This is a genomic window from Mesobacillus sp. LC4 (genome assembly GCF_053543455.1).
This window is the reverse complement of sequence record NZ_JBGCUB010000001.1, coordinates 1207973-1264125: the sequence shown is the minus strand read 5'-3', so window position 1 is coordinate 1264125 and position 56153 is coordinate 1207973. Positions and strand designations below refer to the sequence as shown.

General features: G+C 40.8%; 65 protein-coding genes, 1 pseudogene, 1 riboswitch and 1 other annotated feature (2 of these 68 running past the window's edge). Of the genes and pseudogenes, 51 read left to right on the top strand and 15 right to left on the bottom strand.

The features are described 5' to 3' along the window. A protein-coding gene (locus AB5I83_RS06485) for a DUF4145 domain-containing protein (protein ID WP_448973760.1) crosses the window boundary here: on the top strand, positions 1–1095 show its 3' portion. The gene continues 441 nt to the left of window position 1, outside the view; 1095 of the gene's 1536 nt are visible here — the last part of the coding sequence; its start codon lies off the left edge, out of view; it ends in the stop codon at positions 1093–1095. A 55-nt stretch (positions 1096–1150) separates the two neighbouring features. On the opposite strand, the gene AB5I83_RS06480 is transcribed toward AB5I83_RS06485, so the two are convergent. Continuing rightward, on the bottom strand, positions 1151–1276 hold the full coding sequence (locus tag AB5I83_RS06480; RefSeq protein WP_023614463.1) for a hypothetical protein: 126 nt from the start codon (positions 1274–1276) through the stop codon (positions 1151–1153). Between the two features lie 205 nt (positions 1277–1481). On the opposite strand from AB5I83_RS06480, the gene AB5I83_RS06475 reads away from it, so the two are divergent. From AB5I83_RS06475 to AB5I83_RS06455, 5 genes are all read left to right on the top strand, one after another. Next, entirely contained in the window at positions 1482–1628 is a 147-nt protein-coding gene (locus AB5I83_RS06475) for a hypothetical protein (RefSeq protein ID WP_167830623.1), read from the top strand. 163 nt (positions 1629–1791) lie between these two features. Continuing rightward, on the top strand, positions 1792–1953 hold the full coding sequence (locus AB5I83_RS06470; RefSeq protein WP_167830624.1) for a DUF3934 family protein: 162 nt from the start codon (positions 1792–1794) through the stop codon (positions 1951–1953). Positions 1954–2122: 169 nt separating this feature from the next. Next, on the top strand, positions 2123–2614 hold the full coding sequence (locus AB5I83_RS06465; protein ID WP_167830625.1) for a DUF2975 domain-containing protein: 492 nt from the start codon (positions 2123–2125) through the stop codon (positions 2612–2614). Positions 2615–2624: 10 nt separating this feature from the next. Beyond that, positions 2625–2840: a helix-turn-helix domain-containing protein gene (locus AB5I83_RS06460; RefSeq protein ID WP_448973757.1), complete on the top strand. Its 216-nt coding sequence runs from the start codon at positions 2625–2627 to the stop codon at positions 2838–2840. Between the two features lie 721 nt (positions 2841–3561). Beyond that, positions 3562–3811 (top strand) — a binding site (T-box leader). A gap of 66 nt (positions 3812–3877) precedes the next feature. After that, on the top strand, positions 3878–4444 hold the full coding sequence (locus AB5I83_RS06455; RefSeq protein ID WP_448973755.1) for a GNAT family N-acetyltransferase: 567 nt from the start codon (positions 3878–3880) through the stop codon (positions 4442–4444). An 826-nt stretch (positions 4445–5270) separates the two neighbouring features. On the opposite strand, the gene AB5I83_RS06450 is transcribed toward AB5I83_RS06455, so the two are convergent. Beyond that, positions 5271–5468 carry a hypothetical protein gene (locus AB5I83_RS06450; protein WP_448973753.1) on the bottom strand — a complete coding sequence of 66 codons (198 nt, stop codon included), beginning with the start codon at positions 5466–5468 and terminating at the stop codon, positions 5271–5273. A 326-nt stretch (positions 5469–5794) separates the two neighbouring features. On the opposite strand from AB5I83_RS06450, the gene AB5I83_RS06445 reads away from it, so the two are divergent. From AB5I83_RS06445 to AB5I83_RS06400, 10 genes are all read left to right on the top strand, one after another. Beyond that, positions 5795–6451, top strand: coding sequence for an ArsR/SmtB family transcription factor (locus AB5I83_RS06445; RefSeq protein WP_448973751.1), 657 nt, complete (start codon positions 5795–5797; stop codon positions 6449–6451). A gap of 109 nt (positions 6452–6560) precedes the next feature. Next, entirely contained in the window at positions 6561–7787 is a 1227-nt protein-coding gene (locus tag AB5I83_RS06440) for an MFS transporter (protein ID WP_448973749.1), read from the top strand. Positions 7788–8459: 672 nt separating this feature from the next. Further along, positions 8460–9299: a nucleotidyltransferase domain-containing protein gene (locus tag AB5I83_RS06435; protein ID WP_448973747.1), complete on the top strand. Its 840-nt coding sequence runs from the start codon at positions 8460–8462 to the stop codon at positions 9297–9299. A 49-nt stretch (positions 9300–9348) separates the two neighbouring features. Beyond that, a complete protein-coding gene (locus tag AB5I83_RS06430; protein WP_448973745.1) occupies positions 9349–9876 on the top strand; it encodes a histidine phosphatase family protein in 528 nt (175 codons plus the stop codon). 114 nt (positions 9877–9990) lie between these two features. Next, positions 9991–10263, top strand: a complete 273-nt coding sequence (locus AB5I83_RS06425; RefSeq protein WP_448973743.1) for a hypothetical protein — start codon at positions 9991–9993, stop codon at positions 10261–10263. Between the two features lie 425 nt (positions 10264–10688). Further along, entirely contained in the window at positions 10689–11138 is a 450-nt protein-coding gene (locus AB5I83_RS06420; RefSeq protein ID WP_448973741.1) for a hypothetical protein, read from the top strand. A gap of 155 nt (positions 11139–11293) precedes the next feature. Continuing rightward, a complete protein-coding gene (locus AB5I83_RS06415) occupies positions 11294–11857 on the top strand; it encodes a chloramphenicol phosphotransferase CPT family protein (RefSeq protein WP_448973740.1) in 564 nt (187 codons plus the stop codon). An 896-nt stretch (positions 11858–12753) separates the two neighbouring features. Continuing rightward, entirely contained in the window at positions 12754–13188 is a 435-nt protein-coding gene (locus AB5I83_RS06410) for a hypothetical protein (protein ID WP_448973738.1), read from the top strand. Between the two features lie 96 nt (positions 13189–13284). Beyond that, a riboswitch (TPP riboswitch) is annotated at positions 13285–13388 on the top strand. 99 nt (positions 13389–13487) lie between these two features. Next, positions 13488–14177: a thiaminase II gene (tenA, locus tag AB5I83_RS06405; protein WP_448973736.1), complete on the top strand. Its 690-nt coding sequence runs from the start codon at positions 13488–13490 to the stop codon at positions 14175–14177. Positions 14178–14368: 191 nt separating this feature from the next. Beyond that, positions 14369–15169 carry an aminoglycoside adenylyltransferase domain-containing protein gene (locus AB5I83_RS06400; RefSeq protein WP_448973735.1) on the top strand — a complete coding sequence of 267 codons (801 nt, stop codon included), beginning with the start codon at positions 14369–14371 and terminating at the stop codon, positions 15167–15169. Between the two features lie 107 nt (positions 15170–15276). On the opposite strand, the gene AB5I83_RS06395 is transcribed toward AB5I83_RS06400, so the two are convergent. After that, positions 15277–15681 (bottom strand): GNAT family N-acetyltransferase, encoded by a 405-nt coding sequence (locus tag AB5I83_RS06395; protein WP_448973733.1) that lies wholly within the window; start codon positions 15679–15681, stop codon positions 15277–15279. 1270 nt (positions 15682–16951) lie between these two features. On the opposite strand from AB5I83_RS06395, the gene AB5I83_RS06390 reads away from it, so the two are divergent. Continuing rightward, positions 16952–18757: a S9 family peptidase gene (locus tag AB5I83_RS06390; RefSeq protein WP_448973731.1), complete on the top strand. Its 1806-nt coding sequence runs from the start codon at positions 16952–16954 to the stop codon at positions 18755–18757. Between the two features lie 55 nt (positions 18758–18812). On the opposite strand, the gene AB5I83_RS06385 is transcribed toward AB5I83_RS06390, so the two are convergent. Further along, the gene (locus tag AB5I83_RS06385) at positions 18813–19268 is read right to left on the bottom strand and encodes a hypothetical protein (RefSeq protein ID WP_448973729.1); all 456 of its coding nucleotides are present in this window, start codon (positions 19266–19268) and stop codon (positions 18813–18815) included. Between the two features lie 74 nt (positions 19269–19342). Here AB5I83_RS06385 and AB5I83_RS06380 point away from each other — a divergent pair, with 74 nt between their 5' ends. Together AB5I83_RS06380 and AB5I83_RS06375 are read left to right on the top strand one after the other, a co-directional pair. After that, positions 19343–20134: a hypothetical protein gene (locus AB5I83_RS06380; protein ID WP_448973727.1), complete on the top strand. Its 792-nt coding sequence runs from the start codon at positions 19343–19345 to the stop codon at positions 20132–20134. Positions 20135–20241: 107 nt separating this feature from the next. Beyond that, the gene (locus AB5I83_RS06375) at positions 20242–20925 is read left to right on the top strand and encodes a type 1 glutamine amidotransferase domain-containing protein (protein WP_448973725.1); all 684 of its coding nucleotides are present in this window, start codon (positions 20242–20244) and stop codon (positions 20923–20925) included. Between the two features lie 195 nt (positions 20926–21120). On the opposite strand, the gene AB5I83_RS06370 is transcribed toward AB5I83_RS06375, so the two are convergent. Further along, complete coding sequence (locus AB5I83_RS06370; RefSeq protein WP_167830640.1) at positions 21121–21561, bottom strand: cell wall hydrolase; 441 nt, start codon at positions 21559–21561, stop codon at positions 21121–21123. A 281-nt stretch (positions 21562–21842) separates the two neighbouring features. Beyond that, on the bottom strand, positions 21843–22568 hold the full coding sequence (locus AB5I83_RS06365; RefSeq protein ID WP_448973723.1) for a hypothetical protein: 726 nt from the start codon (positions 22566–22568) through the stop codon (positions 21843–21845). Between the two features lie 140 nt (positions 22569–22708). On the opposite strand from AB5I83_RS06365, the gene AB5I83_RS06360 reads away from it, so the two are divergent. The 3 genes from AB5I83_RS06360 (at position 22709) to AB5I83_RS06350 (ending at position 24298) form a co-directional block, all read left to right on the top strand. Further along, positions 22709–23386, top strand: coding sequence for a CPBP family intramembrane glutamic endopeptidase (locus AB5I83_RS06360; RefSeq protein WP_448973721.1), 678 nt, complete (start codon positions 22709–22711; stop codon positions 23384–23386). 8 nt (positions 23387–23394) lie between these two features. Then, positions 23395–23847 carry a DUF4362 domain-containing protein gene (locus tag AB5I83_RS06355; RefSeq protein WP_448973719.1) on the top strand — a complete coding sequence of 151 codons (453 nt, stop codon included), beginning with the start codon at positions 23395–23397 and terminating at the stop codon, positions 23845–23847. A gap of 73 nt (positions 23848–23920) precedes the next feature. Beyond that, positions 23921–24298: a VOC family protein gene (locus tag AB5I83_RS06350; RefSeq protein WP_448973717.1), complete on the top strand. Its 378-nt coding sequence runs from the start codon at positions 23921–23923 to the stop codon at positions 24296–24298. Positions 24299–24480: 182 nt separating this feature from the next. Here AB5I83_RS06350 and AB5I83_RS06345 read toward each other — a convergent pair whose 3' ends face one another. After that, positions 24481–24729, bottom strand: coding sequence for a hypothetical protein (locus AB5I83_RS06345; RefSeq protein ID WP_448973715.1), 249 nt, complete (start codon positions 24727–24729; stop codon positions 24481–24483). Positions 24730–25275: 546 nt separating this feature from the next. Here AB5I83_RS06345 and AB5I83_RS06340 point away from each other — a divergent pair. Continuing rightward, entirely contained in the window at positions 25276–25743 is a 468-nt protein-coding gene (locus AB5I83_RS06340) for a hypothetical protein (protein WP_448973713.1), read from the top strand. A gap of 246 nt (positions 25744–25989) precedes the next feature. Here AB5I83_RS06340 and AB5I83_RS06335 read toward each other — a convergent pair whose 3' ends face one another. After that, positions 25990–26838 carry a DUF1206 domain-containing protein gene (locus AB5I83_RS06335; RefSeq protein WP_448973711.1) on the bottom strand — a complete coding sequence of 283 codons (849 nt, stop codon included), beginning with the start codon at positions 26836–26838 and terminating at the stop codon, positions 25990–25992. A 181-nt stretch (positions 26839–27019) separates the two neighbouring features. Here AB5I83_RS06335 and AB5I83_RS06330 point away from each other — a divergent pair, with 181 nt between their 5' ends. Both AB5I83_RS06330 and AB5I83_RS06325 read left to right on the top strand, forming a co-directional pair. Continuing rightward, positions 27020–27226: a ChaB family protein gene (locus AB5I83_RS06330; protein ID WP_448973710.1), complete on the top strand. Its 207-nt coding sequence runs from the start codon at positions 27020–27022 to the stop codon at positions 27224–27226. 225 nt (positions 27227–27451) lie between these two features. Beyond that, positions 27452–28456, top strand: coding sequence for a DUF3231 family protein (locus AB5I83_RS06325; protein WP_448973708.1), 1005 nt, complete (start codon positions 27452–27454; stop codon positions 28454–28456). A 138-nt stretch (positions 28457–28594) separates the two neighbouring features. Here the strand turns inward: AB5I83_RS06325 and AB5I83_RS06320 are convergent, their stop codons facing one another. After that, positions 28595–30010: a PQQ-dependent sugar dehydrogenase gene (locus tag AB5I83_RS06320; RefSeq protein WP_448973706.1), complete on the bottom strand. Its 1416-nt coding sequence runs from the start codon at positions 30008–30010 to the stop codon at positions 28595–28597. 278 nt (positions 30011–30288) lie between these two features. On the opposite strand from AB5I83_RS06320, the gene AB5I83_RS06315 reads away from it, so the two are divergent. From AB5I83_RS06315 to AB5I83_RS06290, 6 genes are all read left to right on the top strand, one after another. Beyond that, positions 30289–30990, top strand: coding sequence for a response regulator transcription factor (locus tag AB5I83_RS06315; protein WP_448973704.1), 702 nt, complete (start codon positions 30289–30291; stop codon positions 30988–30990). Then, positions 30983–31978 (top strand): sensor histidine kinase, encoded by a 996-nt coding sequence (locus AB5I83_RS06310; protein WP_448973702.1) that lies wholly within the window; start codon positions 30983–30985, stop codon positions 31976–31978. The genes AB5I83_RS06315 and AB5I83_RS06310 overlap by 8 nt, the downstream gene beginning before the upstream one ends. A gap of 262 nt (positions 31979–32240) precedes the next feature. After that, positions 32241–33005 (top strand): ABC transporter ATP-binding protein, encoded by a 765-nt coding sequence (locus tag AB5I83_RS06305; protein ID WP_448973700.1) that lies wholly within the window; start codon positions 32241–32243, stop codon positions 33003–33005. Continuing rightward, positions 32995–34929 carry an FtsX-like permease family protein gene (locus AB5I83_RS06300; protein WP_448973698.1) on the top strand — a complete coding sequence of 645 codons (1935 nt, stop codon included), beginning with the start codon at positions 32995–32997 and terminating at the stop codon, positions 34927–34929. Before AB5I83_RS06305 ends, AB5I83_RS06300 begins: the two co-directional genes overlap by 11 nt. A 93-nt stretch (positions 34930–35022) precedes the next feature. Then, on the top strand, positions 35023–35397 hold the full coding sequence (locus tag AB5I83_RS06295; protein ID WP_448973696.1) for a hypothetical protein: 375 nt from the start codon (positions 35023–35025) through the stop codon (positions 35395–35397). Between the two features lie 260 nt (positions 35398–35657). After that, entirely contained in the window at positions 35658–36281 is a 624-nt protein-coding gene (locus tag AB5I83_RS06290; protein ID WP_448973694.1) for a Crp/Fnr family transcriptional regulator, read from the top strand. Here AB5I83_RS06290 and AB5I83_RS06285 read toward each other — a convergent pair. Continuing rightward, a complete protein-coding gene (locus tag AB5I83_RS06285) occupies positions 36278–36901 on the bottom strand; it encodes a Crp/Fnr family transcriptional regulator (RefSeq protein ID WP_448973692.1) in 624 nt (207 codons plus the stop codon). The genes AB5I83_RS06290 and AB5I83_RS06285 overlap by 4 nt on opposite strands. 197 nt (positions 36902–37098) lie before the next feature. Here AB5I83_RS06285 and AB5I83_RS06280 point away from each other — a divergent pair, with 197 nt between their 5' ends. The 16 genes from AB5I83_RS06280 (at position 37099) to AB5I83_RS06205 (ending at position 50954) form a co-directional block, all read left to right on the top strand. Further along, positions 37099–38580 carry a 4-hydroxyphenylacetate 3-hydroxylase family protein gene (locus tag AB5I83_RS06280; RefSeq protein ID WP_448973690.1) on the top strand — a complete coding sequence of 494 codons (1482 nt, stop codon included), beginning with the start codon at positions 37099–37101 and terminating at the stop codon, positions 38578–38580. 21 nt (positions 38581–38601) lie between these two features. After that, positions 38602–39138, top strand: a complete 537-nt coding sequence (locus AB5I83_RS06275) for an FAD synthetase (protein ID WP_448973688.1) — start codon at positions 38602–38604, stop codon at positions 39136–39138. A 32-nt stretch (positions 39139–39170) separates the two neighbouring features. Next, on the top strand, positions 39171–39728 hold the full coding sequence (locus AB5I83_RS06270) for an NADPH-dependent FMN reductase (protein WP_448973686.1): 558 nt from the start codon (positions 39171–39173) through the stop codon (positions 39726–39728). Between the two features lie 39 nt (positions 39729–39767). After that, positions 39768–40307 (top strand): 3-hydroxyanthranilate 3,4-dioxygenase, encoded by a 540-nt coding sequence (locus AB5I83_RS06265; RefSeq protein ID WP_167830663.1) that lies wholly within the window; start codon positions 39768–39770, stop codon positions 40305–40307. Beyond that, positions 40292–41302 (top strand): amidohydrolase family protein, encoded by a 1011-nt coding sequence (locus AB5I83_RS06260; RefSeq protein WP_448973684.1) that lies wholly within the window; start codon positions 40292–40294, stop codon positions 41300–41302. Before AB5I83_RS06265 ends, AB5I83_RS06260 begins: the two co-directional genes overlap by 16 nt. 4 nt (positions 41303–41306) lie before the next feature. Further along, on the top strand, positions 41307–41786 hold the full coding sequence (locus tag AB5I83_RS06255) for a RidA family protein (RefSeq protein WP_448973682.1): 480 nt from the start codon (positions 41307–41309) through the stop codon (positions 41784–41786). Continuing rightward, positions 41783–43243 (top strand): aldehyde dehydrogenase, encoded by a 1461-nt coding sequence (locus AB5I83_RS06250; RefSeq protein WP_448973680.1) that lies wholly within the window; start codon positions 41783–41785, stop codon positions 43241–43243. The genes AB5I83_RS06255 and AB5I83_RS06250 overlap by 4 nt, the downstream gene beginning before the upstream one ends. Before the next feature lie 384 nt (positions 43244–43627). Next, a complete protein-coding gene (locus tag AB5I83_RS06245; protein WP_448973679.1) occupies positions 43628–44407 on the top strand; it encodes a 2-keto-4-pentenoate hydratase in 780 nt (259 codons plus the stop codon). A 12-nt stretch (positions 44408–44419) separates the two neighbouring features. Further along, complete coding sequence (locus AB5I83_RS06240) at positions 44420–45310, top strand: acetaldehyde dehydrogenase (acetylating) (protein ID WP_448973678.1); 891 nt, start codon at positions 44420–44422, stop codon at positions 45308–45310. A 9-nt stretch (positions 45311–45319) separates the two neighbouring features. Beyond that, positions 45320–46348 carry a 4-hydroxy-2-oxovalerate aldolase gene (dmpG, locus tag AB5I83_RS06235; protein ID WP_448973677.1) on the top strand — a complete coding sequence of 343 codons (1029 nt, stop codon included), beginning with the start codon at positions 45320–45322 and terminating at the stop codon, positions 46346–46348. Between the two features lie 3 nt (positions 46349–46351). After that, entirely contained in the window at positions 46352–47149 is a 798-nt protein-coding gene (locus AB5I83_RS06230) for a 2-keto-4-pentenoate hydratase (protein WP_448973676.1), read from the top strand. Positions 47150–47328: 179 nt separating this feature from the next. Next, positions 47329–48342: a TRAP transporter substrate-binding protein gene (locus tag AB5I83_RS06225; RefSeq protein WP_448973675.1), complete on the top strand. Its 1014-nt coding sequence runs from the start codon at positions 47329–47331 to the stop codon at positions 48340–48342. Positions 48343–48360: 18 nt separating this feature from the next. Further along, entirely contained in the window at positions 48361–48891 is a 531-nt protein-coding gene (locus AB5I83_RS06220) for a TRAP transporter small permease (RefSeq protein ID WP_448973673.1), read from the top strand. Continuing rightward, positions 48888–50168 (top strand): TRAP transporter large permease, encoded by a 1281-nt coding sequence (locus AB5I83_RS06215; RefSeq protein ID WP_448973671.1) that lies wholly within the window; start codon positions 48888–48890, stop codon positions 50166–50168. The genes AB5I83_RS06220 and AB5I83_RS06215 overlap by 4 nt, the downstream gene beginning before the upstream one ends. A gap of 51 nt (positions 50169–50219) precedes the next feature. Then, positions 50220–50417 (top strand): 4-oxalocrotonate tautomerase, encoded by a 198-nt coding sequence (locus AB5I83_RS06210; protein ID WP_448973670.1) that lies wholly within the window; start codon positions 50220–50222, stop codon positions 50415–50417. 174 nt (positions 50418–50591) lie between these two features. Further along, complete coding sequence (locus AB5I83_RS06205; protein ID WP_448973669.1) at positions 50592–50954, top strand: VOC family protein; 363 nt, start codon at positions 50592–50594, stop codon at positions 50952–50954. A 93-nt stretch (positions 50955–51047) separates the two neighbouring features. Here the strand turns inward: AB5I83_RS06205 and AB5I83_RS06200 are convergent. Both AB5I83_RS06200 and AB5I83_RS06195 read right to left on the bottom strand, forming a co-directional pair. Beyond that, positions 51048–51377 (bottom strand): annotated as a pseudogene (locus tag AB5I83_RS06200) (redoxin domain-containing protein); the annotation flags it as partial. Positions 51378–51392: 15 nt separating this feature from the next. Beyond that, the gene (locus tag AB5I83_RS06195) at positions 51393–51569 is read right to left on the bottom strand and encodes a hypothetical protein (RefSeq protein WP_448973668.1); all 177 of its coding nucleotides are present in this window, start codon (positions 51567–51569) and stop codon (positions 51393–51395) included. Positions 51570–51762: 193 nt separating this feature from the next. On the opposite strand from AB5I83_RS06195, the gene AB5I83_RS06190 reads away from it, so the two are divergent. Together AB5I83_RS06190 and AB5I83_RS06185 are read left to right on the top strand one after the other, a co-directional pair. Beyond that, entirely contained in the window at positions 51763–52545 is a 783-nt protein-coding gene (locus tag AB5I83_RS06190; RefSeq protein ID WP_448973667.1) for a manganese catalase family protein, read from the top strand. 153 nt (positions 52546–52698) lie between these two features. Next, on the top strand, positions 52699–52854 hold the full coding sequence (locus tag AB5I83_RS06185) for a hypothetical protein (protein WP_448973666.1): 156 nt from the start codon (positions 52699–52701) through the stop codon (positions 52852–52854). 16 nt (positions 52855–52870) lie between these two features. Here AB5I83_RS06185 and AB5I83_RS06180 read toward each other — a convergent pair whose 3' ends face one another. Continuing rightward, complete coding sequence (locus AB5I83_RS06180) at positions 52871–53329, bottom strand: J domain-containing protein (protein WP_448973665.1); 459 nt, start codon at positions 53327–53329, stop codon at positions 52871–52873. Positions 53330–53460: 131 nt separating this feature from the next. Here AB5I83_RS06180 and AB5I83_RS06175 point away from each other — a divergent pair, with 131 nt between their 5' ends. Together AB5I83_RS06175 and AB5I83_RS06170 are read left to right on the top strand one after the other, a co-directional pair. After that, positions 53461–53985 carry a DinB family protein gene (locus AB5I83_RS06175; protein WP_448973664.1) on the top strand — a complete coding sequence of 175 codons (525 nt, stop codon included), beginning with the start codon at positions 53461–53463 and terminating at the stop codon, positions 53983–53985. 240 nt (positions 53986–54225) lie between these two features. Then, positions 54226–55101: a GNAT family N-acetyltransferase gene (locus tag AB5I83_RS06170; RefSeq protein ID WP_448973663.1), complete on the top strand. Its 876-nt coding sequence runs from the start codon at positions 54226–54228 to the stop codon at positions 55099–55101. A 48-nt stretch (positions 55102–55149) separates the two neighbouring features. Here AB5I83_RS06170 and AB5I83_RS06165 read toward each other — a convergent pair whose 3' ends face one another. Both AB5I83_RS06165 and AB5I83_RS06160 read right to left on the bottom strand, forming a co-directional pair. Then, the gene (locus AB5I83_RS06165) at positions 55150–56085 is read right to left on the bottom strand and encodes an acetamidase/formamidase family protein (protein WP_448973661.1); all 936 of its coding nucleotides are present in this window, start codon (positions 56083–56085) and stop codon (positions 55150–55152) included. A gap of 12 nt (positions 56086–56097) precedes the next feature. Continuing rightward, a protein-coding gene (locus AB5I83_RS06160) for a DMT family transporter (RefSeq protein WP_448973659.1) crosses the window boundary here: on the bottom strand, positions 56098–56153 show its end. The gene runs 880 nt beyond the window's last position; 56 of the gene's 936 nt are visible here — the last part of the coding sequence; its start codon lies beyond the right edge, outside the window; its stop codon occupies positions 56098–56100.

Genomic DNA, 56153 nt, shown 5'->3' with positions numbered 1-56153 from the left:
GATATGTCTGAGCTTGAGGTCAGGCTGAAAGGGTTGGAGGAGCTGTTGAAAAATCCTTCTCCTCAACAAGCTGAAACTCCAGCTAGGGAAGAGGTAGCAGTGGCTGTTGCTGCTCCAGCTGTAGAGGTCCAGGAAACGCCTGGATTCACGCCAATCCGGACGATCACTTATAAAGGAAGGTCCATTGAGATTCCATATTTCCTAAGGGATGCGTTTCTTTTGCCGCAGCGATTTGATAAATCGGAAACTTTCCTGATCCGACTTGGTGCTGAACAGGAAGCACGTATCATGAGCGAACTGCCAAGCAATCTTGAGGGGCTGCACAAAAATGTAAAAAGATATAACGAAAAGAATGATGAGCAATTTTTCGAGGAGCTTGGAACTTTCATTGAAGAAGAAAAAGTCCGCAGACAGCTGACACTGAAGCGTCAGGGAGAGCTGTTCTTCTTTTACAAAGCAAGCCATATCGTAGTGACGGAAGGACTGAAGAATGTTCCGCTAACGGCAGATGAATTCATAGGGATTCCGAGTTTGTTAAGGCAGTTGAATGAAGACCAAATCTACACTGTCGGACAGCTTCCTATGGAGCTTGTGATCTTAGCGAAGTATGACAATGTTGGAGTTGGGACTGTCGAGAAATTGTTCGACCAGCTGAAGTCAAAGGTGGGGAATAAGACGGATCAGGTGGATGGTGACTTTGCAACAGAGCGAAAGAGCTTCAAAAAGTGGGAATCATTATATGTAAAAGTGAAGTACAAAGGAGTACTTTCTGTTATAGAGGGTTCAAGTGTTCCGGCGATTTGGAAGGAAGCGCTGAAATGGATTGAGGATCAAGATCTTCCTTTACACGATATGGTAAGAGCAGGAATTATCCTTGGTTCTACTGATAATGGAAAGCGTTATGCCATTGCACTCCAGCCGATTCATCCAGATCAAAGGCCTTTCACACAGCTTCATACGTATCACTCTCAGCTATCGGGTGCAGTCTACTATTTAGAGACGAAGATCAATCCGAAATCAGGGCTTGAGACACTAGGCAAGGTTCTGACACGTTTGGGTGTTGAAGTGGATATTCCTTTATTGAAGGGTGAATAGGCAAAACAAAATGCCGTGGGATGCCACGGCATTTTTTGTATCTTACCGCACAGTGTTATTTCCTCTTTTGTGCTTTCAGCTTGTTCATTTCCAATTCAGCCGCATATTCTTCTTGCGACTTCCCTTGCTTGAAGCTTTCTGACTGGATTTTCCTGAACTTGTTGTCGTTTTGATTAGGCATGTGCACACCTCCTTTTGAACATAAGTATTTTGTTCAAAGTACGGATGATTATTCTGAGTCTGTGCACGAACATCCCTGGATAAATTTCTCATAATTCAATATTATTTTGCTATTCCGGATATAATGAAAGCGCTTTACATGTGAAACTATTCACAAGTATAATGAGAGTGTAAATAAAACATATTCATTTCCGGGAGGAATCGCAATGTTAGCTGACCTTATTTATGAATTCAAGAGCTGGTGGTTGGGAGATTTACCAAAGGTCGGAAATGAGGAATTTGAAAGAATCGAATCGAAGCATACAAGAGTACATCACGATGAAGATATCTATGAAATCATCCGGGTTCACTAAAATAAAACAATCGGCAGTCTGATTCCATTTGAATTGGACTGCTTTTATTTTGTAGTAATTTCATGATGGGTGGTATATGATTATACTTCATGCTATGTGGTTTTTATACAGGGGAAATGGATAAAACTAATCCAAAAAGCCTTAAGAATTTGGAGTTGATTTTTTGAGTAAAGCTAAAGGAAAGAGCGGAACGGGAAGAGGCACGGGCAAAAAAGGCTGGAATCGCTGGCAGGCTAGTGCGAAAAAAGCCAAGAGTGCCAAGCCATACAAGAGTAAAGGTGTTAAACACGGAAATGCTTCCAAAGAAGGTACATCTGAAAAATAATGCCTTATAATGCGTTAATCCAATTGTGGATTGACGCTTTTTTGTATTTAGAAGGATGAAATGACATAAATCTCAATAAAATAATTATATAATTTAATAAATATTTATTGTAAATCGATAAATTTCATGGTAAATTCAAAGTGACATTAAATGAATGAGGTGCTTGTTTATGAAAAAAGGGTCAACACTTTTTTTAAAGGCTGCAGTTATTTTAATTGGCCTTCCTGTTTTGGCTTTATGCATGTTTTTGCTTCCACAGATCGCGTCTGAAGCGAATGATGCAGCCGCAAGAGGTTCAGATTTGGCATTTGCGGTTTATGCTATCCTAATGGTTTTGTACGTTTCGGCTGTCCCATTCTATTTTGCATTGTATCAATCATTCAATCTGTTAACTTACATTGACAAGAACCAGGCTTTCTCTGATTTATCGGTTATAGCTTTAAAGAAAATCAAAAATAGTGCGATCATCATCAGTGGCTTGTTTGTGGTTGCCCTCCCATTTGTCTATGTTTTAGCCGAGGTAGACGATGCACCAGGACTGATTTTAATTGGAATGGGAATGATATTTGCTCCATCAGTGGTCGCAGTTTTTGCAGCCGTCCTGCAGCGACTGTTGCAAGAAGCCATCGAGATCAAAGAAGAGAACGACTTAATAGTCTGAGGTGAATGGAATGGCAATTATAATCAATATTGATGTGATGTTGGCTAAAAGGAAAATGAGTGTAACGGAACTTTCTGAACGGGTTGGAATCACGATGGCTAACCTTTCTATTTTAAAAAATGGAAAAGCAAAAGCAATCAGGCTGTCGACATTAGATGCAATTTGCAAAGCACTGGAATGCCAGCCCGGGGATATTCTTGAATATAAAGAGGATGAAGAATATTAGTTAGTTAAGTTTTATTAAATAGCGTTGATCCAGGTGGATTAACGCTATTTTTTATCTAGAACAGTTGCGAGGTGTATGGGAAGAAGTTAATAGACATTTCGGCAGGTGACGAGGCAAGAAATGTCTAAGAAAAGTTGTTTAATGGACATTTTAGCAGGTGACGAAGCATGAAATGTCTAAGAAAAGGTGTTTAATGGACATTTCGGCAGGTGACGAAGCATGAAATGTCTAAGAAAAGGTGTTTAATGGACATTTCGGCAGGTGATGATGCATGAAATGTCTAAGAAAAGGTGTTTAATGGACATTTCGGCAGGTAATGATGCACGAAATGTCTAAGAAAAGGTGTTTAATGGACATTTCGGCAGGTGACGAAGCATGAAATGTCTAAGAAAAGGTGTTTAATGGAAACTTCAACAGGTGATGATGCAAGAAAAGTTTATTAAGAGTTTGTTGATGCTAATTAGACTTCTGCAGGTGCAAGGAAAAGGATAATTGTTCCTAAGGGTTTCACAAAGTGTCTAGGAACTTCTTTGTGCGTATAGCAGAATGGTCATCCTCATCTCTAAAAACTATACTTTTATCAAAATCCCCTTTTATTGTGTAGGATTGGAGAAGATAAGGGATTGGAGTGAATCAGTTGATTTCTAACTCTGAATTGCAAAATGTAGGAATATATTGACAACAATATATATAAACGCTAAACTATTTTAAAATTCCAAATAAAAAAGCATTGAAGAGAAGAGTAGTTAAGTTTATGGATATTTCCAGAGAGCTCCTGGTTGCTGAAAGGGAGTAATATCATGCTTAATGAAAAAAGTCTCGGAGCTTCTTGCCAAGCTAATGATGAATTAGGGATCGCAAGACGGGTTCTTCCGATATAAAGATAGGGTATGAACGTACCCGAAGAGGTTGGTTTGGCGACAGATCAACAAACTGAGGTGGTACCGCGAAGTCAAACTCTCGTCCTCAAGATTCATTTCTTGGGGGTGGGAGTTTTTTTTATTGTTTAAAATCCATTGTGAGTGAGGAGTTTTTAAATGAAAAATCCTATCCTATTAGATTTTCCATTCCAGTTAGAAACAGAAAGATTATTGCTTCGCGCTCCCCATCTAAGGGGTGACGGAAGTATCGTTAACCAGGCGATAAGGGATTCTTTTGATGAGTTAAAAGCATGGCTGCCATTTGCGCAAAAGCTTCCTGAAGTGGAGGAAACCGAGATTAACCTAAGAAAAGCCTATATCAACTTTTTAAAAAGAGAAAGCTTTCGTTTTCTGATTTTTCATAGAGAGACGGATGATTTCATTGGGACAGTCAGCCTTCAGGGGATTGACTGGAATATTCCTAAATGTGAAATTGGATATTGGATCAATACGAAGTTTGGTGGAAACGGTTATATGACAGAAGCGGTAAATGTGGTAACTGATTTTGTGCTAAACCAACTTGAATTTAAGCGAATAGAAATTAGGTGTGAATCTACTAATCTGAAAAGCCGTGCGATTCCTGAAAAACTTGGATATGAATTAGAAGGGATCTTAAGGAATGAGGATTTATCAGCAGACGGCAGCAAGCACACCGATACTTGCTATTATTCTATTATTTCATAGTCAGAGGCAGATTGGTCAGAGAGGGATTTTGCACCTGTTTTTGAATTACTTTATTAAAATGTTTAATCGACTGAAAATTGAAACCTTTCTCCATCACTATCGTAAATGTTTATATATTATACGGTAAGGAGTGTTGGGAACATGGGATGGGGATTGGCCAGGAACACAGATTTTAGTGGTCATCAGATCGAAATAGCTGTCATCTTCACCTTTTTAATCGTAATCGCAATTTGGGTGTATTATGATTCAGACAAATATTTTATCGGATTCAAGAGACATATATTCTGGATATTAACAATATTCACAGGTCCAATTGGTCTTATCATATATCTAATGCAGCGGAAAAAAGAAGGATTAGTTTGATAAAGTTAGTTAATTAAAAATACAATTCTTCCCTATGTTACAGTACAGGCTCTATCGGTCAAACAGAAGGCGTGACGGAGGAAAAGTGTCCGATAGTAAGGCTCTATCGGCCAAATAGAAGGCGTGCAGGAGGAAAAGTGCCCGATAGGAAGGCTCTATCGGACAAACAGAAGGTGTGCCGGAGGGAAAGTGTCCGATATCAAGGCTCTATCGGACAAACAGAAGGCGTGGCGGAGGAAAAGTGTCCGATAGGAAGGCTCTATCGGACAAACAGAAGGCAGTGCGGGAGGGAAAGTGTCCGATAGGAAGGCTCTATCGGACACACAGAAGGCGTGAACGTGAGAAATTGTCCGAAAGAAGAGAAATATCGGACAAAATTCAAAAGTGCTGGACCGAATCCTTTGTTTAAAAAAAATTTTAGCCATCCCCTATGTTCCTCAAGAAAAGCAATCCAATAAAATGACTACAACTCACTTTTTTTAGTAGCCTTTTCCATTCTCTCAATAATGAAAGAGCCTGCCAGTCCGACCCAAAGGGATGCCAAAAACCACAAAAAATAAGAGTGAAAGAACTCTTTCCCTATTTCAAAAAAAGACAATGTTATGGCTAATACTCCAATCCCTTTTAATAGACTAAATAGCCCACTTAATTTATCCATCATTTGAAACTACCCCCAAAATCATTTTTGTTTTACATAATTATATAATGTTTTCTGTTTTTGGAAATATCTATCAATAGGCGAGACGTTAATTATCGATGGATCAGTTTGTCTACGCAATTTTTATTGCTTTAAATAACCATTGTAAATGGTCCGCTATATGGAACTGAGCGCTTGGATCTCTAATACCAATGGTCATTTCTATATAACTAAAAAATAAACCATGCCAACAGGTAACCACTTTGGCATGGTTTTGTTTTTTTATTATTTACAAAGAGATTGTTAGAATGTTACTATTCAACTAATCAGTTGAATAGTTGTTTTTGGAGGTGTACATTATCGAAGCTCGTGAATTTAAGGATTTTATATATGGTGAGTTTTCTCGGATTGGAAAGGCAATGTCCAGTCCAAAGAGGATTGAACTTCTTGACCTGTTGACTCAAGGTCCCAAAACGGTTGAAGCTTTGGCTGCTGATACGAAAATGAGCATAGCCAATACTTCAAAACATTTACAGACCTTACTTGACTCTAAGCTCGTGACTTACTCTAAGGATAAAAACTATGTGATTTATCGGTTGGCCAGTGAACGAGTATTGATGCTTGTATTGGCATTAAGAGGAACCGCTGAGGAACGGATTTCAGATGTGAAGCATGTAAGGGAAGGACACATCCTCAGAGAAAATTCACTTAATCCTATCTCCTTTGATGAGTTAGGTGAAAAGTTGAATAGCGGTGCTATCACATTATTGGATGTGAGACCATTTGAAGAATATAAGCATGGTCACTTGCCTCATGCTTTATCGGTGCCTATTTCGGAATTAGAAGACCGTCTGGATTCATTGCCAAAAGACAAAGAGATTGTGGCATACTGCCGGGGACCGTATTGTGTGTATGCTACCGAAGCCGTAGAGTTTCTTATATCAAAGGGATATCGAGCTACATTGCTGGATGCAGGAATTAATGAATGGAAACGACTACAGCATTAAAACTTTCACACACGTAGCTGTTTAACAACCGTTTACATCAAAACCACCCATAGATCAGTAACTTTAAAGATTGAAGACTTTATCGAACTTTATTTTTGGAGGTGATTAAGTGCAGCTTAAAATCGGAATCAAGGAAAATATCGTGCAATTTTCCCTTTTGGTCCTGACGAATCTGTTCGTCGGTTCAATGGTCGGGATTGAGCGAACCGTTCTCCCGCTGCTTGGAGAGGAGCAGTTCGGACTGGCATCTGCAAGTGCAGCACTATCATTCATTATCAGCTTTGGGTTTTCTAAAGCAATTGTAAACTATTTCGCTGGTCAAATTGCAGATCGGCTTGGACGCAAGAAAGTGTTATTGCTCGGCTGGTTCATAGGCCTTTTCGTACCAATCTTCATTATCTTCGCACATGCATGGTGGGTTATCATAGTTGCGAATATCCTGTTGGGAATTAACCAGGGACTGGCATGGTCGATGACGGTTAATATGAAAATCGACCTTTCAAAACCAACCCAGCGCGGAACTGCAGTTGGTTTGAATGAATTTGCCGGCTATTCAGGGGTTGCGATCATGGCAGCAATTTCCGGATATATTGCCTCTTCTTATTCATTAAGACCTGAGCCATTTTACATTGGGATAATTATTGTTGTGATCGGCATGATCCTATCGTTGATTGTTAAGGATACAGCTGAGCATTTAAATCTGCAGATTAAGAATAGTGGCACCGTCGGTTCTGGAAAAAGTCGATCGGCAAAAGAAGTATTTGCTTTGACAACCTGGAAAAACAGGAATTTATCGACGATTAGTTTTGCCGGCTTATCAACAAATCTAAAGGATGGCATGGCCTGGGGTCTCTTCCCCATCTACTTCACTGCTGCAGGATTATCCGTAGGGCAAATCGGTACAATTGTTGCGGTGTATCCAGCTGCCTGGGGCATTTTCCAATTGTTCACGGGTACCTTAAGCGATAAAATCGGCAGAAAAGCTTTAATCACTTATGGCATGTGGACACAAGCTGCTGCACTATGGTTCATACTCGCTGCCAATCAATATTCACTATGGATTTTAGGTGCTCTATTGTTGGGCCTGGGTACTGCGATGGTTTACCCAACCTTGCAAGCAGCGATCAGTGATGTAGCCGACCCGGATTGGAGAGCTTCCTCAATGGGAGTATACCGCTTCTGGCGTGACAGCGGTTATGCATTCGGTGCATTGATGGCAGGAATCATCGCCGATCTTCTAGGTGTGAACTGGGCGATTGGTTTAGTCGCATTCCTTCCATTTTTAGCGGGATTTCTTTCGAAAGTTCGGATAAAGGAAACAAATAAAAATCGATAGAAGCGATGCATCACCCTAAATGCGGTGGTGCATTTTTTATGGGCATATACAGGGATTTCAACCGGCTTTTAAGAATTATAAGGAAACAGGTAGAGAGTACCAAGCAAAATAAGTTTAACAATCAATGAAATATTATTTAGCCAATATAATGGTTATGAATCTTTTCACAAATAGAAAAATGATGGTGGTAGAATAATTGCTATCAACTCCTTTAGGTACTTTTAAATTATTTGTTAATGGAGAAGAAATGGAGTTTATTGCAACAAAATTTAATCATTCAGATCCAAAATTTTAGGATAGGAATGGAAGGTTTATGATTCCATATCACTTCAAAAAGAAGCAAAGAATCTGAAGGTCGCATGTTGCATTCCTGCTCTAGATGTAGAAGGGGAAATTGAAAGCGGGGAAAACAGAATCCACGGTTGATAAAAGATTTAGTTGGATTCAACCTTTTACAGAAGAAAATGAGGTGCAAACCTGGTTTGGGGCATGCCTGTTTTTAATGCCCTAATTGCTTCAATGCGGATCTTCAGTTTGTGAAAATAGCTATCCATGCGTTGGTCCACTAAGGATGAGCGCTTTTTTATATATGGGAGAAAAAGGAATTCCTTTTCCGGATGTAGAATAGTTCAGGGTGTTAGGTTTTTAACGATAAGGAGATGGATAGTATGTGTGGGATTTGTAAGTAAACATTTAGAAAGGGATTTAGCACTGCCAAAACATCGTGGCATTCTTTTGGAGAGTGCGTTAAAAGATTTAACATCAGATTCAAATGTGTTGGCTATTTATCAGGCAGGGTCATTAGCCAGAGGTAACTTTGATCGTTACTCGGATATTGATTTACATATTATCGTGGATCCAGTTCAGAAAGGAAGCTTCATAAAGAATAAACGCAACAGGGCGGCTAAGTGGGGAAAGGTTTCATTCTACGAGGACTTCAATCCATCATCTCCTGTTGTGGTTACTCATTATGATTCCTTTGTAAAAATAGATAGTTGGTATCATTCCCCTAAGGAAGTAGTACCATCAATTTGGCTAAAAGGTTATAAGGTTTTATACGACCCGAACAATATTATTATAGATGTTATTCAGGAATCCTCAAATATAGTTTATAAACCTACAGCAGACGAAGTGGAGTTTTGGCGTGGAAAACTTTTGGCATTCATACACGAAACTTATCGTGCCGCTATGAGGGGAGAATTCTATTACGCTCTATCAAATTTAGATCGGATCCGCTGGCTAATCGCTTCTGGATGGTATATGGAAATGGAAGAACATCTAGATAGTCCGTACGGTGTTTGGTCAAAGATTGAGGGGCAAAGAAGCAAATTGGATCAAGGGCAGTTGTCTCTTTTAAAGAGGTGGGAGTGTAACCGAGATCCCGATCAAATCATAAAAACAATGGTCAGTATCGTCCCTGAAATTTACAGATTGAATAAACACCTGAGTAAACAAGTGGATATTGCGGATGATGAAGCGCATATCAGGAAAGTGATAGGTATGGTGATTTGAAAAATTCTATTCCTAGCAGGAGATTTTTTTACAAAAGGAGGAACCATACTTGATTTATGTAATCAGACATGGGGAAACAGATTTGAATAAAGAACGTAAAATGCAAGGGAGAATGGGTTTCCCATTAAACGAAAATGGAATTCAACAGGCAAAAGCATTGCGAGAAAGGCTCCAAAATATAAAATTCGACTTTGTCTTTTCTTCCCCACAGGAACGAGCAGTTCAAACAGCAGAAATTGTCACCGGCATAAATGCAGTTAAAGATGATAGACTGGATGTTTTTGACTTAGGAGAAGCTGACAGGTTACATGTTAATGAGGTTAAAATGGCTGGTCATTTACCTGATTCCTCGGTTTATAAAGGAATTGAAGACCCTGATGATTTTGTGAAGAGGGTGTTTAATTATATGAATGAACTTGAGAATCAGCATGGAATAAAAGAGTTGAATATTCTTATTGCAGGCCACAGATGCACAACAGGTTGTATGGGGGCTTATTTTGAAGGAGTACCTAGTGATAGGAATATATTAAAATTCTCATCAAATACTGGTGATTATAAGACTTATGAATTTAAATAAACTAAGTTGTCAAAGTTTCTGGTGAGCTGGTGCTTCCAGGCTCGACTCCCTTATTGTAGACTCTGTTTTATACCAACCTATTAGTAATCCTAATGTTGGAAAGAGGTGACACAAATGAATACTACAGGCCGTTGGGTAGCTGCAGTTATTATATTTTTACTTGGAGTTTTACTATTTAACAAAGGGCTGGACCTTAATGCACTCGGAACAAATGTATATGGTGACGGGATTGGAGTGTACTTTTTAACACTTGAGATCAATGATAGAGTACAAGAGGCAAGTATTCCAGATTATGCAAAGGGATTTTTCATGTCGAGTTTTGTTGCCGTTCTTATTTCATTTTTAATAATCGGAAGGAATCTGAAATATAGAAAGAACGCTAGTTAGACATTTTCTGAGATGCTGAACTATACGATTCTATCCCTATTTTATTGATAGAACTTTACCGTAATTTTCATTTTTCGTTTGAAGGTAAACAGTAACTTTGCGCTACCATTAATGATGGGGTGAAAATATGCTATCAAATATGGGCGCACCAGCTTTTGTTTTAATTTTTAATATTGTTTTTTTGATTGTAAGTGTATTTATTATGTATTTAGTCATTACAAAAGCAGTGAAGAACGGGATTAACCAATCAGTTGTGGGCCAATTTATCGAAAAGAATTCTAGACTCAATGGCAATAGAAGTGATTTAGATAATGACAAGTAATTTATTTTTTGCTATAGGCGGTGATCCAGAAGGATAATCGCCTTTTTTGTAGAAAAACACAGAATGAGTATTAGAAATTGAAATTAGTATAGGGAGAAAGAAAGTGAAAAAGTCTGTCTTTATTTTATTTAGCACTATTATAGTCATATTAACTGGCTGTATTAACGATTCAGCTAGTGAGTCAGTGAAAGAAGAAAAGAAAACAGATTATTTTAATTTAGTTATTGAGAGTGATAAAAATATATATCGGCAGGACAAAGACATTCAGATTAGTTCTTACTTAGAATATTTCAGTAAAAATGACTTAAAGTTAGATCCTAAGCCTACAATCACAATTGTTGTTAGAAATTATAAAGATGGAGAGATAGTCGAAAAAATTGACTTTGATCCAATTGAAGAAACAATAAAAGAAGGAGAAAAGTTTTCGAAGACAATCGATAATATTACCCTTGAAATGGGGAAATACGATGCATTTGTCCAAGTTACGCCATTCTCGGTTGGTTCAGATCAGTTTAATTTAAGTACAGCACCTATTATTTTAGAAGTGAGATAAAGGCTAAGGAGTTGTAAACCTAAAAGCATTACTTATTTAGGTTTGCGGATTTTTTTTAAACAAAAGGAGCAATTAAGTTTAAAAGTGGGTTTTTATTTATCTATTTAAATTTTATAGAGTATGGTTTTATTACTAAGGTCATTGGAGTGTGTTTTGTGGAAAAAGGTAAGATTATTGTTTTGAACGGTGTATCAAGTTCAGGGAAATCAACTTTAGCGAAGGAAATAACCAAGTTACTTCCTGACTTTTTTAAATTCAGCGTGGATGATTATGATTTAGTCATTGAAAAGATGGAAGATAGGGAAAACGAGCGGCTAATCCCTATTGAAACCGAATATTTTTATTATAGAAATGCGGTAATGTTCTCAGATCGAGGGGTTAATTTGATACTAGACCAAATCCTCCATGACCCCACTACGTTACAAAATTTTTATGAAACGCTAAAGTCTTACCCAATCCTCCTTGTGGGAGTTCATTGTTCTGCCGAGGAGCTTAATCGAAGAGAGGAGTTAAGAGGAAACCGTCGAATGGGCCAAGCAATTTCTCAACTCAGTTTTGTGCATAAACAAGAAATTTATGATATTGAGGTAAATACGTACACCCACTCAATGATGGAATGTGCAAAAGAAATTGTAGATTGTTTGGAAAGTGATACACCATTATTAGGATTTGAAAAATCGCTTGAGCAATTCGAGTCGTCAAGGAGTAGTATTAAATAACTATTCAAAACATAATTTCCTCGCTTTAGAAGGAAAGAAGCAAAGGATGCGACAGTCACGTATCCTTTGCTTCTTTTTAATGGGAAAAAATTATTAATGTAAGGTAGAATAACTTTATCTTATTTTGGGTTTACGAGAAAAGCTATAGGAAGCTTGTCATAAAGCCTTAAATTCCTTTTTTTGTACCCTTAATGAACCATAGGACTTATACTAAAATAAATATTTAGAAGATATGTTTTTTTATACAACAAAAGAGCGATTTTTTTAACAATAAAACCTATGAACAAATTCGGTATATTCCGCCAATGTCCATATCTTTTAATTTCTGGTTCATTAAAATTTTGTTTCTGTTCGGGGATTATTATGTTTAATCGAGGTGCATACGGGATTCTTAATCCATTTTATTAGCCTGAATCTATCAATTGCTGCATGTCGAAGAATGGGCAAACGAGGAGCTTCGATAGGGGGTATATACTATGACAGCTCATGCAAAAGGTGAAATTTCCGAGGTGAAAAATGCTTCAATTTAAAGACGAGTTTGAAAGAAAAGAAAGAAATTATAAGAAATACCTTTTTTTGTTTGTTATTACTGTTTTAATCCATACATTTATTGATTTTTTCGACTTGGGTATTGAAAATGTTTCTAAATTGCGTGTAGTTATCAGCTTATTATTTTATGGTGTGATCCTTTACTATGCACTGCGCAGGAAGATATGAGCAGAGGTAATGATCAAATTTTTCGTCTGGGTAAATATCATATTACTTATTATCATAATCACTGTTACTGTACTTGGATTTTAGTTCATAAAAGAGATGAACATAAAAAGGTTTCATGAGGTTTCGAAGCTGGTTAGTAAAATTCATAATTCCATTCATCCATTTTAGGAAGTGAAAAGGTGTTTGTTTATTATTTAATGCTCTTTATAGGAACTTTGTTAGTAATCATCGCATTATTTGGTTTTATTGGAATGTTTCGCGAGAAAGCCTACCCTGTATTAAAAATAGGGAAAATCATTTTAAGTCTTATAATGGGTGTTTTAATTCTGACGATTACTATTCCAAGTCTAAAATATGTTGTGATGAAGGAATATGATATCGTCAGTGGAGAATGTGTAATTGAAATAGATTCAGCAGGTCGTTCTTCATTAGCGGACTTTAAAATGCTGAATTCAGAAGAAATCTTTATATTCAGTGATATACCTGACCTTGATGCCTATGGAAGGTCAGTCCCTTATTATTGTGAGGTTACAGTCACAAAAGATCATATGGTTGAAATTGGGTATAAAATTTATGATGTCAAAACAAGAAAGTTAATTTTAACAAGTGAATAGGATTTCACAAATGCCTGAGTGATCTCTGGAATTACTGATCAATGAATTGTTTGACTTTTATGTAAATCAAAGGTAGAGTAATAGTGAATTTAATAGGAAGACCACTAGGGGAGCCATTTTATGGCTGAGACAGGAAGGATCCTGGACCCTTTGAACCTGATCTAGTTCATACTAGCGTAGGAAAGTGGAGTCTGTGCTGGGTAAATATCTATTATTCTGCCGCTCCATTTTTGGAGCGGTTTTTTTGTTGGATCGCTCCATTTAATGTCTTCCTAAAATAACTGATAGGAGGAATATTTATGAGTTTTTCAGCAGAATTGAGAAGAGAAGCAGCACCTATTTTTAATGCCATTTTTGAGCACCCTTTTGTAAAAGGGATTGCCAATGGAGATCTTATGCCCGAACAGTTGGTCCATTATGTTAAGCAGGATTTTGAATATTTGAGTTCTTTTATCCAGATCTACGGAATGGCCATTTCAAAATGTGAGACACGTGAAGATATGGAGATGTTCAATAAACAGATTTCCTTTATTTTGCACAGCGAAGTACACCCTCATAATAACTTTTGCCAGAATGCGGGAGTTTCTTATGATGAGTTACAGGGATATTCTTTAGCACCAGCTGCACATCAGTATATCCGGCATATGAAGAGCGTTGCCCATGAAGGAACATTGGGAGAGATTTTAGCTGTGCTATTGCCTTGCCCATGGACCTATTGGGAAATAGGAAAAAAGTTATTAAATGAAAAAAAGCCAGACAGTATGCATCCTTTCTATGAATGGATTCATTTTTACGGTGACCGCACCGATACGATTACTGAAAAATTCTGCGCTCGTCTGGATGAACTAGCAGAAGAAGCCTCTGAAAAAGAAAAAGAAAAAATGAGGGACCATTTTCTGCTTAGCTGCCAGCTTGAATATATGTTCTGGGACATGGCTTATAAACTGGAAGAATGGCCTGTCCCAATGGAATTAGTGACGGAAGGATAAAATTGAACAAGATGATACGGTGATCGTGTTAAAGGTGAAGATTGAAGACAAGGATTTAGGAAAGTAAGGGTTGTCCAATCAAGAGGTGCTTTTATCGAAGGAGGATAAAGGCACTTTTTGTTGAATTTTAAACAAGGAAAATAAATTTAATTCAACTTTACTAAAGTTTTTTTAAAAAAGGGGTTCTGTAAGTGGTAATTCCTGAAGTTGTCGATAAAGTCATAAAAGATTATATTAACCTATTAAATGAACATCTACCTGGCACCCTCGAAGGATTATATATACATGGTTCCATTGCTTTAGATGCCTACGTTGAAGGTTCTAGTGACATTGACTTTATCACGTTAACAAATCGCCGGTTAACAGTGCAAGATACAGAAGCTTTGTCTCATATTCATAGAACAATTGAGAACAAATATAATAAGCTAGAAATGGATGGAGTATATGCTCTTCGTGAGGATATGGGGAAACTAACCAATAACAATATTGAATTTCCGTACTATAACAATGGCGAACTGGCATTCGGCGATTATTTTAATTTCAATCCGATAACCTGGTGGGTTTTAAGGGAGAAAGGAATAAAGATTTTAGGACCAGAAATAGAGGGATTTCAGCTAGATATTCAGCCTCAAGTACTCACATCTTATGTACTTGAAAACATGAATTCCTACTGGAGAAATAGAGTTCAAATGGCAGAAGCATCTTTTGAACAGTTGATCCAGCTGCCGACACAACAAATTGATTTTGAAATAGAATGGACCGTTCTCGGCTTACTCCGTCAATTTTACACGATTAAGGAAAACGATATCGTTTCCAAGCTGGCCGCTGGTGAATATGGACTTACTCAGCTTCCAGTGGAATGGCATAATATTATCAAAGAAGCTATGAATATACGTAAAGGTGAAAAAGATAAGATTTTCAACTCAGAAAGGGATCGATTGGATCATGCTATAAGGTTCTCAAAATATCTCATTAATCAATGTAATGAATAGTGGAAAACAATCTCCATAAATGTGATACAAATAAAATTCACTCAAAAAAATCAGTCCAATTATTAGGACTGATTTTTTTGAAAGTTTAAACGCACCGAAATAATATCTTAAATTCCAGACTGCTTCTCATAATTCCTTAAAAGCATTCCATTTGCTTTTATCATGCCGAGCTTTTCGTAATAGGGGACTAAGTCATCGTCACAACACAAGTCAATCATATATATTTCAGCAAGTTCTGCCATCATTCGATGGACAAGTTCCTTGCCGATTCCTCTGTTTTTGTACTCAGGCAGCACTTCAAGGAAGGGGATATAGGCAGATAAAACTCCATCACTGACTGCTGTGATGAACCCAACAACTCGATCAGTATCTTTATCGATGGCTAAAACCACTGTGCTACTGTTCTTCAACAATTTTAGATGAGTCTCTGGACTTGGCGGTGTAGGCCACCCATCAAAAAAGCCTACCAGCATTTCAGGTGAAATATCTTCAAGCGAATATTTATATAACATGATTGATCAACTCCCGATTATTTTTTTGGCAGTCGATATGAATTAAAAGTAAAGTAACAAATCAGTGACCCTCCAGACATGATTCAATATTAGTATGATTCAATTTTTATTAGGGAAATCCTCCTGAAAACTTGAGAATTATTTCTCGGGAAAGCGCAGGATTTGACTTTATTTTCAGACTTTGTCGCTTTTTTGGTTATTGTGGCAAAGGGCATTTCTTGGTTCAGAAAGCTTTATTATTATTACCTACAAAGCTGTCCGAAGTAGCCTTAAGTTCAGACAGCTTTTCCCTGATTTCTTTGAAAGCTGTCTGATGTAGCCTTAAGTTCAGAAAGCTTTTCCCTGATTATCTTGAAAGCTGTCTGAAGTAGCTCTAAGTTCGGACAACTTTTCAGTGATTTCCTTGAAAGCTGTCTGAAGTAGCTCTATGTTCGGACAGCTTTCCCCTGATTACCTTGAAAGCTGTCCGAGGTAGACTCGAGTTCGGACAACTTTTCCCTGATTTCCAAGAAAGCTGTCTGAAGTAGACTCAAGTTCGGACAACTTTTCAGTGATTTCCTCAAAAACTGTCTGAAGTGGGCCCGGTTTCGGACAACTTCTCCCTGATTACCTTGAAAGCTGTCTGAAGTAGCCCTAAGTTCGGACAGCTTATCCCTGATATCCTTGAAAGCTGTCTGAAGTAGCTCCAAGTTCGGACAGCTTTACACAGTTTCTCCTCAAAGCTGTCTGAAGTAGGCCCAAGTACGGACAACTTTTCTTTGATTCTCTCGAAAGCTGTCTGAAGTAGCTCTAAGTACGGACAACTTTTCCCTGAATCCCTTGAAAGCTGTCTGAAGTAGCTCCAAGTTCGGACAGCTTTACACAGTTTCTCCTCAAAGCTGTCTGAAGTAGGCCCAAGTACGGACAACTTTTCTTTGATTCTCTCGAAAGCTGTCTGAAGTAGGCCCAAGTACGGACAACTTTCCCCTGATTACCTTGAAAGCTGTCTGAAGTAGCTCTAAGTTCGGACAACTTTTCCACGATTTCCTCGAAAACTGTCCGAAGTAGCTTCAAGTTCGGACAACTTTCCCTTGTTTACCTTGAAAGCTGTCCGAAGTAGCCACTAGTTCGCACAATTATACATGGAATACCATTAAAGTGACCTAACACACTCCCTGAAACGCAACTTTTGTCGTAAGTGTCTCCATCTTTTGGCTGGACATTTTGCCCTATATCTGTTTAAGTTTTCAGTATAGATAGAAATTTCAAAAAAGAATAGGGGTTGGGGAATGTGATCAGTTTTAAAAAGCCGGATGTAAAGAATTTTTATCGAACGTTTAATATTCAATCTTTTACGCTAAGTCCGGACGAGAAACAATTGGTTTTCAGCACCAATTTAACTGGGAAATACAATTTATGGGCGATGGATTTGCCGAACCAATATCCATATCCGCTGACTTTCATTGACCAAACATGCCAGGACTTGCTCTATTCGCACGATGGCAGTTTTATGGTAGTTGGTTTCGATAATGATGGTGATGAAAATGGCCAGTTATATGCACTTCCACCCGCAGGAGGGGACATGGTGCCGCTTCGTACGGCAGAAGGACACCGCCATATGCTTCCGTTTTTATCCCAGGACGATCAGCGTCTTTACTATACATCTACCAAAGGTAATGAGACATACCTGAATATTTATCAGTATGATATGAAATCAGGTGAAGAGAGCGTCATCGTTCAAGGAGAGGGTGCGGCTTGCTTTTTAGTGGCTGTGGACGAAGAAGAAAATAATTTTGCCTATTTAAAACAATATGCAAATACATACGCTCCTGGATTCATTTTTCAGGACGGGAAATCTTACTCGCTGACTCCGGAAACAGATGAGCAATTCACAGTCGGTGAGGGAGTGTTTGTAGATGATGAATACTACTTTGTCACCACATTTGGTGAGGATTTTGATTATCTGGCAAAGTTCAATCTTAATACACATGAGTTCACGAAAGTTCTTTCGATTGAAAAAGAAGAGTTTGGGCCTCTTCGATATGACAAGAGCACGAACAGCCTTTATTTTGTTACATCTAAAGGCGTAAATGATTATTTGTATCAATATGATTTGACTGCAGGAACATATAAAAATAGTAATCTGCCAGCATCGATCATCCAGGGTGGCACAGTCGCTAAAAGTGGGAATGCGTATATTCTCGCCGGATCAGCGACAAAACCTAATAATATTTACATGAAGGAAGCGGGCAGTGAGGAGTGGAAGCAGCTGACGAATTTGGCTGTTCCTGGAGTCAAGGAAGAGGAGCTAGTTGATCCTGAAGTTCTGACATACTCATCCTATGATGGCATGATGATGGAAGCTTTATTTTTCAAGGCGAAGGAAGAAGTGAGCAATGGCCACGTCATCCTTTGGCCTCATGGTGGTCCGCAGGCAGCAGAACGTAAATTCTTCCGTGCGATGTTCCAGTTCCTAGTGAACAGAGGGTATAGCATTTTCGCACCGAACTTCCGAGGTTCAACTGGTTACGGTCTGGCGTTCACCAAGATGGTTGAGGGGAACTGGGGTGAAGGACCGCGCCTTGATAATATTGCTGGCCTTGAGTACCTTTTCGAAAACGGATTGGCTGATAGGGATAAAACATTATTGATGGGCGGAAGCTTTGGCGGATATATGGCATTACTTCTGCACGGCCGTCATCCGGAATACTTCAAGGCTGTCGTTGATGTTTTCGGACCATCGAATCTTTTCTCATTCATTGAATCCGTCCCTGAGCACTGGAAACCAATCATGAATCAGTGGGTTGGCGACCCGGTCAAGGACTTCGATAAACTGACAGAGTTTTCACCGATCACTTACCTGGACACAATGAACAAACCAATGCTGATCATCCAGGGAGCTAACGACCCGCGCGTCGTCAAGCAGGAATCTGATCAGATCGTCAAAGCCCTTCAGGAAAAAGGGCGCGATGTGAAATACCTTGTACTTGAAGACGAGGGGCACGGTTTCTCTAAAAAAGAAAACGAGATTCTTGTTAACACCACCATTCTTGAGTTTTTTGATCAATTTGTTGAAGCGAAGGTAGTAGTTGAATAAGAAAGTGAGAAGCGCAGGGCCCTGCGCTTCTTTTTTTCCTGAAGTAAGGGAATAATTAATCTTTTTTCCCAATATAAGAAACGAAGTATTTTCGACAGATTTCAATCACATCTTTTTGCTGTTCCTTTGTATGGCATTTAACGATCAGCAGGATTTTCAAGTTTATTTCCTTCATCCGCTTGGCCATTACCTTTTTTTCGTTACTTCTATCCAAAAAGTATCCAAGCAATCCTCCTCCCACCAGTCCAAGCAATCCAGTGGCGACAGGTCCTGCATATACCACTGAACCATAAATGACTCCGAGAAGCATACCTATTGTACCCAAGGAAGCAACCGAATCAGAGAAGCTTCTGCCATCCGAGTAATTTATACTATCAAGGAGGACCCTCTGTTTTTCTTGATTCTCCATCTCCACAAACACAATGTTTTCTTCATATACTCCGTATTTTAATATATCATTTATTGCCATCTCCACATATTGGTTACTTTCAAACCCGGCAAATACGTGCATGGTTTACCCCCTACCAGAAAACAATATCCATAACTTAACATTTGAATTTAAAGCGAATTTTACTCAGAGGTGTTGTGATGGATCGGCTGACCAAGGTTAGAATTGAAAAGCCACGACGATTAAAAGGTGTCGTGGGCATCTTGGATATCAACTATGTCAAACCCAGGCCTCCCTGGATTGTTGCGTGGTGGTCGGCTGCACTGCCAGGGTTGGGCCACATCCATTCAGGTCATTATTTAAAAGGTCTTATTTTAATGAGCGGGGAAATATTATTGAATAACTTCTCCAATCTTAACTTATCAATTTTCTACACAATGATTCTTAATTTCGAAAAAGCGAGAGATGTAATCAATTACAATTGGCTCATCCTCTATTGCGGTATATTTGTATTTGCCATTTGGGATTCCTATAGAATTTGTATAGAAACCAACAAATACTCTTATATTGAAGAGAATCTGCATGAAAGGGAATTGGACTTTAGTACTATGAATACTCTAGGCGTGAATTTTCTGGACAAGCGAAATCCTCATATGGCATTGATGTGGAGTTTTGTCTTTTCTGGACTTTATCATATTTGTAATAATAAGTTGCTAAGCGGTCTTACTTTACTGAGTTGGAATATGGTCGTAGCCTATCATACAAAAATTCCTGAAATGTTACGTTTTACTTTGACAGGTCAATTTGAACGTATCTCTTCAATAATAGATATACAATGGATTCTCTTTTTTCCGTCTATTTTTGTGTTTAGTATTTATGATGCTTATACACATGCAATTTATTACAATCAGCTTTTTGAAGAAGAACAGATCTTGCATTTTAATAAAAGGTTTGGATATAACAAATTAGATATTAAAGAACTAAATTAAATTCTACTAACCAAATTTTCAATATTATTGGAGGAAAATATTCTCTGCATAAAGTGAGGATGTATAGGGAATATACATTCTGTTATCAGTAAAAGGAGGTATTTTCAATGGCAAAAATTTTAGCTGTTTTATCAAGTGGATATAAGGATGAGGAAAATAATTATGAAACAGGATGGTGGGGAGAAGAATTATTTGCTCCGATGCAGCTTCTTGAAGAAGCGGGCCATCAGGTGGATTTGGCATCACCGCTTGGAGGCAAGCCGGTAATTGATAAAATGAGCATCAGTGAAGAATACGATCCGAAAGGTAAATATAAGAAGCTTTATGAGTCCGGGAAAGCGGATGATACGATGAAGCTTTCAGATGTGAATGATGGCGACTACGATGTTGTTCTCGTAGTAGGCGGACATGGTGCAATGTATGACTTGGCGAAGAATGAGGACTTGCATCATATCATGAACAGTATCTACGACGGAGGAGGCATTGTCGCTGCTGAATGCCATGGACCTGCACCGCTAGTATTTGCAAAGCGTCCGAATGGCGAAAGCTTTATCGCAGGTAAAAAAGTAACCGGTTATCCAGATGAAATGGAGCCAGAAGGCCTTTTGGATATCTTACCGTTCAGTCTCGAGCAGGAAATGCGGAAAATCAGCGATTATGACCAGGGTGACCTTGAAAAAACTGGACATGCTGTCTGGGCGGACGAGCAGCTCGTGACGAGCCGGGACCCATTCTCATCAGAGTTAATGGGAGAAGAGCTGGTCAAGGCGCTGGAAAAGAAGAGGAAATAAATATCGAACTTCAGGAAAAAATGAAATACGAATAAGATGTTTTAAGCCGGGGTAAAAAAAATTGCCCCGGCTATTCATCACTATTTACTTCAAATGGTCACTGGTATGGTAGATGAAAACATCGATTTGATGATTTATGTTCTGCTAGGGCAAAAGTTTGCAAGAAAACTTGCGGTACATATTATGGGGACACAGCTATCCCATATAAACGCCTTCGCAAGTGTTCGCCTTTGGTTCATAATAACAATGTTGTTTATATTGTCCTGCAAAGGGCTGGTCATACCATGTAGGCGGACATGGTGCGTAGGGGTTGAAATACCAGAGAGCAAACTTGGAAGGGTGCTGCCGCCAATAATCCAAGGTTTGCTTCGCTAATCTTTTTTCAACACTTCTTGCTCTGTTATAAAATACATTTCCCTTTTGGACGGCTTCAAATGAATAATTGCCTCCTTGTATCTGGAAAATTACATCCCTTATTTTCCTTAAATCCTTAAAATCCAGACAATTTGCATTCAGCCGGTTGACAATGACATTTCCAACCATCAGCATTCCCAACTGACCCTCACCCTCGGCTTCCGCTCTCATCATTCTGGCCATTAAGGCTACATCACTGTCTGTATATTTTACCCTTGGCATTTTTATCACCTCTATAAATACTGTATTAAAAACTGCTTGTCATAATGTTAAGAGGTTCTTTATAGAGACAGATAAACTCTGTGGGGGGAAAAGACAAAGTCGGTATGCTCACTTATATAGTTACGCTTCAAAAACCAAATCGGAAGGGTGAAATCGTTAAGAAACTATAAGAAAAAGTATGTTACCGCAAAAGTGAAGAAACACGAATGACGGTCACATGTAGGCTATCTATTTCTGTAAAATTCAACTTAATTCTTTATAAACCGTCGCTACAGTAAAGTTCATTTAATTCCTTCGTCCTTAAAAAGAGCTGGGTTGGCGGTGGTATTCAAGCTTTGGGTGGACGCCCACAGATTTCCAAGGAATCGTGGCATCATCTGCTGGGATGGAAGGAATCCATATCTTGAAAAATAGACAAAGAGTTTCAAATAATTACGTGCATTGCCAGGCAGGTGAATTTCTTTTGCATAGAATTCATTTTCTGTCAGCGTTGCAAAGGATCGGGTTTCGAAACCAGAGATCAAGCGGGTTTTCTCTCCTTTGTACTCATTTTCGATGAAATGGATTTTTTTGATAATCGTCGGGTCATCGCTTCCATCGTAATTGGCTATCCTGGCCTGTTTGAAAGCTGGGACAGAATCCAAATCAGATACCAGTGAAAGAACATGGCCGTATGCTTTATCATGACCTTCATAAATAGGCTTGATATTTAACCTAGCCATCAAGTCTATCAGCTTAAGTTCTTCATCTTTTAAATAAGGCGGACGGAAGATCTGTCTTGAGAGCTTCAATTCATCAAGAGAGTGACACTTCATTGACGTGAAAAAGTACCATTGGCCTTGATCATCAAGGCTAATATCATAAGATTGCCCTTCCTTTTCCAATATGTAATCTTTAAAACGATCCTCTTTGTCAAACGTAAAATCCCGCGGAGTTTCCTTACCTGGCATGAAACCAAAAGGGGGCTTAATGGGAATAGCCATTTCTGAGTAAAGCGTCATGTCCATTGAATAACACACCTTTGCAACATCATTAATACATACAGATTACCCACTCCTAAACGATGGCACACATAAATATGAAAAAGTGGTATCGAAACTGAGGAAAATCATGGTAATATTTGACTAGATAAGGGGGAGGTTTATTCATGGAGATTAAGACCCAAGAAAAGGCTGCTGCTGAGGTCGATTTTACAAAAAGGGAGAACATTGAATTATACATTATTATCGGTCTTATGATTGTATCTGTTCTTTTTATTCCAGTTTTAAAAGGGATCATGGCAATAGCGCCAATCGTCTATTTTCTTGTTGAAAGAAAGGTAAGGAAAAGAACGAAAGAGGAAATTGGTTTTCGGACTGCCAATTTTTCAGAGAAAATGAAGAAATCATGGATGCTCATTTTGCTTGTCGGGATTGTTATGCAATTATTCTACCTTTTTTCTTATCCAAAATTTTTCCCGCAAGTACTGGAGCATGTTCTTGGCAGGGTTCCGCTTGATTTCAGCGATTTGAATCCAATACTTTTTCTAAGTATTGTCTTACTGGCCTTTGGTGAAGAAATTGTTTTTAGAGGATTAATTCAGGCACGCTTAAGTAAACTTATGCCGGTTTGGGTGGCCATCCTTGTCACGTCTTTGCTCTTTGCCGTCATGCATATTGCAACTGGCGAAACAACTGTTGTTATGGTCGACTTAATGAGTGTATTTATCGATAGTGTCTTATTTGGAATCATTTTTGCAAAAACAAGAAGCATCTATATTGCGACCTTAGCACATATTTTAGCCAATTCGGTTGCTTTGTTATCCATTTATGTATTTGTTTTATGAGGAATAGAATGGGAGATTATGTGAAAAGGCGCTTTATTATTTTATTCATCCTTTTCATCGCAACAGGATGTCAAACGAAAGAGCGAACTATTCCAACAGAAGTTAGTGACCCACCTGAATACATTCAGTCACACGATGATATAGTCGATATGCATGGAGACATCACGAATCTAGAGAGGTTTTATCTATTTGTGGACCACATAGAGCAAGATCAAAAAGATAAAATCAGGATCGTTAACTATACAACCGAGGGAGCACCTATGCTCCACGACTTGGAATTCGATGGGACAGAAATCCACTCGACCTATGATTCTACTAGAGACGGATACGGAACAGGAAGTATTGAAGAAGTAACCTGTAAAGGAATAGCTGTGGTGAAGAGAGACTCACGCACCGACTATGTATTGGAGGAATGCAGCAGCCAAAAAGAGGATGTAGTGATCCTGGTGATTGAAGATTAATAATTAAGCAGGAGGATTCGCGCCTATAAATGCAGAAACTCTCTATAGACTATTTATAAGGAGCGAAATTATCATGATAAAAAAAATCGGTCAAATCATGTTGTATGTAAATGATCAGGATGCAGCTGTGAGATTCTGGACTGAAAAAGTGGGCTTTGTTGTCAATGCAGAAGAAGATAATGGACAGGGGTTTAGATGGATTGAAATTTCTCCAAGTAAAGGTTCAGAAACTAGCATCGTCCTGCATAATAAAGAATTTGTAGCAAAAATGTCGCCTGGACTTAATCTTGGTACACCATCTTTAATGTTATATGCTGACAACTTTGAAGAATTCCGCAGTCATTTAGCTGATAGGAATGTTGTAGTCGGGGAAATTGTGAACATGCCTTCAGGCAGGGTATTTAACTTTGCTGATGATGAAGAAAATTATTTTGCTGTTATGGAAAAATGAATCCTTGAAGCCGCTTTTAAACTATAGAGCGGCTTTTTATTTTTGCTTATTATTACCAAGGAGATTTATTGGAAAAAAGAAGGGATATGTCAACTTTTATCGAATTTTTCAGCGTAAGGTATCGAATGTATATTAAAAATGAGTATGGAAGATAAGTGATTCCATACTCTGATCTCAATCTATTAAAGAAAGTAATCCTTGTACATAAAGAATGTGGCTATAACTGATCCAATTAAATAAAGGATCGATGCGTAAAATGCATATGAGGGTGAAAACTTTTCAGGTGATTGATTCATTTTAATGCCTGTTTCACCTTGGACTTGCATATCAATACTTCGGCTTGTGAATCCTCCTGTTGAACTAAAGAAGTAAATGAGGAATGTGCTGGCCAGGGCTACGAAAACTGAAACCTCTATAAAACCAAAATCCATTATTAAGGTTGCTCCGATATTAATTAATCCGATGATTACCAAAGTAGCAATAAAGCTTATTGTTTTACCGATTGCGATGACCTCCTTTTGTAATAGTTACGTATAGGGTTTAGAAAAGTTTCAATTTTTTGTTAATTCATAAAGTGGTTAAGCATGTTTTGTATTTTTTTGTTTAAAAGAAGATGTAGAGAAATGGAGAATAGCAAAAACAATGGTATGAGAAGTATGGCGATTAACTATTTTTTTGCGCTGCCCATTAAAGGCGACATTTTGCTATCAAGTACTTTTCATAAAGAGGAGGGCAGCTTTGGGAAAGAACTTTGTCTATTTACTATTAACTGTGATATTTTTCTTGTGTTATATATTCATATTTGATTATTTCTTTAGATATATTGAAATGATGTTTGTGCCTTATGGGCTCCTGATATTCATTTTACAAATTGGCTTTTCCATTGTAATCCTCTTTCCTGCATCCATCATTACCACAAAGAAGATAATCGAGATTGTACGAGGCTGACTGGGAAGGGCTTAGAAAGGGGGCATTGGATGAAACGGTTAGCTTTACTGATATTCATTTTTATATTTGTCTTGACTGGCTGCACGACTACAAGGGATTACTATCAGTCGTTTAAAGGTAGGAGTGAACACTGGTCTGGGGAGTTGGTCCAAAAGGGGAAGGTCGAGTATCGAGATCATGAGAAATTCGAAAACCATTATGAAATGAACTATAAACGAAAACATTATTTAAAGGTAAAGTATATTGGCAATGAACCAGATTTAGGGCGTACTGTGGAATACTCATATGATTATGGAAGCTCAGTTCGAGAAGTATTAGAAGGGGAACCGATTGATGTAAATGAGGTCTTCACTTCATCGAGTTCAAGGGAAGGAACTTCCCATATTCCGATGGGTTCTGATTATAGACCCTTGGATAATCAGGATACTACATTTGAAGTAATCATTAAGTGGAATGGTAAAGAGGAAAAAATTAAGTTGAAATATGATGGAAGATAAGTGATTCTCACAACATTATAAGGCTGCCAAACAGGCGGCTTTTTTTTTGAGATGAAACAGGAGGTCTGATTGTTGACTGCACTCATTTCATCATTATGTTTCTGGACGCTTTCGTTTTGCGAACAATCACTTGTTTTAAATAATGGTTACACCGTTTTTATATATGCTATTTCTCCCATTCAGGCTTATCACAGAAAAAGCTAATACGGCATTTCGTATCCGTACTAGCTTTTATTCCGTATCTATCTATTTTCCCTTGTAACCAAAATTCATATGTTGGTAGCGGCCTTTGATAATTTGGTAGATTCCGTATAAGACCAGGCCCGTTGCCACAATTGCTAATAAAAATTGGCCGAATGGCTGGTTTGCGAGTTCTGTTAGTGCACCGCCTAACCCTTTTGATTCATTCGGGTTGTTTGTGTATGCGGTTCGAATAAAGAAAAATCCTACCATACTTAAAACGATGCCCCTTGAGATCAGCCCGATTTTACCAGAAAGGCGCGCGATTTTGCGTTCTTTTTCATTCATTTCGTAAGTCTTGAATTTGCTCATGAATTTTTCTTTTGCACCCTTATAAAGTTCATAAGCACCGTATCCGATAATGATTGCGCCAACAATCCCGACAAGCCAAACTCCGAATGGCTGCTCCATTAACTTAGCGGAGATCGTTTTCTCTGAATTTTTACCACCGGCAGAACCAGTGTTGCTTGCTAATTTAATCGCCCCGAAAGCTAAATTACTATAAATCAGCCCGCTAATGAAATAGCCTGTTCTTTTGATTAATCCCTTGGCATCTGTTCCTTCATTTTCTGGATCCTTAATCGCTTTAATAAAGTCCCACAGAATGTAACCAATTAAGCCAATTCCGATGAACCATAAGGCAACTTCACCGAATGGCATTGCAGCGAGTGATTGAAGAGCTCCGGATGTTCCAGTCGTATCACCGCTGGGGCCGAATGCAGCCAGGGCAGCGAGCACTCCAACCATACCGTAAACAAGACCTTTGGCAATGTAGCCAAACCTAGCAAACCGCCGTACCCACGGTTTTACTTCCTTCAATTTATTTCTGACTTCTATTGTTGATTGTGAATTCATGGCTTGTACACATCCTCTATGATTCTCTTTACAATACGATGTTCCCCTTTTACCTGAAAAGGAAACCAGTGGACGTATCCATTCAGATTATTATAGTGTTCCTGTCCGATTAGGATGGTTTTAACGCTCTCCATTGCGGGAAAAGTAAAAGATAGATTTTAACGAAGAGGAGGTTATCAAGATGCCTTATAATTCTTTAAAAGACCTGCCAGATGCAGTAAAGGATAATCTGCCACACCACGCCCAGGAAATTTTCAAAGAGGCTTTCAATTCAGCATCAGAGCAATACGATGAAGAAGAAACTGCCTTTAAAGTAGCGTGGAGCGCCGTGAAGAATGAGTATGAAAAGAATGAAGATGATGAATGGGTAATAAAAGAAGAAGATTGATTGATTTATGTATTCGCTGCTGTTGAATGCCTTTTTGAAAGAGGGTCTAGCGACAACCATCACTATACTATAAGTACCTTGTATTGAGTAAAAAACGATCTTTTGCCGAGCGTTGATCCATTTGGATGAACGCTCTTTTGTATGTTTAGAGAAAATATTAGTATTTTGCACTAATTTTAGCAAATAATATCCAAGAACGAAAAAATATTATGGGGTTGAATTTACATGGTTGAACATTTAACTAAAATTACGTCAGCTGAAATTTCTATGCTGTGGAGTGCATATATAAGTGATACTATGTCCATTTGTGTGTTAAAGCATTTTTTGCAAACATGCGAAGATCAGGACGTAAAACCTATTATTGAGCTTGCTCTTAGCTATTCTTCCGACCATGTAGATAAAATATCTGATTTATTTCAAAAAGAGGGTATACCTTTGCCTGATGGTTTTGGAGATCGAGATGTAAATTTAGAAGCAAGAAAGCTATTTTCAGATGTAACTTACATGCGTTACCTTCATCATATGGCAAGAACAGGCTTGAACAGTTTTAGCCTGGCTAAGTCAATTTCTGCTCGGAAAGATATCCGATCTTTATTCAAGGAGTTTTTAAATCAAGCAGAGGAGTTATACGACCGAAATACAGAACTGATGCAGGAAAAAGGTGTTTTCATCCGTTCCCCCTACATTGACTATCCGGATAGAGTCGACTATATTACAGACAGAAAATTCCTCGGCGGTCTGATTGGCCACCGCCGACCGCTCCTCGCAGTAGAGGTTGCACATCTAGGGATTAATATCGAAGTCGCCAATGTTTCCAAAACACTCCTTTTGGGGTTCAGCCAGGTTGCCAGGTCCAAAACGATCAGTGACTATTTTAAGAAAGGTTATAATTTAGGTAAAAGTCTTGTTGAAGATTTAATAGTAAAACTAAAAGAAGATGATAATTCTTATCCCTCCACGTGGGATTCTACAATTACGAAAAGCACAGAACCCCCATTTTCTGATAAATTGATGTTGTTTCATACGAATGCACAAAGTGCAATAGGTTTAGGTGATTTTGGGCTTGCAATTTCCGCATCACTTAGGAAAGATTTGACCGTTCTTTATGAAGGTTATATCCTTCGGTTAGGTTCATTTGCAGAAGAGGGTGCGAGATACTTAATTGATCATGGCTGGTTTGAAAAGCCTCCTCAGTCTATTGATAGAGAAGAGATCAGAAAACAACGGTAAGTTTGAGCGAGCTGCATTTACGATAAGTCCCTAACACTAATATCAGTTAAGAATACAGTTAGTTTGTTTTTATTAAGGCAAGTGATTTATTAGGAGGGAAGTTTATAACATTTATCGGATCGCCATGTTAAAAATAAATCATAGTACAATTTCAAAGACAGTTCCCATGTTATAGTCTGTCACTTTCATTGAACCGTAGACTCCTAAAAACAACCTGGTTTGATTCTGATTTGTTCCTAAACTAACATAATATGCAGATTGAGAGCCAAAGTCATATTCTGTATCGATAATTGAAAAATCATTCAGGTGCCCATCTGTCCTGAATTTGGTATAAGCTAGGAACCCTTGATCGGGTTGTTCATTCGTTTTTGCCCGGGAAAGATCGGTGAACACTACGCTGCCTGATAACTCAGGGATTTGGTTCCCCATATATGGTTGAACACCAGTAAGGGCAGTTCCACCATACTTATTCGATCGCGGTTCTTGGTGGTAATATTCTGTTAAGGGCTGCAGACGACGGACTGAAGTATGAACTGCTTCTTCATAAAACGCCATTGTTTTCTGATTCTGCATCTGATTTTCTAAACAGGTACCGATTATTGGAGTAGGGAAAGCACCTTCCCAGGCTCGCCAGCCTAAATTAATAAACCCTTTTTTCTCCGATTCCGTTGTCTCCCCGGCAGTTTGAGTCAGCTGACTCACCGGTACAGGTAGATAATTTATGAAAGAGAAAATCGACTCGGCAAAATCCTGACCGACATTTCCAGCATACTTGATGTACTGGTTGTAAAACCTTTGATAAGCGATACCTGGAATATTGCGGACTCCTTTTGCAATAACTGTTAAACTTTCCTGTATTGAAGGTGGGAGCTCATCAAAACGGGAAATTGCGGGTGGATTAGGATTAAGTGAATCCCTCCTTATATCCATTTCAATTATCTTACCGGCTATCTCCATATCATCCTGGCTTAAATTAAATGGATCATAACCTGATCCGCCATCACCAGTTGTTAAAACGAGCCTTCCTGTTTCAGGAGAAAAATTCAAGCTGTTGACACCATTATGATTGGAAAAAGGCCTCCTTAAGTTAAGTAGCGTCCGGCGTCTTTGAGGCTGACCATTCGACCTAAGCGTCCATTCTTCTACTGCATCTATATGGTCGTATTCTGTTTCTCTATTTTCCCACTTAAGACTTACACTTTCCAGGTCACAAGGATCCGGCCGATATGAGCCAGAACGAGCACCTGGGCCTTGTGTTCCCGTTACTGAATAATGAAGGTAGAATAGGCCATTGTTAAAAAACTCGGGATGAAACGCCAGCCCTAGCAGTCCGCGTTCATCATATCCTCCGCTTAAAACACCAAGTTCAATGACGCGCTGGCGAAGGTCTAAAAATTTCTTTATCACTCCGTTCCTTATATAAAATATTTCTCCTGGCTGCGTCGCAATAAATAAGCTATCAATTGAGTCACCCGGAAGAATGGCTGATTTAATCACGGTAGGCAAATTGATCCTGCTCACAATCGGCCGTAATGTAACCTTAACTTTCCTCATCTTTTGTCTCCCCACCTTGTGATATGTTTTTATAAGGATATGAATAGGACTTTCTATTAGTACTAAATTAGGATCAAGACCTATCCAAACCGTTATTGAATGCATAGCCATTTCATAGCTATACTGCAGGACTAAAAATCAACAAACACTGAAAAAAATTTAATATGTTCACAGACATGGACAATGACTTTTATCCTTCATGGAAAATTCTGCTGATTTTATCATGATATAAATTTATACTAGGGAAAGAGAGTGTTAGATAAAGAGGAGTTCTGAAAATGTACAAAGTTATGTTAATTGAAGATGACCACGAGCTTTGTGGTCTGATTAAGGAAAATTTGGAGCGCTATGGATACGAGGTAATTTTGCCAGAGCATTTTTCCAATATAGAAGAAGAGTTCTTAAAGGTCCATCCGGATCTTGTCTTGCTGGATATAAACCTGCCATATTATGATGGCTATTATTTATGCAGAAGTTTTCGCAAGAAATCCACCGTTCCGATTCTGATGATATCCGCGAGAAGCCAGGAAATGGACCAAATCATGGCAATTGAACTGGGGGCTGATGATTTTATCACGAAGCCGTTCACATTTGAAATACTTCAGTCTAAAGTCAAAGCAACATTGCGACGAGTGTACGGAGAATATGCCGGGAAGGATGACAGAAAAATATGTGTCGGTCCATTATGCCTGGACGAAAAAACAATGAGTCTCGAGTATATGGGAAAGAAGGTCGAGCTTTCCAAAAACGTGTTTAAACTGTTGAAAAAATTGATGGAAAAGAATCATTCGTATGTTTCAAGAGAAGAGCTGATTGAAGAAGTATGGGATTCGGTTACATTTGTCGATGACAATACACTAACAGTCAATATGACGAGAATTAAACAAATTCTGTCTGAGCTGGGTCTGAAGGATTTAATTAAAAGCAAGAGAGGAGTAGGGTATATACTCCAGTATCCTTCCGGTGATCGACATGCTTAAAGCCTTCTTAAAGGACCGTCTGCTGTTGATCATTTTATACATATTGAATTTGGCCAGTATCCTGCTATTTTTCTACCTTAATGTACCGGCGAGTACGGAATTTTTCTACCCGATATCAATCGGGATGTTTTTGCTGCTAGTCTATTTAGTGATCGACTGGCTGCGGTATTACCCAGCGAACTCGGGGGTTGCACGGCAGTTAAGAAACCAAGACGCCCATCTCGTAGCTTACACGGAGGAACAGAAAGGCTTTAAGGAATTATTGTCTAAGACAGTTGGTGAACAGTCCCAAAAATACACAGAATTGAACGAGCAAAATAAAGAGAGACTCTATTTTCTGTCTCACTGGATGCACCATTTAAAGACGCCAGTTTCGGTGATCGAGTTGATCATCAATAAAGAAGAAAAAACAGAGGCGCTGGATAAAATTCAACTGGAAAACAAACGGCTGCATTTTTCCATAGAGCAGGGTCTGACGATGATCAGGATGGACAGCTTTGAAAATGACTTTGAACTTAAGGCTGTTGATTTACTCTGTACATTGAGGAAGCTAATAAACTCACGAAAAAGAGAGTGGATTTATCAATCTATTTTCCCTTCCATTAAATTTGAGGAAGAGCAGGCAATCATTATTACAGATTCCAAATGGAATGAGATTTTAATTGATCAGATTATCTCCAATGCCATTAAGTACTCTGGAGAAAAGGACGGGAACAAAAAGCTGGTTTTTCAGATTGAGAGAAAAGCCGAGCACATTTGTTTAGCAATTGTAGATCAAGGAGTCGGAATGCCAGATTATGATCTTGAGCGAGTGTTCCAGCCATTTTTCACAGGTGAAAATGGACGCAAAAATCCAAACTCAACTGGGATAGGATTGTATCTCAGTAAAAAAATTGCTGACAAACTTGGAGCTGCGATTGAAATCCAATCACAGCTAGGGAAAGGAACAACAGTCCGGATCAAGTGGCTGGCAGGTAAAAATGATTGAATACCTTACAAAAGTGTAAGGTATTTTTTAGCGTCATCGATGGCTGTCTGATCACGAACAGATTAGGATATGATCAGAAGGCTGCGGTAACTGGTTTCCATAAATTAACAAGAACACATAATGTGTTCAAAACCCAATGCGAGACTTCAGACGGAAAAATGGGAAATGTTAAAGTCTGATCATGTGCTTGACCGTATAAAAGTGCTAATGAAATGACGGAACGCGGCGCAACTTCTAAAAGCAAAGTTGGAGGGGATCAAGAATGGCTATTTTAGAAGCAAATAACATAGTGAAGGTGTATGGGGGATCGAGCGGCGATGGATCCACGACTGCTTTGGATGGTGTAAGCCTGTCGGTTAAAAAAGGGGAGTTTGTTGCGATAATGGGCCCTTCTGGCAGCGGGAAGACTACCTTGCTGAACATTCTTAGCGGCATCGATCAGCCTACATCAGGGGAAGTTTCGATTGACAGCCAGAAAATAAGCGAGATGTCAGGTAATGAACTTGCCCTTTACCGGCGCCGTAAACTTGGGTTTGTATTTCAGGAGTTCAACCTATTGGACAGCTTGACAGTGAAGGAAAATATCATGCTGCCAATGGTCCTTGAAAAAAAGCCGGCAAATGAAATGGAAGCAAAAGTACAGGAACTCGCTCAACTTTTTGAAATCCAGACTACTCTTGAAAAGTATCCCTACAATATATCTGGCGGCCAGCAGCAGCGGACTGCAGTCAGCCGGGCGCTTGTAAATGATCCTGCCATCCTATTCGCTGATGAACCAACTGGGAATTTGGACTCTAAAGCTTCCGCCAACATCATGGAGTGCTTTGGAAAAATCGTTCATGAATTAAGGACAACAGTCCTCCTTGTCACTCATGATGTATTCTCAGCAAGTTATTGTCAAAAGGTTGTTTTTATCAAAGACGGAAAGATTCATTCGAGTATCGTAAAAAAAGGGGACAGGAAGGAGTTCCTGGACCGTATCATGGATAACTTAGCCGTCCTTGGAGGGAGAACCTATGACATTTAACCAAATTGTCTGGAAGATGGCGAAAGTGAATTATAAAAAGTATATCTTTTATTACCTTTGCAATGGCTTTGCCGTGATGTTCTTCTTTATGTTTTCAACACTTTATTTTAATAGCAGGGTTGAGCAAGGGAAGAAGTTGGAGAGTCTTCAGGATGCACTTTCGATACCTGGTGCTGCACTGATCATCTTTACGGTTTTCTTTATCAGTTATGCCCACAGTGTTTTCATCAAACAGAGAAGAAGTGAGTTTGGACTGTTCATGACTCTGGGCCTGTCAAAAAGAGACATTGCTAAGTTGCTGGTGTTGGAAAATGGTGTGATTGCCATACTGTCCATTCTCTCAGGCATTCTGGCTGGAGCCGTATTCTCCCGACTATTTTTCATGCTATTAATGAACTTGATTGATCTAAAGGAAGTTCCATTTCATTTCTCTGGGAAAATGTTTATGTTCACAATAGGTGCCTTTCTAGCCGTATTTTTGCTGGCAGTCGGTAAATCACTGTTCCAGACGCTAAGAAGCAGCTTAATTTTAAGCATAAAAAGCAACAGGTTTGCGGAGACATTAAAGATGAGAAGTCCGTTGATTGGCGGCTTCGGTCTGCTATTGATGTCAGGTTCACTGCTGATTCTGTATTTAACTTATGAGGACTCGTCTGGTTCATTCCTGCCGCTTTGGACATTGGCGATGTTTTTGGGCCTGTATATTTCACTCAACCAGTCTGCCAGTTTCCTGATCAGCCTCGCTAAAAAGTTTCCTGGGTTTTATTATCGAAGATTGCTGTTCATGAGCAGCCTGGATTACAAGTTCAAGCAGTTAACATCAATCATCATGCTTGTGACAGTGATGATCATGATCACCATTTTCTATAGCACGTTATTAATGACGTTTTACAAGGCATCGGAAAAGGCTGCGGTTGAAAATAACCCGTATGATGTGGCATTTTTTCAGACAGACACGAAGAATAAGATTTCAGATAAAGAGCTAAATAGGTTGTTTAATATAGAGGAACATCTTGAAATACCAATATTAAATTATTATGAAAAACTTGAATATGTTGATGGTTACCTAACCTATGACATTATGGCTATGGATGATTTCAATAAGCTGACCTCGAGCCAGGTCAAGTTGGGGAAAAATGAGTACTTATTTTATTTAAACTCTGAACCAGAATATGCTCATACTGATATTGCTAATTCAATAAAGTTAACCATTAATGAGGAAGCTGTAACGTATACATTGAAGGATCAAGTGATTGAAAGAACGATCAATTTGCTGCCAAATTCCTATGAATTTATTGTTGTAAATCAGGACGATTTTGATGAACTACGAGATAAAGTGGAAGGGTATGAACTGAATCTGCATTTAATACAAGTTGACAATTGGAAACAGAGTGAAAGTGATGTTGATGATTTAAAAGAGAAGTTCACGATTAACAATCAATCAACTCCACCGATAGATTACCCTGATATAGAGCATACTGCAGAATCCGAATTGTTTAGGGTTGCCTCCAAAATCGGGGACTACCAAACTAACAAAACGACCAATGGAATGATGTTCTACGTGACCACATTCTTAAGCATCATGTTCTTTTTTGGCACCTTTGTATTGTTATATCTGAATTTATTTTCCGAAATGGATAATGAGAAAATGAAGTATCGGAAACTAAATAAAATTGGGATGTCAACAGATGAGATTAAGCAAAACGTTACCAGGGAATTAGCGACAATCTTTTTCGTACCAACCATTCTAGGAACGACGCTGGCCTTTTTGTACCTGGCTATTTTGTCAACAGATGTCGGAGGAATCATGCAAAACCCTGATATTTTGATGCACTTCCTGCAAATTGGCGGAATTTATGTGATCATCCAGGTGGGATCCTTCTTTTATGCAAGGAAAAAAATGTTGACGCAGTTGATACATTAGCACAAAAGAGCCGCTTTCTTAAGAGGAAGGCGGTTTATTTTTCTACCCTAATCGACAGATTTATTTTATAATGTTGAAAAGGAGGTGAGAAAAATGACAGAGGAAAGACTTGAACGATTAGAAGGAATGATGTCGCAGCTGATTACCATGGTCGGTAACCTGCATAACAGTATGAGTAATATGCAGAAAAGTATGGATGGAATGCAAATGGACATGAAGGAAATGCAAACTGTTCAAAAGGAACATGGACAAAAGTTTGAATCTATTGAGTTGAGAATGGACAAGATGGAAACAAAAATGGATCAAATGGAAACAAAGATGGACAAGATGGAAACAAAAAATGAATTAAGGCACCAAGAAGTACTAAATCAAATGAAAAGATTAGAAAAAGATCAGGACTTCATCTGGGAAAAGGCAGTGCGAAATGAGAGAGAACTTGAGGTTATGAAAAGAACTTCGGAATCGTAATCTATCCTTCTTTTGCTGCCAAGCTTACCAGTCGAGAGCAAGCTTGGCCAGTTTGTCACTACCGCTAATTCCCTCTGTGGCCTCTCTAGGAAATTCTTCCGCAACATGATCATCTTTTGCTCTATATTACTTGCCCCTTCTATCAATCATCTTCCCAATACTCCATTGAAATCCTTTTATTTTTTCCCGCTTCACTTCTTCAAAGTGGTATAATTATCATAATTATTAGAAAAGTCACCAATGAAGAGGAAAGTGATGATATGCAAGTTCTTCGTTATCTATGGGAACCGTATTTGTCGTATGGGCAGCTGTTTGAGTTTGAAAAGAACAAGGTTGTCTATCTGCAGGGAGAGGCTGGCAGGGGAATCTATTATTTGAAAAATGGTGAAATCAAGATTACGCTTCTTTCTGATAAAGGAGATGAGCGGATCATCAACATGGTTCCGCCTGGTATGCTTTTTGGTGAACATGGGGTTCATGGGGAGCCTTATTTGACGAGCGGTACGACGACTTGCCGGTCGATGGTTTATTATTTTTCCGATGATGTCATTGCGACAATTTGCAAGAACCATCCAGAGGCGGCGGGAATTTATACAGATTCGTTGATTTATAAATTCAGGACGCTTGCGGAAATCATTGCTCATCTGGACAGTCCGGTAGAGCAGCAAATGGCGTTTTATTTGCTCAAGCTTGTTCAGGAAAACGGGAATGCCTCGATGAACCAGACGGCGTTTTCTAAATACATTGGCACGTCCCGTATAACTGTGAACAAGATTATTCAAAAGTGGAAGCAGAACGGATACATAGAGCTTAAGAAGCGGGAAATCATCATCATCGACTTTGATAAAATAAGTGCTATCGCCAGTAATCCGCATGTGGATTAACCAACCAGGTTTCTAAGGAAATCTGGTTTTTTTATGAAATATTTTCTCTTATCAATCTCAATGATTCCTGATTCCTGCCATTGTTTGAGCACCTTGTAAACGGTGATTCTTGTCAGTCCTGTGCAGCAGGCAAGGTCTTGCTGAGATATAGGAATCTCATAATTTTTGAATTCATCGCAAATGTTGTGAAGTAAAACGGCTAGTTTTTGTTCAGATGTAAGCGCATTCAAATTAATCCGATCTAAGAGGATTTTCATTTTATGAATGACGCTTTTAGAAAAGAGTTTGAAGAGTTCTGGGTGGATGATCATCAGTTTGCGAAACTCGTCTGCTGAGAAGTGATAAACAACAGAGTCTTTAACTGCGATGGCAGAGGTGAAATGGGTTTTTTGGTCGAGTGATTGGACACCTAATAGCTGATTCGGTATGACAATGTTCAGCATATTTTCTTTTCCTGCAGCTGATTCTGTTACGATTCGTACAAGGCCCTTGTGCAGGTAATAAAACCCTTCTCCATAATCTCCTTGTTTGTAGATGCATTCCTTTTTCCTGAAAAACTTTCGAGTACCATATTTCAGATAACTCTCCCAATGAAAAACTTCTTCATAAACCGTAACCATACCATAACCTCCCTTAGGTGATGCTGATATCTACCATTATCATAGGGGAAACCGTGAAAAAAAACCATAATTTATTAGACAATTTAGATTTTTATGAAAACTAAATCTAGAAAAACGTTAAATAGGCTACAGTTAGGTTCAAAAATTAGTATTACAATTCATTATGAATTTTCAATTAATTTTTCAGGAGGGTGAATATGGGAATTAGGACTGGAGCTCAATATATTGAAGCGGTTAAAGCACGTAAGCCTGAGGTGTGGCTTTCTGGGAAGAAGGTCGACAATTTATTAGAGGAACCGGTGTTCAAGCAGCCGATCCTTGAAATTGCAAAGCTGTATGATATGCAGCATGATCCTGAATTTCAGGATAAGATCACTCATGTTTGTGAGGAAACAGGTGAGCGAGTGAATAATGCATTCCTCGTACCGAAAAGTTATGAAGATTTAGTGAAGCGCCGCAATGTTTTCGAGGCATTTGCAAAAGCGACATTCGGCCTTATGGGCAGGACTCCAGATTTCTTGAACGTCGTTGTGACGTCCATGTACTACAATTCTTGGTTTTTTGAAAAATATAATAAAAACTGGGCAGAGAATGTCCGCAACTATTATAAATACATGCGTGACAATGATATCTTCTTAACCCACGCGATCATCAACCCGCAAAATGACCGTAGCAAGACTTCGCATGAGCAAAAGGATACGTACACTCATCTTGGTGCTGTGAAGGAAACTCCAGATGGCTTGGTTGTCAGGGGAGCGAAGATGCTGGCTACGCTGGCTCCTGTTACAGATGAGGTAATCATCTACTCATTCCCTGGATTTGCGCCTGGTGATGAAAAATACGCACTGGCATTTGCGATTCCGATTGACACACCAGGACTGCGCATCATCTGCCGCGAGCCGATGCAGGATGGACAGCGCTCATTCTTCGATCATCCTCTTGCTTCAAGATTTGAAGAGATGGATGCATTGCTTGTGTTTGACGATGTGGTCGTACCTTGGGACCGTGTCTTCCTGTATAACAATGTCGAGGCAGCCAACAAGCTTTACCCTATGACAGGTGCAGGACAGCAGCCGGCACACCAATCAGGTGTACGTGGACTTGTAAAATTGGAGTTTGCTACACAGGTGGCGATGAAGGTTGCCGATACAATCGGTGTCGACGGATACTTGAACGTCCAGGACCAGCTGGGCGAACTTGCTCAGTCACTTGAATCCATTAGGGCATTGTTGAAGGTTGCCGAATATGAGCACACAATGACCGAGCATGGTGAAGCGATGCCAGCTTATGTTCCCCTTGAGACCATTCGCGGCTTGCTGCCGAAAATGTATCCGCGGGCAATTGAGGTCATCCAGATTGTTGGCGCGGGCGGCTTGCTGATGTCACCAACAGGTGCAGATTTTGAAAGTGATGAATTAAGAGGTTCGATTGATAATTACTATGTTGGCAGGGAAGGAATTTCTTCTTTGGAACGTGTCAGCATTTTCAAACTCGCTTGGGACCTGTGCGGCGAGGCATTCGGACAGCGTCTGTTGCAATATGAACGCTATTACACAGGAGATCCGATCCGTAAACGCGGTATTTTCTATAACAACTATAAGCGCCAAACACCACTGACGATGGTTGATGAAGCGTTGAAGGGCGCACAGCTGGATAACAAGGAAGCGCTTACAAACTAACCTGCAGGAGGAGAAAGACAGATGGAAACACATATTTATTCTTCATTGGAATTGCCTCAATCAATTGTAGCGATAGGAGCCTTTGACGGTGTCCATCGTGGTCATCAGACAGTAATCCGGCAGGCTGTCCAACGAGGCAGGAAACTGAAGGTTCCGAGTGTGGTGTTTACATTTGATCCTCCACCGCGGGTGTTTTTTCAAGGAGCAAGGATGCTGACCACAGTGGACGAGAAGGTGGGGAAAATCGCTAAATTAGGAGCAAAGCATGCGGTTGTACACAGATTTGATGAGATGTATGCCAGTCGGAGTGCTTACGAATTCATTGACTGCCTGGCGAAACTGAATCCGGCTGAAATCATGGTTGGAGGAGATTTTCGCTTCGGGAAGGACCGGCTTGGAGATGTTTCTCTCCTTAAAAAATATTTTAAGGTCTCTGTCACTAAACCAGTCTGCTGCTCTCAGGGAGGCGTGATTTCTTCATCGAGGATCCGCCAGTTGATTTCTGAAGGTGAAATTCATCTCTCAAATGTTTTGCTCGGTTGGCCAGCAGGAAAATAAAGTTCTATTTTACGAGAATAGGAGTGAACAGAATGAAGCTGCTAGGGATTTCAGGCACGATCATCGGAGCAAAAACAGGCATCGTTGTCCGCAAAGTGCTTGATGATGTGAAAAAGAAATACCCAGACATCGAGGTGGAAATGCTCGATATGATGGATTACGATGTCGAGTTTTGTGACGGTCGTCCGCCAGAGAAATATTCAGCGGACACGAGAGAAGTGATTGAAAAAGTCTCATCTGCCGATTTTTACATAATCGGAACACCCATTTTTCAGGGATCCATTCCTGGAGTTTTAAAAAATTTATTTGACCTTATTCACCCTGATGCATTCCGGAATAAAGTGATGGGATTTGTCGCCAATGGTGGAACGTACCAGCATTTCCTGGTCATTGAAAATCAGTTGAAGCCGATTGCAGGTTACTTCCGGGCGTTTGTTGCACCAAGCTATGTGTACGCCAATTACGATCATTTTAATTCTGAAAATGAAATTATTGATGAAGATTTGCTGAAACGGATTTCAGGTTTAGCTGATGAAATCGTTCATATGCAAAAGTCATTGAAGGGCAGCGCGGCGAAGGTTACGGAGTAGGTTTACTATTTTACAAGAATTGAAGGGAGACGATTAGAGATGAAAAGCCAATTTGTTCCGATCAATCTTATGAAATTTATTGAGGAAAACAGGGACCAGCTGAAGCCGCCGGTCAATAACAAGGTCATCTGGAAGGATGCAGAGTTGATGGTGATGCTTTTGGGCGGGCCAAACAAGAGACGTGATTTCCACGTTGATCCATCCGAGGAGATCTTCTATCAGATTCAGGGAAGCTGCTACGTCGAGGTCATCAATGCTGAAGGCAAGCGTGAAGTCGTGGAAGTGAAGGAAGGCGAAATGTTCCATCTTCCTGCGAATGTGCCGCACTCTCCACACCGTGTAGCAAACACGATTGGTCTAGTGATCGAGCGTAACCGTGCTGAAGGTGAACTGGAGGATTTCGTCTGGTTCTGTGATGAGTGCGACCATGAAATGCACCGTGCTACCATTCAGCTGACTAACATCGAAAAACAGGTGAAGGAAGCGATTGCCAGCTTCAACGGAAATGAGGAACTGCGCAAATGTGATAACTGTGGACATATGATGCCGCCTGAAGCGAGTGAATGGAAATGCGAGTAGACTTCCATACGCATATCATTCCAGAGAATTTCAGCGAGCTGACGCAGCGATTCGGAGGTGAGAAGTGGCCGACGCTTGAGCGAACCTGTGCGTGCGGCGCTAACATCATGATCGCCGGGAAAGTATTCCGCGAAGTGACCGACCAGGTGTGGGACGCTGAGAAGCGAATCAAGGATATGGAACGGGAGGGAGTCGACATTCAGGTTCTTTCACCGATTCCTGTCACTTTCTCCTACTGGGCTCCTGCTGAGCAAGCGGAAATTTTGGCAAGGGTACAGAATGACTTTATTGCCGACCTGGTTAACCAGTATCCAACTAAATTTATCGGGCTGGGTGCTGTGCCGCTGCAAAACGTTGAGGTTGCGATCCGGGAAATGGACCGCTGCAAGCATGAGCTCGGACTGAGCGGGATTGAAATTGGGACGAATGTGAATGGCGTGAATCTCGATGATCCTCAGTTTATCGAATTCTTCGAAATGGCTGAGAAATGGGAAGTGCCTTTGTTCATCCATCCTTGGGAAACACTCGGAAAAGAACGGATGCCACGCCATAACTTGATGTACACCGTTGGGATGCCGAGTGAAACGGCACTGGCTGGAGCAAGTTTGATTCTAGGCGGAATCATGGATAAATTCCCGAAGCTGAAAATCTGTCTGGCTCATGGAGGCGGCGCACTGCCGTACTTGCTGCCTCGCCTTGATCAGGGCTGGAAGGTATGGCCGCACCTCCGCTTGCTTGATAAGCCGCCAAGTCATTACGCCAAGCAATTTTATTATGATTCGCTCGTAAATGAGCCGGTCAACCTGAATTATCTACTGCAGAATTTTGGCCATGAGCGCATTATCATGGGTTCTGATTATCCATTTTTGCTGAGGGAGGTTCCTCCTGGAAAGGTTATCGACGACACTGTCGGCTTATCAAAGGAACAGAGCGAAGCAATGCTCGGTAAAAATGCACTCAGGTTTTTGAATATTCCTGTAAAGGTGGGGAGTTGATTTTATGGAAAAGGCCTTAGTTACACCAGAAGAACGTTTGAAGGAGCTTGGTCTGTCCTTGCCAGCTCCCCGTCCCTCGGCAGGGAATTATGTGAGCTGTGTGAGAACCGGCAACCTTATATTCACCTCCGGCCAGGGAACGAATGAATACCGGGGCCGGCTTGGGGAGGATGTTTCCATTGAGGTTGGCTATGATGCGGCGAGGCAGTGCATGTTGAATTTGTTGACGGTGCTGAAGCAGGAATTAGGCGAGCTCAGCAAGGTGAAGCGAGTTGTGAAGGTGCTCGGCTTCGTGAATAGTTCACCTGATTTTACCGACCAGCCGAAGGTCATGAATGGGGCTTCCGATTTGCTGGTACAGGTGTTCGGTGATCGCGGGAAGCATGGAAGATCAGCAGTTGGCATGGCACAGCTGCCATTGAATAACGCTGTCGAAGTTGAAATGGTCGTTGAACTTGAGGATGAGGAGGGCGGATTAGGATGAATCCTGCTCAACCAAAGGCTATAAAGGATGCAAAACTATTTATTAACGGTGATTATATCGATGCAGTGTCCGGAGAGACATTTGACACAATTGATCCTTCGACTAATAAGAAGCTGGCTTCTGTGGCGAAGGCTGGTGTAGAGGATGCAAAGCACGCCATTGATGTTTCACAGAAGACGTTCGATAGCGGCGTCTGGAGTGAGATGCCTGTTGCCGAAAGAACAAAGATTCTGGTCAGGATGTCCGAACTTGTCATGGAAAAGGTGGATGAATTGGCCTTGGTCGAAACGCTTGATGTCGGAAAGCCAATTAAGGAAAGTCGCGGATTTGATATCCCGCGGGCTGCAGCGAACCTGCGCTTTTTTGCAGAAATGGCGAACTACATCAATCATGAGCATTATGACCAGTCTCGCTATATGTCCTATTCGAAACACGCTCCGGCTGGAGTGACTAGCTTGATCATTCCGTGGAACCTTCCGTTCATGCAGATGACCTGGAAGGCGTCGGCTGCAATGGCTGCTGGCAATACGGTTGTTGTGAAGCCAGCATCCTATACCCCATTGAGCGCGGTGATGCTTGGTGAGATTGCCAATGAAGCAGGATTGCCGCCTGGTGTGTTGAATATTATCACAGGTCCTGGCGGTACGGCAGGAACAGAGATGACGCGCAATCCATCAGTGCGGAGGATTTCTTTTGTTGGTGACAGTACGACAGGCCGCACGGTCATGCAAAACGCAGCTTCCCAGCTGATTCCCGTTTCTCTTGAGCTTGGCGGCAAATCGGCCAATATTGTATTCGAGGATGCCGATCTTGATGAAGCAGTTGCAGGATCGATTGAAGCGATTTTCAGGAACCAGGGTGAGATTTGCCTTGCTGGTTCACGCTTGCTGGTCCAGGAAAGCATTTACGATACTTTCATGGAAAAATTCGTTGCGGCGGCTCGCGCTTTGAAGGTGGGCAATCCACTCGACCAGGAAACAGATATGGGAGCGCTTGTTTCAAAAGGGCATCTGGAAACCGTCGATGAGTATGTCCAGATCGGATTAGGTGAAGGCGCTAAGCTCGCTACAGGCGGAAAGCGCATTAGCAGTCTTGGCGAGGGCAACTTCTATGAACCTACTGTTTTATATGATGTGGACAACAAGATGCGCGTGGCCCAGGAAGAAATCTTCGGCCCAGTGCTCGTCGTGATTCCTTTTAAAACAGAAGAAGATGCAATCAGAATTGCCAATGATTCCATGTACGGTTTAGCAGGAGTAGTCTGGACGAATGACCTGCGCCGTGCTCATCGAGTGGCTGCTAAAGTGAACTCCGGCTTATTGTGGATCAACTGCTGGTACTACCGCGACCTCCGCACACCGTTTGGCGGATCCAAAGCAAGCGGCATCGGACGCGAAGGCGGGAGGCACAGCTTCGAGTTTTATACCGAAGCCAAGACGATTACGATGAAGCTGTAAATTAGAGTAGGTGTTGCAACCGGAGATATTTCTGCTTCAACCGGGAATAAAAGCTGGTTAACCGGTAATATATCTGCTCCAACCGGGAATAAAAGCTGGTTAACCGGAAATATATCTGCTTCAACCGGGAATAAGAGTTGGGCAACAATGAAAAAGCAGTTCAACGGGGATTATTTGACCCACAACCGTTCAATGCACGTCCAATTGGTTCGTAAATGAACCCAACTGGTATTAAATCGCAAGCAACTGGTATTAAATCCATTGGAACTGGTATTAAAACCAGCCCAATTGGTATTAATTCCATTCCAACTGGTATTACAACTATTTTTCACGAAAGTCATCATAAAAGTAATTACTATTTTAATAGAAAAGGAGGGTGGTTTCATGAACGCAACAATAGAAAAAATTGCTGAAACGCTTATAGAAGCGGAAAAAAGTAAAAATCCCATTTCACCGCTGGCTGCGCAATTCGAAGATCTCAATGTGACGGATGCTTACAATATCCAGCTTGAAGTTTTGAAAAGGAAGCTGGAAGAAGGGCGTACGGTTATTGGCAAAAAGGTTGGCCTGACGAGTGTGGCGATGCAGAAGATGCTGGGTGTCGATGAGCCTGATTATGGCCATTTGCTTGATGATATGAAGGTCTCGAATGGCGGTACAGTAAAGGTGTCGGACTTCCTCAGTCCGAAAATCGAAGCGGAAATTGGCTTCGTGCTTGGAGAAGACCTCAAGGGGCCGTCCATAACCTTCCTTGATGTGCTGATGGCAACGGAATATGTTGTGCCAACCTTGGAAATCATCGACAGCCGAATCGCGGATTGGAAGATTGGACTCATCGACACCGTTGCTGATAATGGATCTTCAGCGATGGTCGTAGTTGGTGAGAAGATGACGACTATAGATGGAATCGACCTGCGAAGTGTGGGGATGACTTTTTTCAAAAATAATGAAATGGTTGCAACCGGATCGGGAGCTGCGGCACTTGGACATCCGGCACATGCGATTGCCTGGCTCGCGAATAAGCTACATGAGTTCGGAATTACGTTAAAGGCAGGGGAGCTGATTTTACCAGGAGCGCTCTCGGCAGCCATCCCGGTGCAGGAAGGCGATACGGTTTCCGCTCAGTTTGGCCCGGTCGGCTCCGTGTCCGTGACATTTGAGTAGGAGGTGTGCAGATTGGCGAAAATCAAAGCAGCCATCATCGGTTCCGGCAACATCGGGACCGACCTTATGTATAAGCTGGAAAGAAGTGAAGTCATTGAATTGACAGCAATGATCGGGATCGACCCTGAATCCGACGGCTTAAAGCGTGCGAAGGAAAAAGGGTATCTGACATTCCATAACGGCATTGAGGCACTGAAGGAAAATCCTGATATGGCTGACATCGTGTTTGATGCAACCTCTGCCAAAACGCATGTAAGGCATGCGAAAGTATTGGCGGAGTTAGGTAAGCTGGCGATTGATCTTACTCCGGCTGCCAGGGGACCATTTGTCTCACCTGCTGTTAAAACAGAGGCGTACCTGAATGAAAAGAATGTGAACATGATTACATGCGGAGGACAAGCGACGATTCCGATTGTCTCTGCGATCAATTCCGTTGCAGATGTCAGTTACGCAGAAATCGTCGCCACCATCTCCTCTAAAAGTGCCGGTCCAGGAACGCGTGCCAATATTGATGAATTTACGATTACGACGCGCAGGGGCATTGAGGAAGTAGGAGGTGCCGATCAAGGGAAGGCACTCATTATCCTAAATCCGGCCGAGCCTCCGATTTTAATGCGTGACACGATTTATTGCGAAGTTAAAAATATGGATGAAGCGGCAATCTCAAAATCCATCGAGCAAATGGTCGAAACTGTGAAGGAATATGTTCCTGGATACAGGTTGAAGCAGGATCCGTTGTTTGATGGAAACAAAGTGACTGTGTTTGTGGAAGTCGAGGGTGCGGGTGACTACTTCCCTGTTTATGCCGGCAACCTTGATATCATGACAGCAGCTGCGACGAGGGTTGCTGAGGACTTTGCGATTCATATGCTTGAAAAACAGAGTGTTGAAGCGAAAGGCTAGGTGGAAAGTTTGAAGCGCAAAAGTGATAAGCCTATCAAAATTACTGAAGTTTGTCTGCGTGACGGCAGCCATGTCATGCAGCACCAATATACTGAAGAGCAAGTGCGCCGCGTCGTTCGTGAGCTTGATGACGCGGGCATGCATTATATCGAAGTAAGCCACGGAGACGGATTGGGCGGCTCAACACTACAGTATGGGAAGTCGCTCGTTGATGAAATGAAATTAATCGAAGCATCGGTTGATGAGTGTAAAAATTCAAAGGTTGCGGTACTGCTTTTACCAGGAATCGGAACGGTTCATGAGCTTAAGCAAGCCAGGCAGTTAGGAGCAAGTCTTGTCAGGGTCGCTACTCATGTAACAGAAGCAGATGTTTCCGCCCAGCATATCAGCATGGCGCGCGAGCTTGGGATGGAGACGCTCGGCTTCCTGATGATGGCCCATATGGCTCCAACGGAAAAATTGGTAGAACAGGCGAAGCTGATGGAGAGTTACGGGGCACAGGCTGTGTATGTCACCGATTCTGCCGGTGCTCTTTTACCGCATGAAGTAAAAGAAAAGATTGCCGCTTTAAGAGATTCATTATCTATTGAAGTAGGTTTTCACGCACATAATAATCTCTCATTAGCAGTCGCAAATACGCTGACAGCGATTGAAGAAGGGGCAACGAGGATTGACGGAAGTATCCGCTGCCTAGGTGCAGGCGCAGGGAATGCACAAACAGAGGTGCTATTGTCGGTACTGGACCGGATGGGCGTCAATCTGGGAATCGATATTTATAAAATGATGGACTTAGCAGAAAATACGGTTGGTCCAATGATCCCTAGACCGCAGGAGATTAATAGAGGAAGTCTCGTATTAGGCTATGCAGGTGTGTATTCAAGCTTCTTGCTTCATGCTGAACGTGCCGGCCAGAGGTTTGGAATTGATTCAAGGGATATTTTAATAGAGTTGGGCAAAAGGAAGGTTGTAGGCGGTCAGGAGGATATGATCCTTGATGTCGCAGCTGAACTGTCAAAAGCCCGGAAGCTGGAGGTGTAAAGCATGACGATTACGAAGGGTGTCGACCTTGAAATCGTGGAATATTTATATTCCGCTGAAAAAGAACGTCGTGAAGTCGTGAAGGTGACCGACCGTTATCCGGATCTAAGCTTTTCCGATGCGTATTCAATCCAGGAAAAATTGATTGAGAGACGAGAGAAGGACGGGTCTCGAAAAATTGGACTGAAGCTGGGATTGACGAGTAAAGCGAAGCAGCAAATGATGGGAGTCCATGAAGCGATTTATGGCTACCTGACAGATGATATGCTGGCGCTGGAGTGGGAACACCTCGATTTCAGCGAGTTCATCCATCCAAAAGCAGAGCCGGAAATTGCCTTCTTTATCAACGAGGATCTGGAAGGAACCGATGTGACTGCGGAAGATGTATTACGGGTGACAAAATTTGTGGCACCGGCAATTGAGATTATCGACAGCCGCTATTTGAACTTCAAGTTCACTCTGGCAGATGTTATTGCGGATAACTGTTCTTCTTCGAAATTCTTGATCGGCAGCAAGTGGATGTCACCGAGAGAATTAGATTTAGGCCAGCTGGGCATGGTGATGTCGAAAAACGGACAGGTTGTCCAAACAGGATCGAGTGCCGCAGTTCTTGGTCATCCGGCAACATCAGTCGCATGGGCGGTCAACAAGCTAGGTGAAGTTGGGAAAGGGATTAAAAAGGGAGATGTGATCCTGAGTGGAGCGGTGTCAGAGGCGATTGCCTTCGAACCTAATGATAATGTACTAGTGCAATTCGCAGAGTTAGGCAGCGTTTCCTTTACATGCAAATCAAGCACTTAGTTTCTATGACTAAGTGCTTTCCTTTTTAGTTTTGAATATTCGAAATATAAAGATAAAATTTACACTCTATGTTAAGCACTTTACACTTTCACTAGTAAAAAGTGATTATAATCACAGTTAGAGACAGCTTGGGAAAGTTTTTTTGAGAGCGTTTACAAAAAATAAAAGGGGTGCGAGAAATGGTTGGTTTTAGAAAAATTAGTCTGACACTATTAATTTTTATGCTCGTGTTGACTGCTGCTGCTTGTGGGAATGATACCGATGCAAAACCTGCGGCAGGATCTGGTGAGAAATACTCATTCAAGCTTGCGCACATAACCCCAACGGACCATATGTGGCACAAGGCCGCTGAAAAATTCAAGGAGGAATTGGAAAAGAACTCAGATGGGCGAATGACTGTGGAAATCTATCCCGCCAGCCAGCTTGGCAGCGAAGCGGATATGGTCCAGCAAATCTCTTCTGGTTCAGTTGATTTTGGTTTAATCACTGCGGCATATATGAGTTCACGTGCACCAGCATTCACTGCATGGTTCGCTCCATATGCTTTTGAAGATTTAAAAGAGACAAATGCAGCACGCGATACTGAAATTGCGAAGAAGATTTTGGCCACTCTTGACGACCAGGGACTTAAAGGACTTGATTACCTGTTCGCCGGAAATCGCGTCATGTTGTTCAAGGATAAGGAAGTAAAGAAGCCAGAAGATATGAAGGGATTGGCCTACCGAGTTACACCAAGTCCTCCGCTGCAAGATTTTTATAAATCACTAGGAGCTTCTCCAGAATCGCTGCCATTACCTGAGGTATACGCTGCAGTTCAAACAGGGGTCATTGATGGAATGGATATGGACTTGGATGCAACAATCACCAATAAGTATCATGAAGTTGCTAAATATGCCGCTGTTACAAACCATATGGTATGGCCTTCAGTCGCAATCATGAATAAGGATAAGTATGAAAAGCTTTCTGATGGGGATAAAAAAATCGTTGAAGATGCCATCAAGGCTGCAGCTGATTATTCAGCTAATACACGTGCATCCCAGGAAGAAGAGTTCAAAAAGACCCTTAGCGATACTGGGATGAAGGTCTATGAAATCGACCATAAATTATTTGAACCATATATCAAGCAATTCGATGAAAAGTATGGACCAACAGATCCGTTGATCCAGGAATTCATTGATACATTCCGCAAATAACCTATTGGAGGGAAATGCGTGAAATACGTCAGCAATATGGTAGCCAGTTTCGAAAAGAAACTGGCTATTATCCTCATGTTCGCAATGGCTGTGATTGTCGCGGCTGCCGTTGTTTTTCGATATGTATTCAATGACCCTTTATTCTGGGCCGGAGAGGTATCGATTTTCTTATTGATTTACATAACGTTCATCGGCGGCAGTCTCGGGTTGAAATATAAGACTCAGGCATCTGTTACCCTGGTTACAGACTATCTGCCAGAAAAAATCAATAAATGGGTGGCAATCCTGGCACATGTCTTTATGCTTTTATTCATGGCAATTCTATTATTCTATTGTTTTACCTGGATTACTTCCTCTTCTGTGGCAATCCAGAGATCGAGTGCGATTTTGCTTCCGATGTGGATTCCTTATGCGATTCTGCCTATTGGGCTGCTGTTCGCAACGATTCATTTAATTAGTAATATGTTAGATATTATGCAAAATCATCATATTAATAGTGAAATTGTTACAAATCTCCATGCTGCCGCAAAGGAGAGTGAAGAAAAATGATGGCACTGGTTATTTTAGCGTTCGTTGTATTCTTGTTAATGGGAATACCAATCTCATTAGTGCTCGGAATGACAACAATTGTTTACTTTTTGGTGACTGGAAATACAATGCTGCTTGAATCGACACCACAACGCCTATACTCTGGAATGGAGAATTTCGGCTTATTGGCCATTCCATTGTTCATGCTGACGGGTGAATTGATGAATAGCGGAGGAATCACGAACAGGTTGGTCGTGTTTGCAAGGATGCTTGTCGGTCACGTCCGCGGCGGGCTAGCTTACGTAACGGTAATCGCCAATATGTTCCTTGCTTCGATTCTCGGTTCTGCGAATGCCCAGGCTGCTATGATGAGTAAGGTCATGGTACCAGAGATGGAAAAGGAAGGGTACAGCCGTGAATTTTCATCGGCATTGACACTTGCAAGCTCCATTGTGGCTCCTATCATTCCACCGAGCATGATCTTCATCATTTATGGGACGTTGTCTGGAACTTCGATTGGCGGATTGTTCATGGCCGGGATTATTCCGGGTACCATTTTCGGTATCGGATTTGTTTCATTGATTGCTTATCTAGGTTATAAACATAACTTCCCACGAAGTGAAAGGGCCAGCTTGAATGCTATCTTCAACGCTTTCCTAAAAGTACTTCCAGCAATTTTGGTCCCATTCGTCATTACAGTTGGGATCCTTAGCGGTGCTTTTACTGCTACTGAATCGGCTGCAGTCGCCAGTGTAATTGCTTTCATAGTGGGGATGTTTTTTTACAAGGAATTGAAGTGGAAGAGCTTATCGAAAATTTTGATTAACACTGTCATTGGCACTGCCACGGTTACCTTTTTGATCGCGATGGCCAACTTGTTCGGCTGGCTGATTGCCTTTGAGCAGGTGCCGCAATTGATTGCGAACTCCATGTTGTCGATTTCAGATAACCCGTTTGTATTTCTGTTGCTGGTCAATATTTTCTTGTTAATCATAGGAACTTTGCTAGATGGAATCGCTGCATTGATCATTCTTGTTCCAGTATTCATGCCATTGGTCACAGGATTTCAGATTGATCCGATCCACTTCGGGGTCATCATCTGTATCAACCTGACGATCGGATTGCTGACACCTCCAGTCGGTACAGGACTGTTCATCGTATCTTCAATCGCTGAGGTAAAATTCGAACGCCTGATCAAAGCGGTTACACCAATGCTCCTGATCGGAATCGCGATGCTCTTTATCGTCACCTATTGGGAACAAACAACACTATTCATCCCACGATTACTAGGATTCTAATTCGGGCGGTGCCTGTCACCACCCGGAATTTGTCGATAAGGAGTGATGGTGATGCCAATTATTCAAGTACAGGTGCTTGAAGGTCGAAGTGATGAAAAAATAAAAGAATTGATTTCTGGGATTACTGATACAGCTGTTCGGACGCTTGGAGTCAAGCCAGAACAGGTGCGAGTGATCGTACAGATGGTGCCACATAAGTACTGGGGTGTAGGCGGCGTCACGAAGGAGGAATTTAAATCTCAACTCTGATAAAGAGTTGGGATTTTTTAGTGGGTTATTAAAAGGGTTTCCTTAATATTAAGCGAATAGATTTAAGGATAACGGTTTTGAGTATGGAGAAACAATTGAACATCAAGGTATCCTACATATTCTCCGAATAAACAAAATCAGTTGTCAGGAATTTTTTTAAAAGGAGTGATTTCAATGTTAAACAAAGTTTGTGTCTTAACGATTAAAGTTGACGATATGGAGGCAGCTCTTGAATTTTACACGAAGGTGCTCGACTTCGAAGTATCGAAGCATTATGGAAAAAATATCGTTTCGTTAGTACATAATGAAATTCCGATTGTGCTCGAGAAAAGTGAGGAAGCTACTGCAATTGGAGGCCAAAAGGTATTATTAGGCATTCTTTCTGAAAGTCTTGATGAGGATGTGAATGCTCTGCGTGAAAAGGGTGCAAAAATCTTGTTTGATGAATTGAGACCGTGCCCGCCCGGAAGATACAACATGATTGAGGATCCATTCGGCAATCAGCTTGAGCTCGTTGAGTTTTCTAATTTCAAGTAATGAGTGATGTTTCTAGGTAAACTTAAAAGTTCCTAAAGTCTCGAACCTTGAGCAAAGAAAGAACCACCTAGCAATTAGGTGGTTCTTTCGTGTTTACTCCACTGGTTTCTCCCCGTTGGCAATGTCAGCAGCATATGGGATGATTCCTTCTGCTTCTGCTCCGAATGTATCAATTTGCTGGGAGTGGAGGACGGTGCCGTCTTTATCAATAACAGCGAATCCTCGTACTGCTATTGGAGACTCGGGGTCCAACATATTTGTCTTTTTAATCAATTTCAATTTCTCATCGGAAATGACGGGATATTCAAGTCCTAACTCTTCTTTCATCGCCTTATGTTCCTTCACAGACGATGCGCTTACTGCGTAAATGTTTCCTGGAAACTGGCTGAATGACTCTTTCCGGTTTTGCAGCTCGACCAGCTGCGATTTACAGAAGTCTCAACCAACTCCGGTAAAAAAGAAAACGAGAGCAGGCTCATCCATATTTTCGAAGGCAACATCCTCACCATTTTCATTTGGAAGGGAAAGGGCTTTGGATTCGGATTTTTCTCCGGAACAGCCGCTTATAATAGCACCGACCATCAATAGCATGATTAAAAAAATCGATTTCCTCATATGTGCACCTCCTTATGTATGTTACTAAGTATAACGTTTTTTGTTGAAAACTCATTATATCATTTATGAATCTTTTGTTTCGAGTAAAGGACTTGTGGCGGAAGCTTACTTAAAATTATGAGAATAGACGTTTATACAATCGTCACTCGGGAATGAGTCTAAGTGTAAAAATATACTTGATGGAGGCTGAATAATGTACATCCACAAAAAAGAATTATTGTTCCCTGTCCAAGTTAAAAGCCCCAATCCAGCACATGCAGCAGCAGTACTTGAACAATTTGGCGGTGCCAACGGTGAATTGAAAGCCTGTCTTCAATATTTTGCTCAAAGCTTTAGCACTCCTGACCCAGCGATTCGGGATTTACTGATGGATATTTCTACAGAGGAAATTTCCCACCTTGAAATGGTCGGTGAGTGTATCACTCAGTTGATGGGTGGTCCTGATAAAGAGCAAAAGATGGAAGATATGGGGGCGGATGAAAGGAAGATGTCCGGTGAAGGAAATATTCTGTCAGATGCCAAGAGCCATATCAACAATATGATGCATTTCAACTTTAATTCTACTGTTCAGAAAAGCATGATTCTCGATGGTCACGGACTTGATTTTGTGGATTCTTCAGGAACTCCTTTTACAGGTAATTTCATTAATAATGTCGGCGATCTCGTTGCCAACCTGCAATCAGATTTAGCAGCTGAACTGCGCGCGAAAAAAGTATATGAAGAGTTATATCGCCATGTAGATGATCCTGGCGCAAGAGAGATGTTCCAATTCCTGATTGATCGCGAAGCAGCCCATGCGACACTTTTCGAAGAAGCGATCATGCGAGCTAAGGAATTGGAAAACAAAAAAGCGCATCAGACAGGCGACCATGTTAATATGTATTTTGATCTATCACTCGGGGGCCTTGCCAAAAATGAATTCAGCTTCGCTAAACAAGCAAAAGTGTTTGAAGGCCCGGTCGAGCCAAAAGAATAATAGTAATGCTGCCCTCTAAATCGTTTGATTTGGAGGGTTTTTGTTTGATCTGAAAATTCTTGGTTTTTCCGATGGCTAGTAAAAAAAAGGGTATTTCCATGTGTTGCTAGAAGTAATGAATGTGAATCAAAACTACGATAAAAGGGAGACGGCATGAAAAAAGGTAAATTTCTGTTCCTTGTTGGACTGTTCGCATACATGGGCGGCATCTATTTGTCCACGATCTGGGTTGCAGCAGGCGCAGCCATAGGTGTATTCGGTGGTCTGATCATGGGCGTCAGTACATATTATTTAGCAATGAAAAATTGAATTTCAGTGCTTCTTATCACAATTTCTCATAATGATTTTTGAACACTTTAAAAAGCCTTTCGTCGCCGCCACGGTCGGGATGCAGGGCCTTAAGGATTTTTTTGAACTCTTTTTTTAGCTCCTGACTGTTGCTATTCTGTTTTAAGCCAAGCAAGTCCTCTAACTTGGAAGTAGGCGCAACAGACGCCTCTATATGGGCATTAAGCATTTTTTTCAAGGTACGGACCTTCGATTGTTCAATATGTAATCTTGTATGTAAAAGCTCGAGCTGCTCCGTCAGTTTTTTATTTTCGTCACGTGACTGTTCCAGTAGATCAGTATGAATCTTAATTACGAATTCGGCCAGATTCGCGTGATTTATTTTATCAGATTCAGCATCTAAAAAACCTGTTTTAATCCAGGTATGAACTTCCTGTTCTGTCGTTTCCATCCCATATGAAGTTAATTGTTCTGCAGTTTCTTTGATTGTCAGCATCTATTTCACTCTCTTAACTCAATAATTATCAGACAAATCTATCATACCATTGATATTTTTCAGAAAAAGAACAGAAGTATGACAATGTGTTACATCTACTAGTTTTTAAAAATAAAGGAGCTGGAGAGCTAATGGCATTTGACTTAACGGAACCAATAGAAGTACTGGAACGTACTCCCAAGGTATTGGAGCATTATTTAGTCGGTTTATCGTATGGCTGGCTAGAATGCAATGAAGGGGAAGGAACCTGGAATCCTTCACAGGTTATTGGCCATTTGATCGATGGCGAGAAATATAACTGGATCCCCCGGTTAGAGTTGATAGTAAGCGAGACAAATGATAAAAGATTCCCCCCATTTGACCGGTTTTCACATTTGCAGCAATATCATGACTGGACAATCGAAGAAAAAATTGCTGAATTCAGTTCCTTAAGGGCGGAAAGTGTTGCGAAACTGAAAAAGATGATCAAAGATCAAAAACAGCTTGAAATGACGGGAATCCACCCAGAGTATGGAGAAGTGAAGGTGCGAGAGCTTATTTCTACCTGGGTTGTTCATGATTTAACACATATATCACAGATTACTAGAGTGATGGCAAAAAGATTTGATGTGGCAGTAGGGCCTTGGAAGAGTTATTTGGGGATATTGAACAAGTAACTTTGAGGGTTTGGACAAATTCTTGTCCAGTCGGATGGATTTTGTCTGAACATAGGTTACGTTCGGACAAAATCCAGAGTTGCTGCCGTCATTTTGTCTGAACCCAGGTCGACTTCGGACAAAATCTAGAGGAGAAGCTGAAATTTTGTCTGAACCCAGGTCAACTTCGGATAAATACCGGATCTGTTGCTCTTACTTTGTCTGTACAATAAATTACCGTTAATAAATAGGAGTTCAAAAATGACGATTATAAGCTCAGTGAGAAATGATGAGATTGAAGTAGTAGCGCAGTTCATTTCAGAGATAAACAGAGTGGAAACATCACATATTGGTTTTTGTGGGATGGACCCTTTGGAAATAGCAAATTCGTTAAGGGAAGATTTTACTGATATTACATATGAACATAGTCTTTTGACTGCTTATGATGATAAAGATTTAATTGGTGTTTTAGGGTTTGATGCTGACCTTGAGAATCATAGTGCTGAAATTTGGGGGCCGTTTGTTAAGGAAGATAAGTGGGATATTACGAGTACTCTGTGGGCCAAAATGCTTGAATTGCTTCCAGAAGAAATCACCGCCCTCTCCATGTTTCCGAACAAGGCAAATCATAAGGTCCTTGAGCTTGCTGAGAACCTCTCTTTTAACAGGCATAGTGACCAGACCATATTGAGTTTCCACCGAAGCAGATTACAAGAGTTGGAGGATGACAAGCTCCATGAATTAGAGGAGCAGAATGTTCCCGATATGATTGAGCTGCACAATCAATCTTTTCCCGAAACATATTATAGTGGGGAGCAAATCATCAACAGACTCAACGAGGACAGAAAGGTTTTTATTGTTGCCACTGAAGGTCGCTTAAGCGGATATATTTATATTGAAGCAGAACCAGAGTTCGGGGAAGGAAGCATTGAGTTTTTTGCTGTTCAAGAAAGTGAGCGTGGAAAAGGCATGGGAAGTAAATTGCTAACCGCCGCACTAAATTGGTTCTTTTCTTTTGATAGCATCCAATCTATTACTCTATGTGTCAGTTCCGCCAACCAGGAAGCCATCAGGTTATACAAGAAAGTGGGCTTTGAGCAGATTCATGAATTATGCTATTTTACTAAGGAAATATAAAAGTAAGCTTGGAGTATTTCAACCACATACTCCAAGCTTACAGGCAAATTACCTAACAGCTCCATGAGGCAAAACGGCGTGAACCCCTTTGACGCCGTTCACGACCTGGGTGATCCGTAAATCGACGGTCACGCTTGCGATTGCCAGTGCTTCTGTACGCTCTACGCCATGCAATTCCCTCAAAAAATCCACCATCTCATCCAAAGCCTGTGCGGCTGCAAGATTGAGATCCTCATTGAAACCGAAAGTCAGCCATCCTTCGGGGGTGTTGGCACGCGGCATCTTCAGCGAAAGATCATCCCTTAGTGTAAGGGTGATGTCCACTAAATCCATCGGACACTCGATTGCGGTGCCGGAAACTTCGCCGTCTCCCTGTGCGGCATGGCCGTCCCCGATGGAAAATAGTGCTCCTTCAACTGAAATCGGCAGGTACAATGTACTGCCTCTTTTTAATTCCTTGCAGTCGATGTTGCCACCGCAAGAGCGGGGAGGAGAGGTGTGATGCACGCCATGTTCGGCTGGTGCCACTCCCATCAATCCGATGAAAGGGTTAAGACCAACCTTCACAGGGCGGGAACCAACCTCAACGCTCGCAGTCATCGTATCAGTATCCAACTCCCAGTCAAGACGGATTCTCTCAGCTCCCGTCAATCCGACTGCGTCATTTTGCCAGCTTTTTTTGCCGCCGGCCCAGTTTGTCCCATACCAGCCAGGAACGACATCATTCAACTTCACTTCAAGCACCATCCCTGGCTTCGCGCCCTTCACTTCGATAGGGCCAATCATCGGGTGCAAAGGAGTTTCTTCGTTTACAGCAGACTTGAAAAACTCTCGCTCGATTCCTTTCAATGCAGAATATCCCCATTCAATGTCCGGAGTTTGCATCCGGATCGAGTCACCGGAATGAACTGTTAGTATTGGCTTATATTCATTGCTAAAAGAACCATGCAGGTTTTCGGACTTCAATTGAATTTTGTGGATCATGTTCGCCACTCCTTATGCGATTTCTTTTTTTACTGTTTCAGCCTTAGGCTTTCTTTTAAAAAGCCTCG

Coding starts and splice junctions, on each gene's coding strand:
- AB5I83_RS06350 (WP_448973717.1), top strand. CDS start 23,921: ATGATAAAAAAAATCGGTCAAATCATGTTGTATGTAAATGATCAGGAT.
- AB5I83_RS06215 (WP_448973671.1), top strand. CDS start 48,888: ATGATGGCACTGGTTATTTTAGCGTTCGTTGTATTCTTGTTAATGGGA.
- AB5I83_RS06345 (WP_448973715.1), bottom strand. CDS start 24,729: ATGGATTTTGGTTTTATAGAGGTTTCAGTTTTCGTAGCCCTGGCCAGC.
- AB5I83_RS06475 (WP_167830623.1), top strand. CDS start 1,482: ATGTTAGCTGACCTTATTTATGAATTCAAGAGCTGGTGGTTGGGAGAT.
- AB5I83_RS06175 (WP_448973664.1), top strand. CDS start 53,461: ATGGCATTTGACTTAACGGAACCAATAGAAGTACTGGAACGTACTCCC.
- AB5I83_RS06295 (WP_448973696.1), top strand. CDS start 35,023: ATGACAGAGGAAAGACTTGAACGATTAGAAGGAATGATGTCGCAGCTG.
- AB5I83_RS06285 (WP_448973692.1), bottom strand. CDS start 36,901: ATGGTTACGGTTTATGAAGAAGTTTTTCATTGGGAGAGTTATCTGAAA.
- AB5I83_RS06460 (WP_448973757.1), top strand. CDS start 2,625: ATGGCAATTATAATCAATATTGATGTGATGTTGGCTAAAAGGAAAATG.
- AB5I83_RS06300 (WP_448973698.1), top strand. CDS start 32,995: ATGACATTTAACCAAATTGTCTGGAAGATGGCGAAAGTGAATTATAAA.
- AB5I83_RS06260 (WP_448973684.1), top strand. CDS start 40,292: ATGGAAATGCGAGTAGACTTCCATACGCATATCATTCCAGAGAATTTC.
- AB5I83_RS06290 (WP_448973694.1), top strand. CDS start 35,658: ATGCAAGTTCTTCGTTATCTATGGGAACCGTATTTGTCGTATGGGCAG.
- AB5I83_RS06275 (WP_448973688.1), top strand. CDS start 38,602: ATGGAAACACATATTTATTCTTCATTGGAATTGCCTCAATCAATTGTA.
- AB5I83_RS06365 (WP_448973723.1), bottom strand. CDS start 22,568: ATGGACATGACGCTTTACTCAGAAATGGCTATTCCCATTAAGCCCCCT.
- AB5I83_RS06320 (WP_448973706.1), bottom strand. CDS start 30,010: ATGAGGAAAGTTAAGGTTACATTACGGCCGATTGTGAGCAGGATCAAT.
- AB5I83_RS06270 (WP_448973686.1), top strand. CDS start 39,171: ATGAAGCTGCTAGGGATTTCAGGCACGATCATCGGAGCAAAAACAGGC.
- AB5I83_RS06205 (WP_448973669.1), top strand. CDS start 50,592: ATGTTAAACAAAGTTTGTGTCTTAACGATTAAAGTTGACGATATGGAG.
- AB5I83_RS06245 (WP_448973679.1), top strand. CDS start 43,628: ATGAACGCAACAATAGAAAAAATTGCTGAAACGCTTATAGAAGCGGAA.
- AB5I83_RS06165 (WP_448973661.1), bottom strand. CDS start 56,085: ATGATCCACAAAATTCAATTGAAGTCCGAAAACCTGCATGGTTCTTTT.
- AB5I83_RS06360 (WP_448973721.1), top strand. CDS start 22,709: ATGGAGATTAAGACCCAAGAAAAGGCTGCTGCTGAGGTCGATTTTACA.
- AB5I83_RS06230 (WP_448973676.1), top strand. CDS start 46,352: ATGACGATTACGAAGGGTGTCGACCTTGAAATCGTGGAATATTTATAT.
- AB5I83_RS06170 (WP_448973663.1), top strand. CDS start 54,226: ATGACGATTATAAGCTCAGTGAGAAATGATGAGATTGAAGTAGTAGCG.
- AB5I83_RS06225 (WP_448973675.1), top strand. CDS start 47,329: ATGGTTGGTTTTAGAAAAATTAGTCTGACACTATTAATTTTTATGCTC.
- AB5I83_RS06265 (WP_167830663.1), top strand. CDS start 39,768: ATGAAAAGCCAATTTGTTCCGATCAATCTTATGAAATTTATTGAGGAA.
- tenA (WP_448973736.1), top strand. CDS start 13,488: ATGAGTTTTTCAGCAGAATTGAGAAGAGAAGCAGCACCTATTTTTAAT.
- AB5I83_RS06465 (WP_167830625.1), top strand. CDS start 2,123: ATGAAAAAAGGGTCAACACTTTTTTTAAAGGCTGCAGTTATTTTAATT.
- AB5I83_RS06190 (WP_448973667.1), top strand. CDS start 51,763: ATGTACATCCACAAAAAAGAATTATTGTTCCCTGTCCAAGTTAAAAGC.
- AB5I83_RS06330 (WP_448973710.1), top strand. CDS start 27,020: ATGCCTTATAATTCTTTAAAAGACCTGCCAGATGCAGTAAAGGATAAT.
- AB5I83_RS06375 (WP_448973725.1), top strand. CDS start 20,242: ATGGCAAAAATTTTAGCTGTTTTATCAAGTGGATATAAGGATGAGGAA.
- AB5I83_RS06180 (WP_448973665.1), bottom strand. CDS start 53,329: ATGCTGACAATCAAAGAAACTGCAGAACAATTAACTTCATATGGGATG.
- AB5I83_RS06325 (WP_448973708.1), top strand. CDS start 27,452: ATGGTTGAACATTTAACTAAAATTACGTCAGCTGAAATTTCTATGCTG.
- AB5I83_RS06355 (WP_448973719.1), top strand. CDS start 23,395: ATGGGAGATTATGTGAAAAGGCGCTTTATTATTTTATTCATCCTTTTC.
- AB5I83_RS06255 (WP_448973682.1), top strand. CDS start 41,307: ATGGAAAAGGCCTTAGTTACACCAGAAGAACGTTTGAAGGAGCTTGGT.
- AB5I83_RS06450 (WP_448973753.1), bottom strand. CDS start 5,468: ATGATGGATAAATTAAGTGGGCTATTTAGTCTATTAAAAGGGATTGGA.
- AB5I83_RS06250 (WP_448973680.1), top strand. CDS start 41,783: ATGAATCCTGCTCAACCAAAGGCTATAAAGGATGCAAAACTATTTATT.
- AB5I83_RS06480 (WP_023614463.1), bottom strand. CDS start 1,276: ATGCCTAATCAAAACGACAACAAGTTCAGGAAAATCCAGTCAGAAAGC.
- AB5I83_RS06310 (WP_448973702.1), top strand. CDS start 30,983: ATGCTTAAAGCCTTCTTAAAGGACCGTCTGCTGTTGATCATTTTATAC.
- AB5I83_RS06335 (WP_448973711.1), bottom strand. CDS start 26,838: ATGAATTCACAATCAACAATAGAAGTCAGAAATAAATTGAAGGAAGTA.
- AB5I83_RS06425 (WP_448973743.1), top strand. CDS start 9,991: ATGAATACTACAGGCCGTTGGGTAGCTGCAGTTATTATATTTTTACTT.
- AB5I83_RS06370 (WP_167830640.1), bottom strand. CDS start 21,561: ATGCCAAGGGTAAAATATACAGACAGTGATGTAGCCTTAATGGCCAGA.
- AB5I83_RS06210 (WP_448973670.1), top strand. CDS start 50,220: ATGCCAATTATTCAAGTACAGGTGCTTGAAGGTCGAAGTGATGAAAAA.
- AB5I83_RS06305 (WP_448973700.1), top strand. CDS start 32,241: ATGGCTATTTTAGAAGCAAATAACATAGTGAAGGTGTATGGGGGATCG.
- AB5I83_RS06340 (WP_448973713.1), top strand. CDS start 25,276: ATGAAACGGTTAGCTTTACTGATATTCATTTTTATATTTGTCTTGACT.
- AB5I83_RS06185 (WP_448973666.1), top strand. CDS start 52,699: ATGAAAAAAGGTAAATTTCTGTTCCTTGTTGGACTGTTCGCATACATG.
- AB5I83_RS06395 (WP_448973733.1), bottom strand. CDS start 15,681: ATGTTATATAAATATTCGCTTGAAGATATTTCACCTGAAATGCTGGTA.
- AB5I83_RS06195 (WP_448973668.1), bottom strand. CDS start 51,569: ATGAGGAAATCGATTTTTTTAATCATGCTATTGATGGTCGGTGCTATT.
- AB5I83_RS06315 (WP_448973704.1), top strand. CDS start 30,289: ATGTACAAAGTTATGTTAATTGAAGATGACCACGAGCTTTGTGGTCTG.
- AB5I83_RS06280 (WP_448973690.1), top strand. CDS start 37,099: ATGGGAATTAGGACTGGAGCTCAATATATTGAAGCGGTTAAAGCACGT.
- AB5I83_RS06455 (WP_448973755.1), top strand. CDS start 3,878: ATGAAAAATCCTATCCTATTAGATTTTCCATTCCAGTTAGAAACAGAA.
- AB5I83_RS06385 (WP_448973729.1), bottom strand. CDS start 19,268: ATGCACGTATTTGCCGGGTTTGAAAGTAACCAATATGTGGAGATGGCA.